We start from the raw sequence: 57671 nt of genomic DNA on the forward strand, positions 1-57671 counted from the left end.
CACTGTTGGACGCTATGTTTTAGTGGGTCTAGTAATAAAATCTGGCACTTCTAATATTTCATCCTGTCTTACTGCAAAGATGGCATTGTAGAAGAACTCAATAAAGGTGCGGTATTTTTGAGGTAAGTATGCTCTGCGGGGAAAACTCATCGACACTTTGGTTTGCGCCATGGGAAAATCGTCTAATAGCTGAACGAGTAAACCTTCGCTGAGAGCATTTTGCGCGACCAAATTTGGGACGGTTGCGATACCTAATCCCTCGATAGCGGCTTCTCTAGCTAAGGTGACGTTGTTAACGGTCAATTGGGCTCTAGGTTCAAAATCTATCCATTGTTTGCCATCAAAGAGAGTCCAACTACCGTCGATATGGGTAGACTTTAATCTAATCGCTCGATGGTTGGTTAAATCATAGGGTGATGTTGGAGTGCCATAACGCGCTAAATAATCTGGACTGGCCATCAATGCTTTTGCGGTATGCAGGATATTGTAGCTTTGCAAGCGACTATCGTTAATGTCGGTTACTTGAAATAGGATATCGATCCCCTCTTCGATAACGTCGACTTTACGATTGGTTAGCTCAGCCTCGATTGTCATGTCTGGATAAGCTTCTAAGAAGCGAGCAAAAATACGTCCAAAAAAGAGTTGTCCTAATTCGATGGGGCAGACGATCCTCAGGTTGCCTTTGATGGTCTGTTGACTTGCACTTAACTGATCTTCGGCGCTTTGTAGGTCGGCTAAAATTCGCTGGATCTTATTGTAATAGATACTTCCAGCTTCGGTTAACTTGAGTGCCCGCGTGGTGCGATACAGTAATTGAACTCCTGAATCGGTTTCTAACTCGGCGATCTTACGGCTCACGGTTGCCTTGGTCAGTCCCATCGCTTTTGCTGCGGCGGTAAAGCTGCCCTTTTCCACGACTTGAGCAAACATCTGAATACGATTCAAATCCATCTATTGTTACACCTGTGAAACAGTTGGTAATTTCTTGGCTATCTAATAAACATTGTAAGACAGTAGTAAACTATAAAGCACTAATCAAGAGCTTTATGAACTGGAGTATTAATGTCAAAGCGTCGACTATTTGTTGTGTTACCGCTAGCTGCCCTTCTAATGGCAGCTGGTGGGTATTATTGGTGGAGCCAAGTTCGCTTTATTGAATCGACCGACAATGCCTATGTCGAAGCCGACATTTCTAATATTAGCGTCAAAGTACCTGGTTATGTGGTTTCCACTGATGTTACCGATAATCAGCACGTGCAAAAAGGGCAGTTATTAGCGGCGTTAGAGTCTAATCAATATCAAGCGAAGGTGGATCAAAGCCAAGCTAATTTACAAAGTAGCGAAGCGCAGCTACAAACCTTGATCGCGCAAGTTGAGCTACAGCATGCCTTAATTACCCAAGCTGCGGCGGGTGTAGCTTCTGCGCAAGCTGAGCAGGTGAGGGCGGAACAACAACTTAAGCGAACCAACCAGCTCAAACATAAGAATTACAGTTCACAAGATGAAGTAGACCAAGCGAAAGCTGCATTTGACTCAGCAGTTGGTCATTTAGACGAATCAAATGCGGCATTGGTTGCTAAGCAGGCTGAACTAGCAGTTTTGAATGCTCGCCTGGTACAGAGTCAATCACAAGTCAATTTAGCTAAAGCGGGATTAGAGCTGGCACAAATTCAACTTGCCGATACGCAAATTAGAGCCCCTTTCTCAGGTGTGATAGGCAAACGAGGAGCGCTTTCAGGTCAGTATGTTCAGCCTGGTCAAGCCTTATACAGTTTGGTACCAGATGGTGCTGTATGGATCACGGCTAATTTTAAAGAAACCCAGATCCAACATATGCAACCAGGGCAGCTGGTGCAGGTAAATATTGATGCGTTTCCCGACAAAACCTTTAACGGTATCATCGATAGCTTATCGCCAGCCTCTGGTGCCAAATTTAGTTTATTACCTGCCGAAAATGCGACTGGTAACTTCACTAAAATCGTTCAGCGTATTCCGGTGCGGATACGTTTAGAGCTAGATGATCAGACTAATATCGTGCCCGGATTAAGCGCCGTGGTGAAAGTCGATACCCGTGTTGCTCAGCAAGATACTGTGATAGCGAGTAGCCCTAAGGTCAACCGATGAGCGCTGCGACTACCGTAGAGGAACATCAGCCTGTAGAGCCTAATCCCCAAGGCTATGAGCGCGGTAGCTATCGCTCATGGATTGCGGTATTTGGTGGTTTGATCGGTGCTTTTATGGCGATCTTAGATATTCAGATCACTAATGCTTCGATGAAAGAGATCCAAGGGAGTTTAGGCGCGACGCTAGAGGAGGGCTCTTGGATTGCGACCGCCTATTTGGTTGCTGAGATGATAGCAATCCCATTATCAGGATGGCTTAGTCAGGGCCTCTCTGTTCGACGTTATCTACTGTGGACGACCGCGGCATTTATTGGTGCCTCATTACTCTGTTCTATAGCCTGGAACTTAGAGTCGATGATTGCCTTTCGAGCTTTGCAAGGCTTCTTCGGTGGTGCGTTAATTCCATTGGCTTTTCGGTTGATTTTGGAGTTATTGCCAGAGGAAAAACGCGCTATGGGGATGGCGTTGTTTGGTGTAACTGCAACCTTTGCTCCTTCGATAGGTCCCACTCTCGGTGGCTGGCTAACAGAGCAGTTTAGTTGGCATTATCTGTTTTATATCAATGTTCCCCCCGGTTTATTGGTGATGTCGATGTTAGCTTATGGGTTACAGCACAAACCGATTGAATGGGGCAAGCTTAAAAATGCCGACTTTTCTGGGATAGTGACCATGGCTTTAGGGATGGGGTGCCTAGAGGTGGTGCTCGAAGAAGGCAATCGTAAAGATTGGTTTGGCTCTGAATTGATCCAGAATCTGGCTATTGTCGCTGCGATTAATATTGCGCTGTTTATTTATATTCAGCTAAAAAAACCTGCACCACTAGTGAATTTGCGCTTACTCGGTAAACGAGATTTTGCATTGTCTACGGTATCTTATTTCTTGCTTGGTATGGCGCTGTTTTCTGCGATTTATATGATCCCTTTATATTTGTCGCAAATCCACGACTATAGTCCGTTAGAGATAGGTGAAGTGATCATGTGGATGGGGTTTCCCCAGCTGCTGGTGTTGCCATTAGTGCCTAAGTTGATGCAAAGATTTGATCCGCGCTATTTAGCGGCATTTGGCTTTACCATGTTTGGTTTAAGCTACTATATGAATAGCCATATGACTCTTGATTTTTCGGGGGATCAAATGGTGATCTCACAGATCGTTAGGGCTTTAGGGCAGCCATTTATCTTGGTGCCAATTGGGATTATCGCAACCTTACATATTAGTCTGTCTGAGAATGCATCTGCATCGACTGTGCTTAATGTGATCCGTAATCTCGGTGGGGCATTTGGTATTGCTTTAGTATCAACCTTGGTGGACACCCAATCCAGAATACATCTTGCCGATATGAAGCAAACTATCCCAGCGGTGAGTGCCAGTGCTTATGAGTACTTAAACAATAGTGCACAGCTTTTTATACAAGCGGGGTCGGATCCTGTGACAGCCCAAGCACAAGCGAGTGCGCTATTGGGGGAGACCATGATTCAGCAAGCCTATATTCAAGCTTATAACGATGTATTTCTGATGATCTCTGGGTTATTACTGATAGCTGTATTTGCGGTTCTCGCAATAAGAAAACCTGTGCAATCCTAGGCCCTGTTGAGCTTTACTGGTTGAATTTCGTTCGAGACAAAAATGTTTTTAGCCGAACCCTTCGGGCAGCGTTTGTTGGTCACTTCTACTGCGTTTTCAGCTTTTTATGTAGAATATAATAACGACACCACAAAGTTTCGTCATTGTATAGATACCCAACAATTCGTTGCAAAAATACCCTTAAAAGATCAACAGGCCCTAGGGATTGTCTGTGATTGCTAATTACAGGTAGACTAACCAATTAGCTATGGAGGAGGTGGGTTGTGCAGTGGAATGATTATGGCTTTGCAGAGCTAAGTATCGAGCAGTTATATGAGCTAATAAAACTACGAATTGATGTGTTTGTGGTTGAACAAAATTGTCCTTATCCAGAGTTAGATAGCAAAGACCTTTTATCGGATACAAGGCACCTCTTAGGTTGTGACAAACAAGGACGTATTGTTGCCTATGCTCGTATACTTGCGCCAGGTGTGAGTTATCCTGATGCCAGTATCGGTAGAGTAGTCGTGGCGGAAATGTCTCGTGGTGGTGGTGTTGCGCATCAGCTGATGCAAAATGCCATTGCGGTAGCGAGAGCACATTGGCCCGATGCTAACATTCAGATCGGCGCGCAAGAATATTTAGCCGATTTCTATCGAAGACAAGGTTTTTTACAGGTATCGGAGGTCTATCTTGAGGACGGAATTCCTCATATGGATATGTTGTTAAGCTAGAACAGATAGTCAGCCTATAAAAAGGAGTACAATATGTGCTCCTTTATGTTTGGGCAATTTCGCCTTATAAGCGATTAAACACTCGTCAAATAACTGAGTGTTAATCCCGTAAGTAGATCTTAGGATTATGGTTCACATCACCGTGTCTATCTATGGTTGATAGTTGGTGTTGTTGCGCGATAATCGCTAGAGGACCCGAAGGCAAATGGCGAACAAACAAAAGCCGATAACCATATCGGTGCAGGCTATAAAGGGCCATTTTTTGTTCCGCACTCATCGAGCTCCAATGCTCATCATGATGCAGGACGTTCCCTCGCCTGTCTTGCAGTTGTTGTGCTATTTGCATGTTATTATCTTTACATATGTAGGCCGATGCAGCCCATTTTTCACGTTGCACTGACAGCGCCAGGCAGAAGTAACAGATTAATCTTAATTAGATTAACGTCAGTCATTCTATTTACACGTAACTGAATATTTATTGAACGAGATCAATTTCTGCATCGAGAAACAATCTGAAAGGTAAAAATCATGAGGGTGTTCACATTTTATGCATTTTTGATGGAAGGAAAAGATGATTAATTATATTGAGCCTGTTTTTAGGCCGCCGTCGGAATGGAAGTCGCTTATCCTTCAAGTGACCAATGGTTGTAGCTGGAATCGTTGTAGTTTCTGCGATATGTATACCGCGCCCCAGAAGCAGTTTAGGGCAACAAAACTCGATGATATAGAGGCCGATATCCTTAAGGTCGAGCGAAGTGCTGTGGATGTATCTCGGGTATTTCTTGCCGATGGTGATGCCATGAGCCTTCCCTTTAAGCGTTTAGAAGCTATCTGTTTATTGATCCGAGAACACCTCCCACAAGTCACGCGTATTAGCAGTTACTGTCTGCCGCGTAATCTTAAAAATAAAACCGATGATCAGCTATCTCGTTTAAGAGCGTTAGGCTTAAGTTTGTTATATGTGGGTTGTGAGAGTGGTGATGATCAAGTGTTGGCACGTATCGAAAAGGGTGAAACCTTTGAATCCTCTCTGCTGGCACTACAGCGAATTCGCAAGGCCGGGATGAAATCTTCGGTGATGATCCTTAATGGCTTAGGTGGGGTGGAGTTGTCACAGCAACATGCACGTAATTCGGCTGAGTTAATGAACGCCGCACAACCTGATTATCTGTCGACCTTAGTGGTGACTTTACCTTTAGGGACAGAGCGTATGGATAACCGCTTCGATGGTCAATTTAATCTGCCAGATCAACGGGGAGTGTTGAGTGAGATGCATACTTTGCTTAGCCATCTTGAGTTAGATAAAACGATTTTTCGCTCCGATCATGCGTCGAATTATCTAGTGCTCAAAGGTGTGTTAGGCAGGGATAAGCCACAACTACTATCGCAGGTTGAACATGCGCTACAAGGTATGGTGCCATTACGCCAAGAGTGGCAAAGAGGTTTATAAGTGAGCCAAGGGAAATGAACTTGGCTCACTGGCTGATTTTATCTGCTACTTTTCGATATGAATTTCGCGCACTGGGCAGGGAATATCAATGCCTGCTCGTTGCATTGCGTTCATCAAGTTCAAATTAATCTGATATTTATTTTGGTAGTAACTCTGAGTCGGTACCCAGTAGCGCAGGCCTATCTCTATGCCAATACTATTGAAGCCATTAATTCCCACTTGTGGTGGACGTTCTGAGTTGACCTCTTCATTGCTGGTCAATACATTATTTGCAATTGCAATAACCTGATTAACATCACTGTTATAGCTGACATTGAATTGGATGTTAACCAGCTTGTACTCAAACGAGTTATGCAAGATCTCGCCGACAATATGCTTGTTAGGAATATTGATCACCTCTCCCTCTTCATTGGTGAGCTGCGTAAGGCCAAGATGGATGTTTTTTACCACACCGCTCACCCCCTTAATTTCTATCGTGTTACCGACGACAAAGGGGCGAGTAACGATAATGGTGACACCTGCTGCATAGTTCGACAACATACCTTGCAATGCTAAACCGGCTCCAAGAGATGCTGCGCCTATTGCTGCAACCATAGGGGTAATGCTTATGCCCAGCTTGCCGAGTGCGATGATCCCCACCATGACGACAATCAGTATTCTCACCAAATTGGAGACGAAGTTACTTAGGGTTATATCGATCTTGTGCTTTTCAAACTGCTTAGCTACAAGATTAGAAACCTTGCTGGCAACCCAGAGTCCGAGCAGAAAGATAAGGCCTGCCCCGATCAGTTGGAAACTATATTTGACCAGAAATTCGGTCAATAAGTTATAGACGTTCTGTAGTTGAGCAAGCTCCTGCTCTAGGCCATTTTCGTTCATATTACTATCCTTGATAGGGATCAGCTGTATTGCATATGTTACTTAATATTCAATAGCTTGATAATAGTTATCTTTAACTATCTTAAATTGAGGCTAATGCGTGAGTTACTTCAAGCAATGACTAACAATTTAAAGGGAATGGGACAGGGTTAAGTTATAGTCCAAAGGCGATGAGTTTATAAGGAGTGTTATGAAGGCAATCATATTAGCGTTAAGTTTGTTTACGTGCATAAGTGTACAAGCAAGCAGTTTAGTCGTAGGCGATAGTGTAAATGCTATTTCGCTACAAGATCAGCATGATAAAGTACTGAGCGTGACCGATAAGACGCGAGTTGTACTATTTAGCAGGGGCATGAAAGGTGGCGATATCATCAAGGGAGCGCTCGAGTCACTCCCTGAAGAACAGCGGTCAAAAGAGCTCGTTTACGTCGCAGATATTAGTGGCATGCCATCGTTAATTGCTAAGTTTGTGGCTGTGCCACAAATGCAAGATCTTCCTTTTAATATCGCATTAGATAGAGAAGGCGAGCCAACAAAATTGTGGCCTGGGGATAAAGAAACCGCAACGGTTATCCATTTACAACAGCTTAAAATTATCAACGTGACTCGAGTTGAAACCAGTGATGCCTTACTTGAAGCTATCAAATGAGATTGAACTCGTGATGCTGGGTGCAATGCCCAGCATGATCTATTGTTAAGCTGACGTTTAAAAATCTGTTTATTAAGTGCTTTTTTTCTATCAATCCCCCTCTTGTTTTTTGAAGATAAAAAATTACTTTTAAAGCATAAAAATTCATTGCTATCATCTTAAAAATAGCGTTTACTTCGCATCGATTTTTAATCATGTCACAAGACACTACTTTTATTTTGCTACGGAGATAATGGCGAGATGAGCCAATTTCAAACGATTGATGTTAATGAGTATTATGACTCGGACACCTTTGAGCGTATTAAATCGTTTGCTCAGGACAAACCCACACCGTTTGTCGTGATAGACACCAAGATTATTGCAAAGCAGTATGATGACATGGTGGATAACTTTCCTTATGCCAGTGTCTATTATGCAGTAAAAGCCAACCCCGCAGCTGAAGTCTTGTCTTTGTTACGTGACAAAGGGGCGAACTTCGACATCGCCTCTATTTATGAGCTCGATATGGTCACTAATATTGGTGTGACCACAGATAGAGTGAGTTACGGAAATACCATCAAGAAACGTAAAGATGTGCGCGCGTTTTTTGAAAGAGGCGTGCGTATGTTTGCCTCTGATTCAGAAGCGGATCTGCGCATGTTAGCCGAAGAAGCGCCAGGTGCCCGTGTTTATGTGCGTATCTTAACCGAAGGTACTCATACCGCAGATTGGCCACTATCACGTAAATTTGGTTGTCAAAATGAGATGGCATACGAACTACTGGTATTGGCTAAAGAGTTAGGGCTTGAACCCTATGGGATCTCTTTCCATGTTGGCTCACAGCAACGAGATATTGGTGCGTGGGATTCGGCAATTGGTAAGGTGAAAAGCATCTTCGATCGTTTAAACGATGAACATGGCATCAAGCTGAAGATGATTAACCTTGGTGGTGGTTTCCCTGCTAATTATCTCGATAAAACCAATGCACTTGCTATGTATGCTGAGCAGATCACTCATTTTTTAAAAGAGGATTTTGGTGATGAACTGCCCGAGATAATTTTAGAGCCTGGGCGTTCTCTATTATCTAATGCGGGTATCTTAGTATCCGAAGTGGTGTTAATTAGTAAAAAGTCCCATACAGCGCTAGAGCGTTGGGTGTTTACCGACGTGGGTAAGTTTTCTGGTCTGATTGAAACCATGGATGAAGCGATCAAATTTCCGATCTATACCGAGCGTCAAGGTGAATTGGATAAGTGTGTTATCGCTGGGCCGACGTGTGATAGTGCCGACATCATGTATGAGCATTATAGCTATGGGTTACCTGAGGATTTGGCGATAGGCGACCGTATGTATTGGTTGACTGCTGGTGCTTACACCACAACTTATTCTGCAGTGTGTTTTAACGGTTTCCCTCCATTAAAAGACTATTACTTATAGTCGTAGATTTATAGTTGTAGATTTAAAGTGGTAGGGCGTGCATGACGCCCTACCTGATTAGGCGAATAGAGAATTCTGTCTACTTTAGATGGGACAGAAGGATCTGGTGTAACTCCTCTTTAATATGCAATTTCTGTTGCTTCAATATTTTCACTTCTGGGCTCAAGTCGCTGGAAATATGTTATTCCGGCTCCTTTGTATTATTATCTAGTTAATTGTATTTAATGAATATTATTAGAAAATGAGCATCTTTGGTTTTTAGTTCGATGATGAGGTCTCTATGTTCTGGAAACATGATGTAAATCCTTTTCTAGTGGTAAATATTGAGGGTGTTAAGTGAGCAAATTTTGATTTTTTGTTCGCTACCAACTCACCCTAGCGCGAATCTAATGCTTGATTTGTGAACTATTGTGGTCTTTTTTTGACCTTGCTTGAGTTGTTCGCCTTTATCAATCTGTTATTTAAAGGTTTATGTCCGTAAATTTAATTCGTTGAGTTGACGGTTATTTGATCTCGATCACCGAGATGGATTAATCATGCCCTGTAGGTGGCAGAGCAGATGTCAGTTGCTATATTTGCAGTTATTGTAGATGAAATGTTTTGGTAAATTGATTACAACGAAATATCTAACTACTGGCGAGAAAAGTGTGATCGAGTTAACCTTAATGGCTTGGATACTAGGTTAAAGTCCAAATTAGAAGAATTTTATAATCAAAAATGAAAGGGGTTTTCACAATGTCAGATGTATTTCATTTAGGCCTGACCAAAGAGATGTTGGATGGAGCATCACTTGCAATCGTGCCTGGTGACCCAGAACGCGTTAAGCGTATTGCAGAGTTAATGGATAATCCAACTTTCCTTGCAAGTCACCGCGAATATACCAGCTATCTAGCCTACATCGATGGTAAGCCATTGGTGATCTGTTCAACCGGTATCGGTGGTCCTTCGACCTCTATTGCCGTTGAAGAATTGGCACAGTTAGGGGTTGATACTTTCTTACGTGTCGGAACAACGGGCGCAATTCAGCCACAGGTTAATGTGGGTGATGTTATTGTTACTCAAGCTTCAGTGCGTCTCGATGGTGCAAGTTTACACTTTGCACCAATGGAGTTTCCTGCGGTTGCTAACTTTGAATGTACTACCGCTATGGTTGAAGCTACTCGTGAAGCGGGTCTTGAGCCACACATTGGTATCACAGCATCTTCAGATACCTTCTACCCAGGACAAGAGCGTTATGACACTGTATCTGGCCGTGTGACGCGTCGTTTTGCTGGCTCGATGAAAGAGTGGCAAGAGATGGGCGTGCTTAACTATGAGATGGAGTCATCTACGCTATTCACCATGTGTGCCACTCAAGGTTGGCGTGCGGCGTGTGTTGCTGGTGTGATTGTGAACCGTACACAGCAAGAGATCCCAGACGAAGTGACTATGAAGAAGACAGAGACGAGTGCTGTGTCTATCGTTGTTGCAGCCGCTAAGAAATTAATGGCTTAATTAATCAGCAACAAGCTTCCCTGCAATTAGCTTGAGTTTGATTGATGTAAAAAAGGCGCCTTAGGCGCCTTTTTTACATCAACAATTCATTAAAAATGATATTGTGCGATAACCGAATAGGTATTTTGGTCGATACCTTTTACGCCATACTTATTCTGCCAGTAATCATACTCGACACCGACGAACAGCTGATTTTTCTTGTGCTCACCAAAAATGGTTTCACCTAAGTCATACTTAACTTGTGGATTGACGTGGATATTCTCTTCATAGCCTTGATCGTCTGCCGAGAACACCCAATCGATAAAGCCATCGACAACGATGTTTGAGCTGCCAACAGGAAAGTCCATTCTAAACACTGGCGTTAACTGCCAGCCATCGCTATTGTTACCACTGCTTATCGCGTCCCGGCGATAAGCGTTAAGGTTAAAATAGCTAAAGTACGGAATAGCAAAGTCCACGCCGATACCATAAAGGAAGCTATTAACTGGACCTTCACCCTCTTCAAGGGTGAATGCTAGCGACACGTCGGTGATCGCGCCAAATTTAAGTTCTTTGCCAGATATCTTTCCGAGGCTGAAGCGTGGCGAGATTTCACCATAGGTGGTGTTGTCTTTGCTAACGTTAGATCCGTTAAAGTTAATGAAATCTTGGAACGCGAACCAGTCGCCATATTTCCAAGCGCCAGCCGTCTCTAAAGTAATGGTGGTTTGTCTATCTGATGGGGCTAAATCGTAATCTGTACCGTGTAGTGCGGTAACACTTACGTCCCACCAGTGGATCATATCTTCAGCCATTGCTGGTTGTGCGGCGAGTAGAGTGAGTGCCAGCCATTTGTAGTTCTTCATCGGTTACCTTTTTATTTTTGATTGGTATTATTTATAGAACAGTACGCGTACTTTATGGTACTTGGGTTGACTGTTTTTTGTACTTGAGTGCAAATTGCGCAGTAGTATAAGGGATTTAGCTATTATGCCAAAATCATAAACAGTGCTCTGGATCAAAAGGATCATAAATTGTTTACAGATAGATGGAATCGATGACTGACATAATATGTCGCAAAAAGAAAAAGGAGCTGATATAGTCAATCGATGGATACTCTCATTTCAGGGGGAAATATGGAGTTTTCGAGTCCTATCTATATCTGGGTGATAATTGGCATCATATTGATGTTGGCAGAAATTATCTTACCAGGTGGTATTGTTGTTCTACTCGGTGCTGCTTGCCTTGTGGTCGCCAGCGCGTTAGCCGTGGGTGTCGTGGAGGGATTAGTCCAGTCTATGACTTTATGGTTCATTGCCTCTATCGTCTTGCTCCTTGGTTTCCGCCATTTCACTCAGAAATTAGTGGGCGGTGATTCTCATATCGATAATACCGATGAGGAGTTTGACCTTTATGACAAAAGAGCCTTGGTCAAGGCGGTGATCGGTCCAGCGCAAAAGCAGGGACGGGTTGAATTTCAGGGAACGGAGTGGCCAGCATTGGGTGATGGCACTGAGATCCCTGTGGGTGTTCAGGTTAAGGTGATATGTCGTGATAATATCGCTTTGGTAGTTGAACCTTTAGCAGAGCAGGATTGAGCTGCGCTGCATTTTAAAAGGATGTAATTTATGTTCGCTTTTACGTTAACCGTACTATTTGTTTTCTTTATTCTCTATAAGCTGTTACTCATTGTGCCTATGCGCGAAGTCCATGTGATTGAGCGTCTCGGCAAGTTTCGAACCGTGCTCCAGCCGGGTTTTCATTTTTTAATTCCATTTTTCGATCGTGTTGCTTATCGGCATGATACCCGCGAGCAAGTTTTGGATGTGCCACCCCAGAGCTGTATCTCCAAAGACAATACTCAGTTGGAAGTTGATGGCTTAGTCTATTTAAAAGTGATGGATGGCAAACTGGCGAGTTACGGCATCGAAGATTATCGTCGTGCGGCAGTGAATCTCGCCCAGACAACCATGCGTTCAGAGATCGGTAAGTTAAGTTTAAGTCAGACCTTCTCCGAGCGTGACAGTCTTAATGAGTCAATTGTTCGTGAGATTGATAAGGCATCTGATCCATGGGGGATCAAGGTGTTGCGTTATGAAATTAAGAATATTACCCCTTCATTCAAGGTTATCCATACGCTTGAAAAGCAGATGGAAGCCGAGCGCCGTAAGCGGGCAGAGATCACTTTAGCCAACGCCGAAAAAGCGGCGATGATTAATCTGTCGGAAGGTGAGCGTCAAGAGGCGATCAATATTTCTGAAGGTCAAAAGCAGAAGCGAATAAACGAAGCGAAAGGGACAGCCCATGAGATCGCCATTATCGCAAAGGCGAAAGCAGAAGCGATGACCTTAGTCTCTCAAGCATTAGCTCTCGATGGCGGCAATGAAGCAATGAACATGCAGTTAAAGGAGCAGTTTATTGTACAGATAGGTAAGATCCTCAACGAGGCGGATATCTCTGTGGTACCGACTGAAGTTGCAAAGCTTGAAGGCTTTTTTGAAGGCATGGAGCAAGTGACACATAGTGTTGGGAAAGTAAAAGGAGCGCGCTCATGATCGCAGGTATCGATACAGATTTGATTGTTATGGGAATTTGGGGACTCATTTTTGCTATTTTCCTGATTAAATTATTTCAATCAATTCGTCTAGTGCCGACTAAGTCTGCATGCGTCGTCGAGCGTTTGGGTAAGTATCATTCGACGCTTGATGCTGGCTTCCACGCTTTAGTGCCATTTGTCGATAAGGTCGCCTATGTTCATGATCTTAAAGAGGAGACCATAGATGTACCTCCACAAGAGTGCTTCTCAAGCGACGAAGTGAATGTCGAAGTGGATGGGGTTATCTACATCTCGGTTATTGACCCAGTAAAGGCTAGCTATGGTGTGACTGACTATCGATATGCGGCAATTCAGCTAGCGCAAACCACCACCCGTTCGGTGATTGGTACTCTAGATCTGGACCGTACATTTGAAGAGCGGGACGTGATCAGTGCCAAGGTCGTAGAAGTACTGGATCAGGCTGGTGCTATGTGGGGCATTAGAGTGCATCGCTATGAGATAAAAAACATCACTCCACCCGAAACCGTTAAGAATGCGATGGAAATGCAGGTCAACGCCGAGCGTGAACGCCGCGCATTATTAGCTAAAAGTGAAGGTGACAAGCAGAGCAAGATTAATCGCTCAGAGGGTATACAGGCAGAAACGGTTAACCGCTCAGAAGGTGAAATGCAGCGTCGTATAAATGAGGCTGAAGGTAAGGCGGAAGAGATCTTAGCCATCGCGAAAGCGACCGCTGAGTCTATCGAGCGAATGGCTGCGGTTATTGCGGCGCCAGGCGGTAAAAATGTGGTGCGGATGCAACTCGGTGCTCAGTATTTGCAGCAGTTTGATGGCTTAAGTAATAATTCCAGCAAGATCGTATTGCCAGGCAATATGATGGATTTTGAACACTGGATGGACAGTATGGGCTTAGAAGAGAGCAAAGACTAGTCTATCTCAAAACAAGTAGTGAGACAGCCACCATTAAAGGTGGCTGTCTTTTTACATCTATAATGAGTTAATTAAATGGTTCGAGTGCTGAGAACTTAGGGCTCATGTGTTGGGTAGCGAGAGCTGGTTTAGTTATTACGGTTTTTGACGTTGCTATTTGGCTAATATCAACAGGGGCTGCATCTATTTTGTAAATTGTACGGTTATCATAGTTCAGACTTTCGATTTCACTGAAGAAATGGTGGGTATGTAGTAATCCATATTGATTACCTTGCTGTGCAACAAGTTTCCAAACTCGCTCATGATATAATGAACAATTTGATGCGTCCGGATAACGACATTCAGAGGTACGACCGACACGTTGTATTACTAATGAGCCGTCGTCTCGAATCTGCCAATTTCCATACCAGATGCTGACTTCATCTGTGCTGAGTACACCGTCTTCATTGTAATCATTAGTACTAATGGTTTCGGCGTCGCCATTTGTATGTAACTCAAACCAATAGGTCTCTAAAGCATTTCTGAATGTTGCATTATCGTATGTGTATATGCCTGCAACGCTAAGACTATCCCAGGAGGGGAGATCGGTATCGGTGATAATTTTTCCTTGGCCAACGATGTAGCCTCTATAGTTGATGCCATCTTCACTTGCTTCTAAGGCAAACAAATCTAAAGCGTTACCTGTTTGTACTTTCTTAAATCTTGCCGTTGAATTGTCGGCAAAATTCAGTTGTAGTATTCCGTTGCTATTTTGCCAATTAAAAGGGTCGTCAGAGAATCTAAGCTCCCCGCTGGAATCACTGTTTAGGGTTATTATTTCTGTGTTTGAGGTAATGCTTTGGGAGACCATTTCGCTAGGAGTTGGAACGTATGCAGTATCTGCAGAGCCTACCTCAATCGGTAATATACCGTTTTCTTTAATCGCGGTTTGCAGCCGCGTATATGAGGATGTTTTATCTTCAACTTCACCGTTAGGGTAATGAAAGTTGGTATAAGAGGTGATAAAGAGAGAATCTTTACTGTTGCTTGAGCTGGCCCGTTTTAGTTCATGTTTTATGGTTGAATATTCGACTTGTATTTGTTTAGTAATGCCGTTAATTTCTACAAACTCGTAAGCCGTACCTACTTCTGGGGCTATCATCGTTGTGGTAATTGTACCATTTTGCTGTTTCCACTCGAAATCAATATCGCCAATGGAGCCTGTCCCATCTGTATTAAATAGATAGACTGTACCTGATTCAAGTGTACTACTAGGGAGAACATAATAGACGTTGGGCGTTTCGTAAGTAGAGGCTGTATCTATTAATGATTCATCACTGAATATCTCCTGTTGCGCCTCTGAGTATTCGGGACTGCTATTTATTTGTTGGATATAGCTATTTGCAGATTCTATGTTGCTAACCAATTCGAGAGTATCGCTGATCCCGTCGGGTAGGGCTAAACTTTCATTGTTAATCGATTTGTCAATTGCAACCTTAATAGCCGTTGCAAGCGCAATCACTTCATCATAATTAAGTTGACTGGATAGTTGGTCGAACGTTTCTTGGTCTGTTATTGCTTTGTCTTTGTTTAGAAACGTCGCTAAAGCGTATTGTGCGGTAGTAATGTTCGTGACGTTGACTCCAAAATTATCAGCTTCATTGAGAATGTTATCTTCACCTGCTTGTTCGCTAAGGCTTGCAGCGGTGCCAAGCCAAGAGATCAATCCAGCATTACTTTGTTCACCATTTCCTTTGGCGGTAATAGTTATTGCTGATTCGGCTTCGCTGTCGTCTAGTGATAGATCTACTCGGTAATTGCCTTCATTGTCCGTAGTCACTTCCATCATTACGTCACGACCGCTTATATTCACTAATATAGTCGCATTTGACAGCGGGGAGTCTGTAGCTAAGCCAGCGATGGAAAGTGGGATAGTGATCGGGTTAACTGTTACCTTGGTTTTAGTGGATGCCGTTGCGCCATCGTTATCGGTAACGGTTAATTCTAATTCAATAGTATCTCCTTCAAGCCCAACTTCTGGGGCAGTAAAAGAAACTGATGCTGAAGCATCGTTTGTTAATGTGATTCCATGACCACTGGTTACTGACCACTGGTAGCTACTAATATTGCCATCTATATCATCAGCTGTTGCTGAGAGAGATACAGACGCTTTTTCTAGAATGGATATCGGAGCTACTGAGACCGTAGGAGGTTGATTTGTTACAACGTCTAAATCATCATCTGAGTCACCCTGGCCACATGCAGTGAGTAAAACAGATGCTGCAATAATTGAAGTGAGGTATGTGGGTTTAAACTTCATCTTTAAAGTCCTTTTAATATTATGCAATTAGTACCTGTATGAATAAATACGGAGAGACTCACAATTAACGTGGCTAAACCCATATTTATAATCCAGTAATAGATATACATTAGGTGATTAAAAGTCGTTATTAAAAAAGTTTGAAAAATTTTGAAAGTAATTTATATCAATGGCTTATATTGTTGTTGTCGAGATTTTTGAACGGTCAGAACCAAGGCAATAAGTGTTGGTAAAGCTCATTAGACTCAGATGCGATACCTTGAGCACCATATGTTAAGGCTGTTTTACGTAACGATTCAGATGGCACAATAGTATAGAGATAAATAGGCGTATCGATGTTTTGCTCTCGTACAAGCTGTATGAACTTTAAACCAGATAACGGATCTTGATCTCTTCCCATATCAGTGATGATTGCATCATATTTATATAGAGATAGTAGTAACATGGCATCTTGTGTTGAGGTTGCATTATAGATGCCGAAGTGGTGTTGCTCGAGGTGTTTCTGTTCTCTTTGATTATTTTCGGGATGGTCATCTACCCATAGAATTCGCGCATTTACCTTTTGTGGTTCCGCGAGTTTTAGACGTTGTGATTTTGCTTGATGAAAACCCAAAATTAACGCTACACAGAACACTCCCAAACTGAGTAATGTTAAATAGATTCTGTGTTGTGAAGTTCTAGGCTTGAGCGATGCATTTTTTAGTCGGTCGGGCTTATATGGTTCTGTCATGTTGTCGTGTTGTGGTGGTGTAGTAATGTTTTCTTTTTCTAATTTAATTAGATTTATAGCGACTTCATGGGATAGCTGATAGCCCCTACCATGCAATGTTTGGATTAGGGGGATGGTTAGACCCAGTTTAGCAAATAGTTTACGAGTGTCGGAAATTAAGCGAGATATAGACCAGTGGCTTACTATGGTGTTAGGCCAAATAGTATTCAATAGATATGTTTGCTTGCAATAGTCAGGATAAGCTTCGATCAATAGCACCAGTAAAGTAACTATTCTTTCGTCACAAGTAACTAATTGTTCATCGATATAAAGAGCACGTGCATTGATATCTAGAACAAAAGTGTCAAAGCTATATTGCATTAAAATACCTTTAGTGTGACAAAATTAGCACCTCCTTAAATGTTATATTAATGTTTCTAAAAAGTACAAGTGACAGGACGTCAGTGATATTTATTATATGACTGTAACGTTATCATTCTGAACTGCTCCGTGAAACATCTTCTGTTATACTGCCAGCCTGATTTTTTGGAGGCAGAATGGACGTATCTTCTTTACTCGATGGTTTAAACGACAAACAGCGTGAAGCCGTTAGCGCGCCGCAATCTAGCATGTTGGTATTAGCTGGCGCGGGCAGCGGTAAAACTCGAGTGTTAACCCATCGTATTGCATGGCTGATGCATGAGTACCAGCAGAGTCCTTATTCAATTTTAGCTGTGACCTTTACCAATAAGGCCGCAGCAGAGATGCGTGAGCGTGTTGAAAAAGTCAGTGGAAGTAGCATGGGGCGGATGTGGATCGGTACTTTCCACGGATTAGCTCATCGTTTACTACGCACCCATTACCAAGATGCCAACTTGCCTCAAAGTTTCCAAATTCTCGATTCTGACGACCAACTTAGGCTGATTAAACGGATTCTTAAGAGCCTCAATCTCGATGAGAAGCAGTATCCTCCGCGTCAGGCTCAAGGCTATATTAACGGTAAGAAAGACCAAGGCTTACGCCCAAAGCATATCGATGCGGGTGGTTTCCCTATCGAGCAAAACTTACTTAAAATTTATCAGGTTTATCAGGAGTCTTGCGATCGTGCTGGCCTTGTCGATTTCGCCGAAATCTTATTACGGGCTCACGAGTTATGGCTCAATAAGCCCCATATCTTAGAGCATTATCAAGACAGATTTAAAAATATTCTCGTCGACGAGTTTCAAGATACCAACGCGATTCAGTATGCCTGGATCCGCGTGCTTGCTGGCAATACGGCCAATGTGATGATCGTGGGTGATGACGATCAGTCTATTTATGGCTGGCGCGGCGCACAGGTGGAGAACCTACATAAGTTTTTAGACGATTTTCCTCGCGCACAGACGATACGCTTGGAACAAAATTATCGCTCCAGCGCCAATATTCTTAACGCATCGAACGAATTGATCGCTAATAATCCAGAACGTCTCGGTAAAAAACTGTGGACCGAAGATAAGGCTGGTGAACCAATTGGGGTTTACTGTGCCTTTAACGAGATGGATGAGGCTCGCTTCATCGTCGGCCGGATCATGGACTGGCAAGATATGGGCGGTGACTTAAGTGATTGCGCCATTCTTTATCGTTCTAATGCCCAATCTCGTGTTTTGGAGGAAGCGTTATTACACAAAGGGATGGCATATCGCATTTACGGTGGCCTGCGATTCTTCGAGCGCCAAGAGATTAAAGATGCTATGGGGTATCTGCGCTTAATCAGCAATAAAAATGATGATGCCGCATTTGAGCGAATCATCAATACCCCAGCCAGAGGCATAGGCGGTCGAACCTTAGATATCTTGCGCTCTACGGCGCGTCAGCAAGAGTTAACGCTATGGCAAACTTGTCTATGTGTACTCGATGAAAAACTATTGAGTGGACGGGCCGCGAACGCGGTGCGTGGCTTTATGGATCTAATTGTTGAGCTGCAACAAGATACAGAAGAGCAATCCTTACATCGTATGACAGACTATGTGATCCAAGCATCTGGTCTTAAAACCATGTATGAAACTGAAAAGGGTGAAAAAGCCCGCGCGCGCGTAGAAAACTTAGAGGAACTGGTTACGGCCGCTCGTACTTTTGTGATGCCGGAAGACCTCGAAGATATGGGCGAGCTCAATGCTTTCTTATCCCATGCGGCGCTGGAGGCTGGCGAGGGCCAAGCCGATGCCTTTACCGATGCGGTGCAGCTTATGACCTTGCATTCTGCTAAGGGCTTGGAATTTCCGATGGTATTCATGTCTGGTGTCGAAGAGGGGATTTTCCCGAGTCAAATGGCGATGGATGAAGGCGATAGGCTCGATGAGGAGCGTCGTCTCTGTTATGTGGGGATGACCCGCGCCATGAAACAGTTATATATCACCTACGCGGAATCACGGCGTATCTATGGCCGTGAAAATTTTGCGCGGCCATCGCGTTTTATTAAAGAGATCCCGAGTGATTTTGTTCAGGAGATCCGCCTTAAGGCGCAAGTGACGGCGCCAGTAAATCGCTTTACTAACCGGATCTCTGATGTCATTAGTGAAAGCCGTAACCGCCCAGTGAGGGCGGTGGCTGGTCATGACTCTGGTTTTAGCCTTGGTCAGCGAGTGATGCATTTTAAGTTTGGCGAAGGCAAAGTGATCGATCTCGAGGGTACTGGTGAGCAGGCCGTTATCGAAGTGAATTTTGACGATGTTGGACGCAAGCGTTTAAAAATTGCTTTTGCTCGCTTGGAAAAATGCTAATCGCTGTGGCAATAGAAAGGGGCGAAAGTGGTATTATGTTAGCCATACTGCCTGTATAACAAGAATCGATTAAAGGCTAAGTGGTATTTTAGGAGAGCCTCATCATATGAACATTAGGGATAAATTTGACGTTTATTTGCGTCTTGCTCGCATGGACCGTCCCATAGGTACTTTGTTGTTACTCTGGCCTTGTTTAATGGCTTTAGTCTTAGCCGCCGATGGCATGCCAGACTTAAACGTTTTGATTATCTTCATTGTTGGTGTAGTCGTGATGCGTGCCTGTGGCTGTATCATCAATGACTATGCCGATCGAGATTTAGATGCTCACGTGGACCGTACCAAGTCTCGGCCTTTAGCGAGCGGAGAAGTGACAGTAAAAGAAGCCTTGAGCTTGTTTGTTGTGTTGGGACTGTTTGCCTTTGGCTTAGTGTTGATGCTCAACCCTTTGGTGGTTAAGTTATCGGTTGTCGGTATCATCTTGACTATCATCTACCCCTTTACTAAGCGCTTTACTAACATGCCGCAGATGTTCCTTGGGGTCGTGTGGAGTTGGTCTATCCCTATGGCTTATGCTGCGCAAACGGGCAGCGTACCAATAGAGGCATGGTGGTTATTTGCCGCTAATTGGTGCTGGACCGTGGCCTACGACACCATGTATGCCATGGTCGACCGTGATGACGATTTAAAGGTGGGGATCAAATCTACGGCCATATTATTTGGTCGTTTTGATCGGCAGATCATTGGACTGTTTCAATTAGCGGCACTGCTATGTTTTATCATGGCGGGGCTGAGTGCGGATCGCGGCTTAGTATTCGGTCTTGGGATCATGACTTTTATCGGTTTCAGTTTGTATCAGCAAAAGCTTATTTTTGCTCGTGAAAGAGCCCCCTGTTTTAAAGCTTTCCTCAATAACAACTGGGCTGGTTTGGCATTGTTTGTCGCTTTGGGTGTCGATTATTTAGTTTGAATCGCTGGTTTGTGACTTCTTGACGACATGGCTCATCAATTAACTAAATCATTTTAGTCATTGGCCGATGAATAGAAGCGATGAATATTAATATCACTCAGCACAAGTTGCTCGTTAAGGAAGGGCAGTATGAACATTCAAGGAATAAACCAGCAAAGCCTTGGCCCAACAAGTTTGAGCCGATTAACTGTAGTTGCGAAAGATTTAGTGGCTGTGAAAGAAACGGCTGCCTCAGCTGTCGTGGCATCCAGTCAGGAAAGCAGTCAAGTTTCTATCTCTAGTGAAGGTCGCCAAGCGTTGGCTAGTGAACTTGGTGGTGCATTGCACGCTAGAGTCAATGAAATGCAAGAAACTCAGCAAGCGGCAGCTAGCGACAAATCCCATAAGCCTTCCCTTGATGAGCTGATTGAACAGCGCAAAGAGAAAATAAAAGCACTTCAGCAAGAGCTTAAGGCCTTAGCTAACGATAAAAGTGAAACGGCCGAAAAGCGTCGAGCTCAGATTAGAACCGAAATCGCGGTGTTGTCTGCCCAAATTGCCGATTTAATGGAGCAAAAAGCTGAGAATGAGAAGCAGTCTTCGGCAATTTAGCTCTGTTACGGGCTTAATTTCATATAAAAATCTTCGCCTTAAAAGGCTTAAATTAACGCCACGAGGTTGAAACCAGCGTCGACTCCCCCATATGTTATTTACAAATAAATAACATTACACAGGGAGCCTTCTATGAGGCGAAGTGTTAAATATCGTTTGTTGTTTCTGTTATCCGCCGTTGTGGCTTACAGTCTTGGCTTTACTTATCTTCCCGCGAGTTTAGATGAACCTAGTGCACTGATTCGGCTAAGTGTATTTTCTGTTATCTACTTCCTTGTTTTACCACTCGGCTATTGGATAGCCATCATCAAAGTATCTGGTCAAAAGTTATGGAAGCTACTTATCATTTTTAGTCTCAGCAGCCTGATGGCACGTCTTAGTTTTCCGGCGGAGATTGCGAGCTACTTTGAGTTTATCGCCTGGCTGCGCTTTCCGATTATTGCCGTATTACTCGCGATTGAACTGTATCTAATCGTGAGTATTGCGAGGGGGCTGTGGCAAGCGAGATCGGCCAAAGGCGATCCGCGGCTCACAGCGATAAATCAATATGGCGCCAATCCTTCGCAACCACAGTTTGCAACAGACAGCTCAGATAGACCCCAAGTTCAGGATGATAAGAAGCTCACCTTGGGATATATGTTGGCGACCGAGCCTGCCAGTTGGTATTACGCCATTCGTTATTTTTCTCGGCATCATGTCGGCGCAATTGCACATATTACCTCCTTATCTTCGAGCCGTTGGCATCTGCTGTCGCTGATCATGGCGTTGATGGCTTTTGCGATAGGCAGTTATTTCGTCTTAGTCGATTGGAGTGAATTAGTGGCACTATTTTCCGCTGGGTTTATCGCCTATGGTGCGGTGCTACTCTGTGCAAACCACCGAATTGCGCGGCACTATAGTTGTTATCTCATCGATGACAAGCTGGTGTTAAATCATGGTATTTGGGGAATGTTAGTTGTCGAACCCAATCGTATTGCAGGTGTGGAATTACTCGATGGCAGTGCACAGCGAGACAAGCAAGATCTAAGTTTCGGTAGAGGAGTGAGTAATACTCGAATTATGTTTACCTCTCCTCAAGTCTATATGGGCGCAATGGGGCAGTTAACAGAGTGGGTGAATAGGGTCGACTTAGTGCTCGATGAGCCGCAGCAATTTAAGTCTATTATTGAGGCTGCGAATTTAAATGGAGAGCTGCAGTTACAAGAGGCGAGTTAGTTTGTTGAACAGCCAATAAAAAGCCAGTGACAATATCACTGGCTTCTCTTGCTACAGAGTTAACTGCTTAGCTGTTGTCGTTCTCTTTTAACCACTGAGCTGCGCGTTTAGCAAAGTAAGTTAAAATACCATCGGCACCAGCTCGCTTAAAGCAAAGTAGTGATTCCATCACAATGGCTTTTTCTGCTAACCAGCCATTCTCAATGGCTGCCATATGCATGGCGTATTCACCACTTACTTGATAAGCGAAAGTAGGCACTGCTAGCTCACGTTTAACACGAGTAACGATATCAAGGTATGGCATACCAGGTTTTACCATGACCATGTCTGCGCCTTCTTGGATGTCGAGAGCTACTTCGTGAAGTGCTTCATCACTGTTAGCTGGATCCATTTGGTAGCTGTGTTTATTGCCCCCCTTTAGATTACCCGCTGAGCCTACCGCATCGCGGAATGGACCGTAATAGTTTGATGAGTATTTAGCCGAGTAGGCCATAATCTGAGTGTTAACGTGACCTGCTTCTTCTAACGCTTTACGGATCGCACCGATACGGCCATCCATCATATCTGACGGAGCAACAATATCAGCACCGGCTTCGGCATGGGAAAGCGCTTGCTTAACTAAGATCTCGGTGGTGATGTCGTTGAGAATGTAACCCTCTTCATCGATGATGCCATCTTGGCCATGAGTCGTGAATGGATCTAGCGCTACGTCAGTCATTACCCCTAGCTCTGGGAATGCCTCTTTTAATGCTCGTACCGCGCGTTGCGCTAAAGCATCGGCGTTATAGGCTTCTTCCGCCATCAATGACTTTTTCTCTGCCGGCGTGACAGGAAATAATGCGATCAGTGGGATACCTAATTTAACCAACTCTTCGGCTTCTTTTAGTAACAAGTCGATTGAGTAACGCTCTACACCTGGCATAGAGGCAACTTGTTCAGTGCGATTATTTCCTTCGAGGACAAACATTGGATAGATTAAGTCATTAACCGAAAGTTGATTCTCGGCCATTAAACGGCGGCTAAAATCATGTTTACGCATGCGGCGCATTCTGCGCTGAGGAAAAGCACTGGTAATAATGTTCACATTCGACTCCTAATTTAGGGTTGCTGACTTTAACAGCTCACACCTTTGGATTGGCGAGGTTGCCATAGTGCAGTTGTTTAAGTTTTATGTTGTCTATTTTTCGAGTTCGGGCGTATATGCGCAAACGCGATTACGCCCGCCATTCTTGGCACGATATAGTGCTTTATCTGCTCGCTCGACCAATAAGTTGATATCTTGATCGTCGGTAATTACTTCGGCGTAGAGGCCCACACTGATAGTGAGCGGTATTGCATTTTGCTCCCAGCTTAGTGGCAGTTGGAAAACCGTCTCACGCATTTGCTCAGCCACGTTGAGAGCACCTTCCTGCGAGGTATTTGGCAATATCATAGCAAACTCTTCCCCCCCGAAACGTGATACTAGATCACTTGGGCGCCTTAAATTCTGCTTTAATGCTTGCGCAATTAACTTTAATGCGTGGTCACCCGCTAAATGGCCGTAGGTATCATTGATTGCTTTAAATCTATCAATGTCGATCATCAATACCGCTAGTGGTGTTTGCTGGCGTCGACTCAGTCGGCCCTCAGCAAGCAGGCGTTTATCGAATGCCGCCCGATTTTTTACGCCAGTGAGACTATCGACAGTATTTTGTTCAGTAAGTTTCTGGTTAACTTCATTTAATTCTCGAAGTGCGATCTCAAGTTCTAATGTGCGTTCCTGTACCATCTGTTCGAGTAGTTCATTAGCGTTGGCCTCAATTTTCAATGCATCTTCTTTGCTTTGACGGAGGCGTTGTGATTGTCTGAGCGCTTCTTGCTGTATTTTTAACTTAGCTTTACGTTCATCGTTGTAGCGAATGGCCAATACGGCAGCCATAAAGATGATCTCAAAGCTCAAGCCAATCATGATAGGAGTTTGGTGCATGATAGGTAGCTGTAGCATTCCTAAGTACATCATTGATGTAATGAAGGCACCGATTAACATACCAGACCAGGCTAAGGTGTAGAGTCTTGCTAGTTTGTGCCCACGTAAACTGAGTATTAGGGCAATAGCCATGAGTAGTGATGTGGTAATCAGGACTGCTAGGATATTAATCTTTAGGGCAACAGAATAGCTAATAAATGGCGTTACTAGGGTAAGACCAAAAACCGTTGCCGCACTATAACGACATATCCTCAACATACGTAAATTATGGTATTTAAGCTGTAATACTTTTTCAGAGAACATTAAAACAAACGTCAATGCTATAGGGATTAATACTGGTATAAGAATTGGCTGGACTAAGGGATAGTTTGGCCAAATGTATCTAAATGAGAGCCCTTGCAAAGTTGCAACTAGTAGTGTGGCACTCAGTACATAGCCAGAGTAATAGCTATAACTGTAAGAGTGCGTGGTTAATGCAATAAACAGGCTGAACAACCCTATCGCTACCAGCGCACCTAATTGAAAGCCTTTATATAGTGATTCGTTTTCGGTGTCTTTTACTAATTGCTCGGGTGATAGCAGGCTTAAAGGCAGGCTGGCACTCCCCTTGGTTTCTATCCGAACGTAGAAGGTATGTAAGACTTGGGGTGTTAAATCGAACTTATATAGAAAGTTATTATGGGCAATAGGGCGCTGAGAAAAGGGATAGCTGTCGCCCATCTCTATGTGTATTGGCGCTTGACCATGTTGAAGATGATAAAGGCTAATCTTGTCTATATGGGGATTGGCTAACGATAAATAGCGACGTATCTTATGTTCGGTTGCATTATATAAACTAATTTTTATCCAAAATGGATCGACGGCTAATCTTTGGTTAAATTTCGACTCAATCCGTGACCAGCGGCTGGAGTTGAGGTTAATGACATCGTCAATTTGTTTAAGCTCGCTGTCTTGCACATAGTACAGCCAAGACGACAGGTTTATCGATTGCTCATCATTGACAGCCAGCAAGGACTCGCCATGAGCAAAACTTGAGAGCCCCCAGAGGAATATCAGCAAAATCAGTGCGCTAAATCGGTTCATAAGCCGCCTTTAAACCGAAAAACTCACAACTATTATTATAAGCTTGCGCCGCAAACTCGTTAGCCGACTGGCCTCGCAATGACGCAAGATATTGACTGATATAAGGTAAATATTGCGGCTCATTTTTACTCGACTTGGGTTTTGGTCGCATGCTGCGCGGCAGCAAGTAGGGGCTATCTGTTTCAATCATAATGCGGTTAGCCGGAATATCACCAACTAATGAGGCCAGTTCGGCACCGCGTCGCTCATCGCAAACCCAACCCGTGATACCAAGGTGAAGATCGAGTTCGATATAACGCTCTAAGCTTTGTCGGTTGCCTGTAAAGCAATGCAGTAATGCACCTTTTAGATGAGGTCGGTATTCTTGCAATATCTCGACAAAATCGTCGTGTGCGTCGCGCTCGTGCATTAAAACCGGCATATTCAGTCGGGCTGCGAGAGCCAGCTGCTCAGCAAATGCTATGCGTTGCATTGGCCTAGGGGAAAAATCACGATTGTAATCTAAGCCGCATTCGCCTATGGCGACAACATTGGGTTGTTGGGCAAAATGGGTTAGGCGTTCAACACTCGATGCTTGCCACTCGCTGGCATGATGTGGATGAACCCCTGCGGTCGTATATAAAGATTTGGGGTATTGCTGGCAGCAGTGTATGGCTTGGCGACTTTCGTCCAAGCTACTACCAATAACAATAAGCGGCGAAACCCTCTGGGCCGCCGCTCGCTGGATAACGTTATCGAGATCTTTTTCTAGAGCGCTGCCAACTAAGTTAACAGCGATGTCTATGTAACTTGGCATTAATCGAGACGTTTAACCCGTATTGTCGTGTTGATACCTTCTTTACCTAGCATAAACGAACCTAACGCGCCTTTTTCGATATAAACGGTATCACCTGCTTTTAGCTTGAAACGGCGATTATCTTTTTGTTTCCAAACTTGGCCATTTTCAAAACCAATTTTGAGTGCGCCATAGGCATCTTTAGAGACTGAAGTTACCTTCATATCAAGCTTGGTGACCTGTGCAGGAGCTTCTTTAGGCATTTTACCAAAGCTTTCTTCTGCAGTAATGGCTGCGGTAGCGACTACCGGAGCTTGTGGTGCAGGAACGGGTTTTGACACCGGAGCTTGAATAGGTCGATTGGCATTGTGATTTGAGGCGTTTGCAGCGAGATTATCGTAACAAATCAGCCTATCGAGCTTATCGCCTATTGCGGCGCAATTAGCGAGTTGTTGTTCTATGCCTGCGAAAGCATGCAGAGAGATGAATAAAGTTGGTATCGCTATCCAACGTAGGCCTTTGAAATAACTTAAGCGCATAAAGAGTTCCTTTTATTATTGTGAGCGCCAAGTGAATGGCTAATAAGAACAGCTACCCTTCATGGGTAGCTGTCATTTGATTTATTAGCATGCCTTATTGGCCAGGTTGATCCTGTTCGGTCTGCTCATCGTCTTCTTCAGAGTCCTTTTTACTGTAGAAACGAGCAGCAATCAATCCCCCTTCAAATAATATCAACATAGGTACCGCTAACATGGTCTGTGAAATGATGTCTGGTGGTGTGAGCAGCATACCGATGACAAATGCTCCAACCACTATATAGGGGCGTTTGCTCTTGAGCTCTTCTGGTGTTGTGACCCCTGCCCAGCAGAGCAATATCACCGCAATAGGGATTTCGAATGCTAAACCAAAGGCAAAAAATAGCTTTAGTACAAAGCTAAGGTAACTACTGATATCGGTAGCTACTTGAACACCTTCTGGCGCTACGCTGGTAAAAAAACCAAAAACAACAGGGAAAACAATGTAATAAGTAAATGCGACACCTAAATAGAACAAGAGTGTACTGCTGGTTAGCAGTGGCAACATTAAGCGCTTCTCATGTTTATATAAGCCTGGTGCGATAAAAGACCAGATTTGAAATAACACATAGGGAATAGCGATAAAGAAGGCCAACACTAATGTTAATTTAAATGGAGCAAAGAAGGGCGCCGCAACATCCGTTGCGATCATGCTACTGGTTTCTGGCAATGCATCCATTAAGGGCGTTGCCATATAGTGATAGATATCGTTTGCCCAATAGACAAGGCAAATAAACACAAAAAGCACACTACCAATGGCTTTAAGTAACTTATTACGTAACTCAAGCAAGTGGCTAATTAACGGTTGCTGTTGCGACATGGATTACCCGTCAGATTTTTCGGTTGAATTGCTCGCCTTAGCTGTATTGGTCTCTTTAGGTGTCGATGTTTCGCTGGTACTTTCAGTACTGGCAATATCTTCAACCTTGTAAGGACGATTAACAGATTGGGCTGCTTCTTTTAATTGATCGATTGAATCCTGTAACTCAGGAGAAAGATTTTTAAGCCCTTGGCTCTCAGCCTTTTTCAGGTCTGAATGCAGTTGCTCAATTTTAAGCTCCTGCTCTAGTTCATCTTTTACTGAGTTGGCCATGCGTTTCATGGCGCGGATCCAGCCTGAAATTGAACGCACTGCAACCGGGAGTCTTTCGGGGCCAAGAACTACTAGCCCCAAAACGCCGATCAACAGTAGTTCCATAAAGCCGATACCGTCGAACATAAGGAGTTACGCCTGTTCTTTATCCTTGGACTCAGTCTTCTTTTCGTCAGTCTGAGCGGTTTTTTCTGCTGTGTTGTCTTCAAGCGCTTTCTTTTCTTCTTCAGAAGACATGGCGCTCTTAAAGCCTTTCACTGCGCCACCTAAGTCGCCGCCAAGTGAACGTAGTTTCTTTGTTCCGAAAAGCAAAACGACAATCAAAGCAATGATAAGAAGTTGCCAAATACTAATGCCACCCATGAAACGATCCTCTTTATTTAACTCTTAGTTAATACTGGTTCTATTATGAACCTTTGGTTATTTAGTGCTAGCTAAAACTTGCGATTCTTTGGCCTAGATCGCCATCCCAGTAACCAGAGTATGGCACCGATGCTGATAGACCCGTAAGAGGCCCATAGTGTAGCGTCTTGTGCGAACAAAATAGTGCCACAGATCACTAAAACGGCGGATGTGATTAAAAGGTAATTACTTTTATGGGTTTTTTGTTGCTGTTTTAAGTAACGATCGAGCAGCTGATTCTGGCTGTTGATGAAGTTTTTACCCATCTTAAGATTGTCGTAAACTAGCTCTGGAAGCTCAGGCAGTTTGTCGGCCCAATAGGGAAACTGCTTTTTGATCTTTTTAGCCATACCGATAGGCCCTATCTGCTCTGCCATCCAATCTTCAAGGAAAGGTTTAGCGGTTTTCCATAGGTCGAGCTGGGGATAGAGTTGGCGGCCTAAGCCTTCGATATAGAGTAAGGTTTTTTCAAGCAGCACCAGTTGCGGCTGTACCACCATATCGAAGCGTCTTGCGGTTCTAAACAGTTCTAACAGTACATGGCCAAAAGAGATCTCGTCCAGCGGCTTATTGAACATGGGCTCGCAAACGACTTTGATCGCCTGTTCAAATGCGACGATATCGGTATCAGCCGACACCCAGCCCGACTCGATATAGAGCTGAGCAATACGGGTGTAATCTCGATTGAAAAAGGCCAGGAAGTTCTCTGCTAGATAACGTTTATCTTGCTCGGTAAGCGTGCCCATAATGCCGCAATCGAGACCGATATAGAAGGGGTCATTGGGGTGTTCTGTACTGATAAAAATATTGCCGGGGTGCATATCGGCATGGAAAAAATTATCACGGAACACTTGGGTGAAAAATAGCTCGACGCCACGTTCAGCCAGTAGCTTTAAATTGGTCCCTTGGGCTTCTAGTGCGGCCTTATCTGAAACGGGAATACCATAGATGCGCTCCATGACGATCAAGCGCGTAAAGCAGAACTCTTCATACATGAAAGGGATATACAGGGCGTTTGAATCGATAAAGTTGTTACGCAGCTTTATCGCATTAAGGGCTTCGAGTTTTAAATTGAGTTCACCTTCGATGGTGGTGCGATAATCTTCTACCACTTCTGCTGGGCGTAATCGATTGCCTTGGCCTAACAAGATCTCAAGGAATTGCGCACTCTGAGTCATTAACTGAAGATCGGCATGTACCTTGTCTTCGACATTGGGTCTTAGAACCTTGAGCACCACTTCAGCACCGTTAGATTTCAGCTTTGCCGTATGCACCTGAGATATCGACGCAGAGGCCAGTGGCGTTTCGTCAAAATCATCGAAATAAGTGTCGATAGGGCAGCCTAGTTCTGTTTCTATCTGAGCCTTGGCAATGGCAGAATCAAACGGTGGCACCCTATCTTGCAGCATCGCTAGCTCTTCGGCCCACTCATCGCTAAGCAGATCTCGACGGGTCGACAGCATTTGGCCGAACTTAATGTAGACAGGACCTAGCTCTTGCATCGCCAGCTTTAAACGTTCGCCACCGACTTTATCTTTATGTTTGTTGGTTAACCAGAAAAAGCTCCAGCGCAGGAGTCGAAAATACAAAGGTTTTAACTTTGATGGGATAAGGTCATCAAGACCATAATTAAGTGCAATTTTAATGACTTGGTATGCGCGTCGAATGCTTTTGAGTGTCATTTGGTCCTGTTTGCCCCACTAATAAGTCGATCAATCCTTTGGCTTAAGGCGTCGGTGTCTTGTTTGAGTTGCTCGATTCTATCACCAAAATGAATAAATTCGATTTTATGCGGGCTCAAACGGTATTCTTCGACAGTGAGTTGACCTATATGATCACGGCTCTTACGAAAGACGGTGGTGAGTTCTTGTTTTAGCTGCTTTGCGCCTTGGAGCAGTATATGGGTCGGCGCATCACCGATATAGCGCGATAGCGGCTCGGCAAAATCAAACTCTATCTGCTGCATAAAATGGCTAAAGCTTTGTAGCAGGTTGAGGTCGCCATCGAGTTTAAGCTTATCTTGCTTAATTAACTCGGTGAGGTTGGCACCTTCACTCAGGCGATAGAGGGTGGTTAGGTCGGCATCGACCTTGGTGGTGACCGTGCCATCGTATTGACCAAAGACTTGGATCTCTTTGGCAAATAAAAGATAAATCGGCGAATTGAGCTGGGTCAGTTGAATACATAAGACTTTCCCGTGAAGCGTATGCTGTTTGGCATACGCTTCGGGTGACTGTTTTACGGCTTGTTGTAGTGCGGTTTCAAGCCCCGCACTGATCAGCAATGCAATTTCACGTTTCATGCTAAACCTAATTGTGTGAGGCCTGTAGAGCAGTTGCTAGAATTTATAACCTTTATGTAGCGCCACGACACCATCGGTCATATTAGTGTATTCAACTTGTTCAAAACCGGCTTCTACCATCATACCTTTAAGGGTTTCTTGATCTGGGTGCATACGAATAGATTCGGCTAGGTATTCATAGCTACCCGCATCTTTAGTGATGATGTCACCCATCTTAGGTAAAATTTTAAAGCTGTAGAGATCGTAAACCTTACGCATGATCTCATGCTGTGGTTTTGAGAACTCGAGTACCAGCAGTTTTCCACCGGGTTTCAATACTCGTAGCATAGAGCGGATAGCGGCATCTTTGTCGGTTACGTTACGCAGGCCAAAAGCGATAGTGATGATATCGAAATGGTTATCAGGGAATGGTAATGCTTCGGCGTTCGCCTGAACATAATTGACGTTACCTACCACACCGCGATTGCGTAACTTCTCACGACCGACCTTGAGCATAGATTCGTTGATATCGGCGAGTGTAACTTGGCCTGTGTTACCCACAATGTGCGAAAACTTTGCCGTTAAATCACCTGTGCCGCCCGCAAGGTCTAACACTTTCATGCCAGGGCGTGCGCCGGCACTCTCGATCGTTAAACGTTTCCACAGGCGATGGATACCAAAAGACATGACATCATTCATGATGTCGTACTTGGCTGCGACTGAGTGAAAAACGTCGGCGACTAGGTCCGCTTTTTTCTCTGCTTCTACCGTCTTATAACCGAAATGCGTACTGTTTGGTGTGCCCTCTGACATCTCTAGTGTTCCTGTGCGTTGCTGCTGATATGGCGAGTGTAAGTGATTGACTCAAATTGCTGAATCATTCCTCGACCACTCTGTGATCGATGTTAATAATCCACGCTCACATTTTAAAAAAATGCGTCATAGCGCAGAGTTTCGAGAAAATTGACGCAGCATTACATCACAATATTAGTAATAAGCCAAATTCCCTGAGGCCAATTAGCCCAAGGGATGTTGAGCAGTACGTCCTTGGATATAGGAATAGATCAATTCACTGATACTCTGCCCGGTTTCACGGCGTCCAGCTTCGATGCCAGCAGGGTGGCAACTCGGCGCGCCTTCGGCTAAATGCAGGTAACAGGCGTTGGTGTTACGTGCCACTTGATTGACATAAAAGAGGGCATCAATCAGTGGAATTCCTGCACTTGTCGATGCGCTACTGGGCATATTGATGATAGCGTCGAGATCGAGTTCAATTGCCACCGGGAGCCCGCTGGCGTTCAGGTCGATGACAATGTCGCTAATGGCTTGTTTTAGCGTCAACTCCTGACGTACCCATATCGACTGAAAGGTGTGCCATTTACCGCCAAAGGCCGCTAATTGCTCTAAGGTCTGTTGGCTATTTTTTAGTTCATGCATCCCCAGCACATGGTAGTGGGCGAGCGCACCACTGGCGGCGGCATAACTAAAACCGTTACCGCTGTGGCGTCCTTCTCTTGGTCTAAAGTCAGAATGGGGATCTAGATTTACCGCAGCAACTGGTCGTTTAGTGGCGGCTTTGGTTGCCATCAATAAACCATAGGCATTGTTATGTCCGCCGCCAATGACTATCGGCTCTAATTCCGCTGCGATAATCGCGGTCACAATGTCAATGACTCGCTGATCTAACTTTTCGACATTATCTCTAAGTGTCTGGGTGGTTGCATCGGCTGGCAGTTGCAGATCTTGGGTGGCTATCTGGCCGAGCACGAGGCAAAGGCTACCGTCGAGAAACTGATTGGATTGGAAGTTGCAAAACTGCGCCATCACGGCTTCGAAAGCATCGACTGCGCCGCCGCGACCAAGGTTAGCTCGGGGGCCGATATCTTCGCCTATGCCTAAGATGACGAAGCGCACCCCGTCGGCCTTGGCCTTTGCCAGATGCTCGCCGAGCGGCGCCTTGCCCTCATAACAGTGCAGGGTCTGGCCTATCTTGGTCTCGCCTTCGCGCTTGGCGACCAACTGCCGACAGGTATCGGCAGTAAAAGGAATAAGGGTATGCATAGGTTCTGTTTTTAGTTGTTGATGCAAAGGTGGGGGTAATTTTAATGGATAAAATTTAGAAAAGTTTGATTTTTTTGTGGGCTGCACAAATTTCAGTTTTTTGGATTAGATTTTGGGGGATTCAGCTTGAGAAACTGGTGATGGTATTTGAATGTTAGCCCTTGGTGGCATAGGTGTTGGATGGGGGTTTGAAGGTCGCACCTTCATGGCAACCTATCACCTGCGGTGAGCTTATGTGCAGATACATCTGCTACACGCCGTGAATCCATCCGTGGAGGCTCGACGATGGCATCCATGCCATCGACGTCCGCAGATGCATCTACACCGGTGTATTTCATCTCTTCGATTTAGCTTCATTTGGTGTGGCTAGGTTAATCGAAGCAAAATTATTTTTGCCCCATTGCGCATTTTTCCAGATGGTGTATTCAGCAAAATGCTGATAAGTTCATTTTATACAGATAGTTAACGGTGCGCGTTTTCACTGGCCCAACGAGGTAAACGCGCATGTGCACTAATAAAATGTTATGTTTTCTGGAGAGATCGTGCGTAAAGAAGATATTAAAGACCCTTTAAAGGAGTGTGCGTTTGATTTCTTTTATTGGTTCTCACGATTTGAGTTTGCACTTAAAGAAAATCGTTTCTTAAAACGCAATGGCATTGGAGAAAATGCAGAGCCGGGGTGGGATGCGTTCGTAGAAAAGTACGCAGAGACGTTCGCACATACATCGGAAACCAATAAACTAATTGAACTTAACCCAAAAAGACAAAAGGTTGGGGAACATTCAGACCTTCAGTGGCGAGAAGTAGGTTTAGCCGATTGTAACTCTGAACTCGGTAGAGTTGTTCGCTTGCTTAAAACTATCAGAAACAACCTCTTTCACGGAAGTAAACACGGTGCAGAGGGGTGGGATAATCCAGCACGAACACAAGACTTATTGGTTACAGGTAAATCAATCTTAGATCAATTGGCAAAGCTGGCTGACATAGAAGCAGACTATACCCAATACTATTAAAAACATAACAAGCAAAGGCAGCATCGCCCTGCGGGCTGGACGCGCTAACGCGCGCCGCTGCTTTGGGCGTTAAATTTCTTCATGAAAAAGGACTACTGTGAGTAAAGACCCTATAGACAAAGCAATAGACAAATCATTGGATACCACAATTAATGGTGTAGCCAATTTTTTTGGCGCTATCTGCATGCCTGCAGCAGAAGAATTAGGCGAGCTCGTCAGGGATCAAGTTAAATACTATAGATCCAAGAACCTTCTATCTATTCAGGAAAAAATCCAAAAGCGACTAGGCCAGTTGCCCGAAAGCGCTGGCAATACATCACCCAAATTACTAAAAGTGCTCATCGAAGATGCTTCATGGGAAGAGGATGATACTGTCCAAAATCTATGGGCGGGTCTAGTATCAGGTGAAATCGCATCTGGAAGCAGCAGTGATGATTCAGTGATTTATACTGAGCACCTAAAAGGGATGTCGTCATATGAAGCTAGGTTACTAGAAATAATATATAGCGATGATCGAATAGCTGACTTGATTTTTAATCGTGAAAACAGTGGAACTGAATTTGTCTCTATAAATCCTATAGATATATCAGTTATTGATATCCTAAACTCATCTCCAAAACCTCTCGACTACATTGTGCAAAATCACTCTCATGAAATGATTATAAGTGATGTAAAACATCACATGTTAGCATTTGGCTTTGTTAAACCTCAGTTACATTCTTTAGTCAAAAGAGGCCTAATTAATAGCTGGGAAGTAACAACTTACTTAAACGATGAAAAATATATCCGATTTGAGCCTTCATCATTAGGCTTAGACCTTTATATGCGATGTACGGGCTATAAGTTATATCCATTAGAGGCATATGTTGTCACAAGGAAACATTGGCGCGATGAACTTGGCTATAGATCTAACAAGCACAAGCACAAGCACAAGCAACAGGACTAATAAAAGCCTATCGGCTTTAATTAGCTGCTGTTGTGGGCGTTGGTATGACTCCCCACGTCAAGCAGAACGTAACAATATAGGCCTAAATTTTTAAGCCAATTTTAGTTTACCCCCTATGGGATTGAGTTAATGCAGACGATGAGGCAAGTACTTTCGTCGGTTGTCATGCTGGGTCCGTGGATTACTCATTTTTCAATAAGCAGCGCCTACCTTACTTGATCCGTCGTGGCACCTGTCGTCAGTCTATGTTCGTGGTTCAATACAGGATTAGCCGTATTGCCATCCTAACGCCGTCGGTGGTTGTGCCACACCCGATGCCTAATCAACCGCATTAACTCAAAATCGTTACTCATGCAGGAACTCTCGCTATCCGTAATTTAGGGTCAACTTGTACTAACACCACTTCTCTTGCAATAGCCCAAATATAAGCAATCATCTCTCGTGCAATAGCCGTCACGACGACATTGTAGTGTTTACCTTTATACATTAATCGTTGATAGCGTCTGCATAACCTTAATTGCGCTTGCCATGCGATATCAATAATCTGCTTTGGTAAGCCTTCTTGTCGTTTTTGTAAATCCGTTGAGATGTTAGCTGAGTAACGGTAAGTATGAGCACCTTCTACTAATAATCGGCGAGCACGGCTATTACCGCATTTTGTGATGGCTCCAATATGCCGTTTCCCGCCGCTTGAATGTTCTGAAGGTACTAACCCCAGATAGCTCATCAGTTTTCTAGGGTGATCAAACCGGGTGAGATCTCCTAGTTCAGCAATCACTCCGGTAGCCACTAACAGCCTTACACCTCTAAGAGCTTGGATTGCTTTCACAACAGGATAATAGCGCCAATTCTTTACATGATGTTCCAATTCATTATCGAGCCGCTTAAGCCTTGATAGGCGTTCGGTAATGGTTTGTAAATATTCTTGTAAGACAATCTGTTGACTAGGATGGGGCAAGATGAGTTCTGTTAACCAGCGTAAATGTTGTAGTGACCAGTTAGCGGTGCCTTTATAGTTGATATTATTTCGTAATAGCAGCGCTTTGAGCTGATATTTGGCATCTTTTAAATCTTTCATTGCCGTTTCTCGCGCACGTGATAAGTCACGGATAGCTTCATCTTCTGGCTCTGGTACATATATTGGGGTTAAGTCTTCAGATTTAAGTAACTTTGCTAATTTAAGCGCATCTCGCTTATCCGTTTTGACCTTCTCCCCAGGCTTTTTAGGAACTAGAGAAGGAGCTATTACATAGCAACAATGACCAAGGCTTGTGAGTAAGCGATAAACCCAATAGCCACAAGGTCCAGCTTCGTAGACGAAATGCAATATAGCGTTAGGATATTTTGATTGGAATTGTTGAGCGAGTTTGGTGATTGAGGCCTTCGCACTAGAAACTCTACCGTAATGAACGGCTTGCGCTCCACGTTGTTCTTCAATATAAGCAACTTCAACGAATTCTTTATGCGTATCAAGGCCAATAAAAAGTGTGCTATGTTGTTTCATGCTGATCTCCAATTTTTAGTTTATGAACAAAACTAGTATGGCTCTGGCTTTCAGCTAACCCACGATTGATTGGAGATCAGCATCTTTGTGGGGAGTCATTATGTCTACTAACACTTTTCTTAATCCTTCAGTCTACCTTTAGAGTGTTTGCGTTAGCGCACTTTTGTCCAAAAACAACATAGCTTTTGCCTCTTGTTGAATGCCCTGTAAGGTCAAATCGAAGAGACGGATTACTCGGGTGCAGGTGCGGCTGAGGCCTTCCGAGGCAGGGAAGCCGAGGTAGAGCCTACAGGGAATGTACTTGCGGCGTGCCTCAGCAGTACCTGCACATAAGCCCACCGCAGGTGATAAGTACACCATGAAGTTATGGTTTAAAGGACCCTTTTAAACTTCAACTAGGGTTGATGCTTAAATAGCTATTGCCATGCGCCACCCGCAACAGACAATACCTATTGCGGTGAGAGAAGGGTGGCCATCGATAGGCCACAAAAAAGGACGACTCTTGGTCGTCCTTTTTGCTTTCAGGCTAGGGCTAACTTCTAGCCTAAACAGCCAAGCCTGAATTACTCAGCCTGAAGCACTCGGCCGATTTCGGCGTCAGCTTGATCTATGTCTAACGGCATTGGCGACAGGCTAACGCCTAAGTATTTGTCAATAATGTAAATATCGGTAGACTATGCGCACTATCACTCGAAGCTAATTTAGATAACTCACTTCGAGTGTCATATCTTGCACCTTATACTTTTGCTACTTATCAAGCGCTATAAAGGGTGTTTTATCTCAACGATTACAATTAAGGAAATCCTGTTCTGATGTTTAGGAAAAACATTCGTCTCCGCTTACATCTTGTCTCATTAAGCGCACTATTACTGATCGGCGGACTCTCACAGGTAAAAGCCGATGAAATAGACGATTTTCTGCTGGAGAAAATGCGCACAGCCAATATTCCCGGATTACAGCTGGCAATCGTCAAAGACAATAAGCTGATAAAAAAAGCCAGTTATGGACTGTCAAACTTGCAAGATCAAGTCACAGTAAAAAATCATACCCCTTTTCCCATTTATTCGATGACGAAAGCCTTTGCCGGCGTTGCTATTATGCAACTTGCCGCTGAGAACAAGTTATCGGTCAACGATCCGCTTTCGAAGCACTTAGATGATTTGCCGAAAGCGTGGCAACCACTGACTATCCGCCAGGTGCTAAGCCATACCTCTGGTCTACCCAAAATATTAAATGGTCATTGGGTTGATTTAATTGCCAATGGTCAACCCGAACCTGCGTGGCAGGAAGTACTTACCTTACCTATGCGTTCTGAAACCAATACCCGTTTCGAATACAATCAAACAGGTTACATCTTGTTGGGTAAAATTATTGATAAGTTATCGGGCCAACCGTTTGCCAACTATATTCAGCAAAATCAGTTAGCTAAACTAGATATGCCTATCACCTTGGCGGCAGGTTTTGCCCATACTGAATCCATAGTTCCCAATCAGGCTCGTCCCTATTTTGCTGGCAATCAGGGAAAGTTTCAGACGGTACAAATTACTTATGATCCCTTCTTTAGAACCGCGGCGGGTATGAGCGCAACCGCGACCGAGCTTGCTCATTACGCGATAGCGCTGCAACAACAAAAACTGCTCGATAAGGAGCACCTTAACGAGCTGTGGACACCTACTCGTTTAAATAATGGTAAGACAGCAGGCTTTAGTCATTTAGAAAATGGCTATGCCCTTGGCTGGCAAACGATTGGACGAGAACAGCATCCGGCAGTGAGTGCCAGTGGTGGCGATGCGACGTCAATGGTGATTTATCCTGAAGATAACTTAACCATCATTATATTAACCAATAAGTTAGGTAGCTTACCGATATTCTTCATCGATGAAATTGCTGGCTTTTATTACCCTGAGATGAAAGCTGAAAATGGTTGGGGATTGTCAAAAGACTTATTCACACTTTTCCAGGGAATGAAAACACAGGGTTTTAACCAAGCCATTGCGTTAGCGGATAAAATGAAAGCGAGTGCACAGTTTGATGTGCAAGAAGTTAACCTTTTGGGCTATCGCTATGTGGCTAAAAATGACCTAGCAAAGGCATTAGAGATATTTAAGCTCAATGTTCATCTGTTTCCCGACAATGCCAATGCCTATGATAGCCTAGCTGAAACCTATGTTGCGCTTGGCAATAAGCCAGAAGCGATAGCTAATTACGAAAAAGTACTCGAGTTTTTGCCGAACAATCAACATGCCCTTAAGCAGCTAACCCGGTTGAAACAATAACCTAGCAAAGGTCATTGCAGAGAGAAGGGGCGCTATCGATAGGCCACAAAAAAGGACGACTCTTGGTCGTCCTTTTTGCTTTCAGGCTAGGGCTAACTCATCTAGCCTAAACAGCCAAGCCTAAATTGTTAAGCCTAAACCATTTAGCCGATTTCGGCGCCAGCTTAATCTATGTCTAGAGGCTCGGGTGACAGGATGATACCTGTGTTGTCAGCGTAAACATGATCGGCTGGTAAGAAGGTTACGCCACCGAAATTCACTGGGATCTCCAGTTCGCCTACGCCATGGCCGTCTGCACCGACGGGAATGGAGGCCAGGGCCTGAATACCTATGTCGAGATCTTCCAGTGCATCAACATCTCTCACCGAACCGTAAACAATAATACCTTCCCATTTGTTATCGACACCAATTTGAGCGATAGATGCATCCAGTAGTGCGCGACGAAGTGAACCACCACCGTCGATCAATAACACTTTACCTTCACCATCTTGTTGAAGAGCTTCAATGATTAGGCCGTTGTCCTCGAAGCATTTAATGGTGCTAATTGAACCACCAAAAGAGCTACAACCACCGTAATTACTGAACATAGGTTCAACAACATCAACGACATCAATGTAAGTGTCACAAAGTTCTGAGGTGTTGTATTCCATAAGTCATACTCCTGTAGAAAGGCATTTTGCTTGAATAAATCAGCAACATATTAATATCAGCCAGTATATAAGGGATTCTTAAAAAGAAAAGCGTTATCAATCACGCTATTGGTGATAAAAACCGCTATTACGTAATTTGTTGTAATCTTTCGTCTTTTGTAAAAAGATTGGATCGTAAATATGACGTCGGTCATTAAATTACGTATTTAAATTACATCAAGAGGCCAAATTTGGTAGCATGGGGCAGTCATTGATTAACTTAACTTTAACTTGCTTTAGGGGCACGGACCCCCCAGTTAGCTCATGGACGGCAGAGGGCCTCAAGAAGGTGCCTTATGGAAGCTTCAAACACGATTGAACTTATTGGATATTCTGCGTCAGTAATGGTTGCAATATCCTTGATGATGAAAGACATTGTTTGGCTGAGATGTCTTAATTTTACTGGGTGTACACTGTTCGTGATTTATGGGATTTACATCTCTGCATGGCCAGTTGCAGGCATGAATGCTTTTGTTGCCTGTATCAATATTTACCACTTAGTAAAAATATTCCGCACTAAGTCTCAACAAGGTGCGACAGCAGAAGTCTAACGACCAATGTCATAAATATTTAGGCTAGATGTCACTCAGACGTCATAGCAATTTTTTAGGCTCCTGAATCATCGAGTGTTGATTCGGAGCCTTTTATGTTTGAACCCATTGCTAAGCTTGACCGCCAAGTATTTGCTGTGATCAACGGTTTTGGCAACAAGTATCACCTCCGCTCTAAAGCTAAAATTGTCTCCGCATCAGGGGATGGTCCCGTCTATCTCTATCTTTGTGTCGGACTCTTGCTGGTTAATCAGCAGGGCGAACAGCTTTTTAATAGCGCATTGGCGGCATTTATCATTGAGCTTCCTTTATATCTTGTTTTAAAGAACAGTATCCGCCGCACTCGACCTTGCTATCAAAATTGGGCAGCAGATGGACCCACTGCTCAATTAGACTTTAAACCGTCAGACAAATTCAGTCTTCCTTCGGGCCATACCGCCGCCGCTTTTGTTATGGCAACTACCTTGGCTTGGGTTTTTCCGAGCCTTGCCTGGTTGGTTTTCGGTTGGGCCATGCTTATCGGCCTGTCACGTATCCTGTTAGGCGTGCATTATCCGTTAGATATTGGGGCTGGTGCCTTGCTAGGTGTAAGCAGCTGTTATTTGACTCAGCCTATGTTTGGCCAATAAGCCCAAGAGACAGTCAATATGAAAATACTTTACGGTGTTCAGGGGACGGGAAATGGTCACCTGAGTCGGGCGCGAGTGATGGCGAAGGCGCTCAAGGCCCAAGATATCGATGTCGATTTCTTTTTTTCCGGTCGAGATGCCAATCACTACTTTGATATGCAATGTTTTGGTCAATATCGGGCGCAGGCTGGACTGACCTTTGCGACACGTGAGGGGAGTGTCAGCATCGCTAAAACCGCATGGCAAAACTCGTTGCTAGAGCTAGTTAAAGATGTGCGTAATTTAGATTTAACTGGCTATGATCTGGTGTTGAATGATTTTGAGCCAGTATCGGCGTGGGCGGCGAAATCCCAAGGCGTGCCCTCTATTGGCGTGAGTCATCAGGCGGCATTGCAATATGATGTGCCTAAGGTGGGTAACCGCTGGTTTGATCAGGTCTTGCTTAACTATTTTGCCCCAGTGGATCATGCGTTAGGATGCCATTGGCATCACTTTGGCTTTCCTATCTTGCCGCCTTTTGTCGAGGTAGATGCGAATGTGGCGTATAACTCCCATGACATTTTAGTGTATCTTCCTTTTGAATCACCAAGTGCTATCTGCCAGCTGCTTAGCTCATTTGAAGAGTATCAATTTTATGTGTTTCATGCTGGGACAGCACCATTAAATTGCCCTAGGAATGTCCATTGGTCAGGCTTTAGCCGAGATGGGTTTAAAGCCAAGCTGGCCCAGTGTGGTGGCGTTATTGCCAGTGCAGGCTTTGAACTGGCTAGTGAGGCGTTGACCCTTGGGAAAAAGTTATTGGTTAAGCCACTGCATGGTCAGTTTGAGCAGTTGTCCAATGTGGCAGCATTGCAACTGCTTGGCGCCGGAGAAAGTATGATGAGCCTAGATCCCCAAGTGGTAAAACGCTGGCTTAAGTCGCCGCGTCCAGAGCCGATAGCTTATCCGCAAGTTGGTGATGCCTTGGTGACTTGGTTAAAGCAAGGGCAATGGCATACTGGCGGTGATCTCTGTCAGACCTTATGGCAACAAGTTGAGCTTCCTGAAAGTTGGCGCAAGAAAAGCCCTTAGTGTGTAATAGTTATAGCGACTTATGGTTCCGGTTGATAGCAATTTTAGTCAATGATCTGGCTGCTCGTTGTCAAATAGAGGACTGAAAATATTACGCTTACCAGTCCTCACATTTACATGAATAGTTATCTAGAAAAAGTATTTATATTGCAGCTGTAGCGTGCGCGGTGCGCCCAGTGTTTCGATGGGGTACTCTGCTCGGTGGCCGTGTTTAAATATACTTTGGGGGACTTCACTATCAAATAGGTTATCAATGGTGAGTATTAACTGCTGATTTTGTTGTTGTGACAGCCAAGTTTGTAGACCAATATTGGCAAGTCGATAGTCGCCGGCTGTGAGGCCATAATCGACGAATTCCCCGACATATTGACCACTCACCCAGAGTGTCACATCTTCATTCATCTCGTAGTTTAGCTTGGCAAAACCTGTGTATTTGGGGACTCGCTCAATTTGCTGGCCATTATCTTTGCGCTCCGCATGGGCATAACCGCCACTGAGTTCCATTAGCCACTTTTCTGCAAGGGCTTTGACTAAGTGAATATCTACCCCATAGCTTTCGACACGGCCATTAAGGTTACTATAGATAAACTCAGTTTGGCTGAGCGATCGCGACTCAATCAGGTTATCGATATTACGCCAGAAACTATCGACTGTTAATGAGATATCACCTTGATAATTAAGTCCAATGTTAATGCTTTCACTGGTCTCAGCGACTAAATCAGGATTACCTAAGGTGCCTAGTTGCTGATAGAGTTCGGAAGCGGTTGGCTGGCGATAACCATTACCAAGGTTGGCTTTCAGTTGTAGTTGCGGCGTAATGTCGTGAGTTAAGGCGATACTGCCAACCCAGATAGATTCATCGTTGACCAGTTTATTGAATCGCGCTCCCAGTGATAATTGAGTGTCGGGCAGGCTGCTTAGCTTAGGTTGGTATTGGCTAAATAGTGCATAGGTACGGTCAGTTGGAGTAGAGAAGAGCATCACCTCGTCAGCGCCTTCAAATTGTTCATACTGGCCGCCGATAATCCACTGGCTACCAGCTTGAGTGTGATAGTTGGCGGAGACGATTGCGCCGTAATCTTTAAAACCCCAATATTGATCCCAGTAGGGTACCTCGACCTTTCCATCAGCATCTTTAGTGATTTCGCTATAGTGAGAATCCCAGTGTTGGTAGCTTAATTTGGTTTGTAATAGCAATTGATCCGATACTTGGAATTGCCAATCGGCATAGGCGAGTGTCTGTTTGCGATCATTTTCGCTCAATATCGCATTGTAGGCTAAGGGACGTTCGAGTAAACCGTCATTATACTGCGCAAATACAGTCAACTGCTGGGCATCGCTGATAGACCATTTTACCTTTGCATTGAGGTTATTCATGCGATAACCGCGCTCTTTGTCTAGCGCCGCGGTTGGTGAGTATTCCTCATCGGGCCAAAGGGCGTAGCCTTCTGACTGGCTTGAACTGGCGGCTAAGCTAATTTGGAGATCATTGATTTCACTGCTGACGAAAGCAGATAGATCATAACTGGGCAGCGTATCAGCCACTAAGCTCACTTCTCCACGATCATCATGCTGGTAACCCTTGGTGATAATATTGATGATCCCCGCGATGGCTTCCGAGCCATGGATCACGCTTTGGGCTCCTTTAATCACCTCAATGCGTTCAATCATCATGGGGTTGATGCTGTCGGTATAGGTCGAACCATAAAGCCGATTGTTCAGTCTGTTACCGTCAAGTAACCAGAGGATGTCTTGAGGGCGGCTGCCCTGCAATGAATAGTCGGTATCGGTATGGCGTCCGGCTCGACCGTTAGCGAATAGACCTGGTACAAATTGGCTGAGGATCTTGTTGATATCGACAGCCCCAGCAGCTTGGATCATCTCACTGCTAATAATGGTGACATCGCTGCCCAGGTTGGTATTTTGGTAGGTGCCATCATCTTGATACTGCACACCGTGAACGGTGATCTTTTCGATATCATCAGCGAAAGCGCCATTGTTTACAGCTAATAACGTTAAAGCTAATCCCCATGTTTTCAAATACATTTGTCATTCCTTTTGGATAAGCGGTTATATTTTTGTGGCGTAAGGTTAACGGTGCGTATTATAGGTTTGGCTCGGGATAATTTTGCGAGCCAGATCAATTATCCTAGTTTGAGTGTGAAAAATTTTTAAAAAGTATTACCCATAATGAAAGAACGTTTACGGGAATACCCACTTAAATAAAGGACTCAATCATTTATTAATGAATGCAAAGGTGAATGTTTCAGGCTGGAGATTATTTTAGGCAGAGGATTGTTGAGTAATTTAAGAGAATGATTATATTTACTACATCGAGCCTGTTCAGGGCATTAAGGTGGGTGATAGCGTTAACACTTAGCCACTTTGAGATGGCTAAGCGATGTAACTAAGTGATGTAACTATGTGATGTAACTAAGCGATATGGTTAAGTCATTAAGCACGATTAGCGTATTAAGGCTTGGTGTATTAGTTGAGGCTTAAGTTTCGGCGGGCGTTAAACGATCCCGGTGCGGCTTAAGCGAGCCACCTTGACGCCTTTAAGCACTGCGATTCGATTCACTATGCTATTTAATTCACTGGCTTGCCCCTTGATAATAATGGTTTCCAAGCAATTATGGTGGTCAATGTGGACATGGGTGCTGCACAATACATGAATCAAGTTATTATGCTGTATCTCAAGTAGCTTCTCTGTTAATCCTCTTTGATGGTGATCAAATACTAGCGTGAGAACGCCCACTACATCTTCTTTGCTATTATTCCACTGTTTATCGACCAGCCTATCGCGGAATAGATCTCTTATATATTCAGAACGAGAAAAATATCCCCGCTCTAATTGATCTTCTTCAATTTCTTCAAATTGGGATTTAGGCATGGAAACGGTAAAGCGGATAGTGTCGTTAGGCATAAGTTAAATTCTATAAAGCTTAATTACTGTCAGTATCCTACAGATATAAAAAGGATGCAAAAATATAAAATTGATCTAAGTCAACACTAGTTTTAGTTGTTTGTTTTTAGGGTGATTTTTAGAGCATCATCCGCTAGTATTACGAATCTTTTATTAGTGTTACCTATTCAGGCTGGATGCTTATGAGACGGTTAATCTTACTGCTGTTGTGTTGTTGCTTCTCTTGCCTTGCTATAGCAGCCACGGACAGAGTGCTAACTCTTGCATTAGGAGCCGAACCTGACGCGGGTTTTGATCCTATCCTGGGCTGGGGCAAATATAACCGACCGTTGTTTCAGTCGACACTGTTGCGGCGCAATAAGCAACTCGAACTGGTTGGGGATTTGGCAACTTCGTGGACCCTATCGGCCGATCGCTTAACCTGGCAAGTCTCGTTGCGAAAAGGGGTTAACTTTAGTGATGGTACAGCACTCACCGCTGAAGATGTTAAGTTTACCTTCGATACCGCTAAGCAAATAGCCTCAATACACGATCTTACTAATCTAGAGAGCGTTGAGGTGGTCTCAGATGGAGAGCTGCAGTTTCACCTGCAGCAGGCCGACATTACTTTTATCGATAACTTTGTCAGTCTAGCGATTGTGCCCAAAGCAAACTATGGTCCCCAGTATGGTTTAGCTCCCATTGGTTCTGGGCCACTTAAGTTTGTTCGCTGGGATCGTAATCAACAGCTCATCATGGTCCCCAATCCATATTATTACGGGCAAAAGCTGCAATTTAGAAAAGTGGTGGTCATTTTCAGTGATGAAGATAGCCGTTACTCTCGACTGCGCGTCGGTCAGTTAGATCTTAGCGCGATAGCACCGCGATATGCGCAGTTACTCCCACCTGCTTATCGGCTATGGCGTATCGATAGTGTCGATAACCGTGGCATTGCTTGGCCTATGCTGCCCAAGCAGGGCAATAACATAAGCAATAACGTAGGCAATGATGTTAGCTCAGATCTGGCTATCCGCAGCGCCATTGACTTAGTCATTGATCGAAAAGTGTTAGTTGAACAACTGCTAGAGGGCCATGCGACGCCGGCATATTCGATTGCCGACGGATTGCCTTGGGGGCCAGTTGCTCAAGTCAGCAAGCCTCAAGTCGATCCCGAGGCCGCCGTTGCACTACTTGAGAAAAATGGATGGCAACTGCAAGGGGGGATACGTCATCGTAATGGCGTCGATGCGTCGATGACGCTGTATTATTTGGCGGGTGATACCGTGCGCCAGCAACTCGCCTTGGCGGTGGCGCAAATGGTCAAACCGCTAGGCATTCAAATCACTCCTGTGGGTAAAAGTTGGGAAGCTATCTATAAACAGATGCATCAACAACCCGTGTTATTTGGCTTCGGTAGCCACTCGGCAACCGAAGTGAGGAGCGTGCATCACAGCCAATATCGAGGCCAAGGTTATTTTAATTCAGGCTATTACAGCAATCCTGCCGTGGATAAAGCATTGAATGAGGCTCAACATGCACCATCGTGGCAAGCGTCATTGCCTTACTGGCAAAGTGCCCAGCAATTAATCGCCCAAGATAAGCCTTGGACCTGGCTGGTTAACCTTAAACACCTTTATGCAGCCAATGTCTGTCTTGACTTCGATTCCCCAGGTATTGAGGCACATGGTCACGGTTGGCCATTAGCCAATAATATCGAGTATTGGCACTGGCAATGCCCCAACTGATGCGCATCCATAGTTATGCCATGTTCAGTGCTGCTTTACGGCTGATATTGCTGCTGATTTTGGTGGTATTGCTGGCCTATCTTCTGCTGAGTTGGACGCCGATAGATCCGCTGAATGCCTATTTAGGCGGTAACGTCTTTGCCATTTCAGAGCCGCAAAAGGCCTTACTCGCTCAGCAGTTATCACTGGATCAAAGTGTGGGGCAGCGTCTACTGCATTGGTTGTCGGGGTTAGCGCAAGGTGATCTCGGCTTTTCTACCCTTTATCAGCAGCCCGTATCAAGCGTTATCGCCACCCATTTACCCCTATCGCTACTGCTTATTGGTCTCAGCTGGCTAAGTTCATTGGTGCTCGGTTATCTGCTGGGGTTAGTCGCTGGTATTTATCAAGGTAGTTGGATCGATAAGGCGGTACAGCGGTTTTCATGGTTGATGGTCTGTATGCCCTCTTTTTGGCTAGCCATGCTGTTTATCAGCCTATTTTCTATCGCCTTACAACTGACGCCTGTGTGCTGCGCCGCGCCAATTGGTATGGCTTTTTCTGAGCAATCTGTAATCAGTATGCTGCATCATCTGCTATTGCCTGTTGCAACGCTGACGGTGGTGAGTATGTCGCCCATCGTGTTGCACACCCGAGAGAAGGTGATTGACGTACTGCAGTCTGATTATGTGCAATATTCTTTGGCGCATGGGGATAGCCTGTTCAAGGTAGTGCGTTTTCATGTGATCCGTAACAGTCTATTACCGGCAATCGTGTTGCAATTTGCGACCTTTGCCGAGCTGTTTGGTGGCTCGCTGATCGCCGAAACTGTGTTTAGTTTCCCCGGATTAGGCGCCAGTATTGTGAAGGCGGGCCTTACCAGTGACACAGCCTTGCTCATGGGCTGCACCTTAATTTCGGCATTGATGGTCTTTAGCGGCAATCTTATTGCCACTGCGCTATCACGCTATTTTATTCAGGAGGCTGGGGATGCGTGATCTACTGCGTCAGCCCAGTTTTATGGCCGCGATTGCCTTATTATGCGGGTTAGTTGGGCTGGCCATACTCTGGCCTTGGCAGGGGGCGGAGCTCGATTTACTCAATAAATATCAAGCGCCTTCACTACATCATCTGTTTGGCACCGACTGGCTCGGCAGAGATCTGTTTAGTCGTAGCCAACAGGCGCTGGCGCAGAGCCTGTATGTGGGCGGGCTTGCGGTATTGCTGAGCAGTGTGTTGTCCTTGATGATGGCGATGCTTGCCATGCTACATCGCGCCGCCGCATGGATGGTCGATCTGCTGGTGGATCTGTTTATGTCACTCCCCCACCTCTTGCTGTTAATTCTCTTATCGTTAGCCTTCGGTGGTGCAGAGCTCGGTTTAGTGGTGGCGGTTGCCTTAAGTCACTGGCCTAAACTCACGCGATTACTGCGTTTTGAAATGAAACAAGTGCAGTCAGCCCCCTATTATCAGTTGGCGAAACAGTTTGGTACCTCACCTTGGCAAAGGCTTCGGCGTCACATGTTGCCGCATATCTTGCCTCAGTGGTGGATAGGCGGCTTGCTGCTGTTTCCCCACGCGCTTACTCATATGGCGGCGTTGACCTTTTTAGGTTTTGGTCTTAATCCTGACTCGCCATCCATGGGGGCCTTGTTAGCTCAGGCATCGCAATATGCGTTAACCGGACATTGGTGGTTTGCCCTGTGTCCCGGTTTACTCTTGCTCAGTTGCTTGCTGCTCTTGTCGTATGTTGCGCAGCGTCTGCTGCTCGGTTTACGTCAGGGGCCGCAAACTCACCTTGAAGGAGTGGTTAAATGTTAACTGTTGAAGGGCTTAGTATTCAAGCCGATGCTGTCTCGCTGTTGTCGCCGTTAAGCTTTTCGCTCAAGCAAGGTGAGGTGCTTGGCGTGATAGGCGCGAGCGGTAGCGGTAAAAGTTTATTGGCACAGGCGTTGATGGGGCAGGTTCCGCCCGGTTTTAGGTTAGGTGGCAAGATTAGGTGCCGGCAAGGCGCTCGGCGCGCATTGGCGGCACAATCGGCCTCGGTGTTAGATCCGCTGCGATTAATCGGGTCACAATTGCGTTATGCCGCGCAGCGACGCAGTACAGGCTCCTCGGCTCGTCGACATTATTTTAAGCTTGCTCACGACATTAGTTCGCGCTATCGCCATCAGCTGTCTGGTGGTATGGCAAAGCGCGCCCTGATGGCACAAGCTTGCTGGCAATCGAGCGAGATTATGATTGCCGATGAGCCCTGCTGTGGACTCGACGTCGAAGCGGCAAAGGTTATATATCAACATTTAGCGACTCTTGCGCGCGATGAGCAATTGGGCGTCATGGTGATTAGTCATAATTTGAGACAATTATTGCCTATTGCCGACAGAGTGTTAGTGCTGCGCGATGGACATTTAGTGGAAATGACCACTCCAGCACATATTCGTGCAGGGACGTGTGATGAGTATACCCGCCGCTTTTGGATGGCGCTGCCAGAACATTGGGAGGTAGAAGGTGCTGCTGTTGCATAAAGGCTGTGTGCGCCGAGGCGATCAGGTGATCAGATTCCCCGATATTCAGCTTAAGCGCGGTGAAATAGTGGGGATATCAGGCCCCAGTGGCATTGGAAAATCGACCTTAGCAAGCATGCTCGCGGGTATGATACCTGTGCAAGCGGATCAGCGCTCATTGCCCACCACCGAACGAGGTAAACCTAATCCGGTGCAGTGGCTTATCCAGCAGGGGGAGTTTGCGTTTAATCCCAGATTAACTCTTAAAACCGCGTTAGATGAGAGCTGGCAGTGTGATGATTATTTACCGCTGCTCAAGGACTATGGTCTGGAGCCCTCTTGGTTAGCAAGGCGCCCAAATCAGTTATCCGGTGGCCAGCTACAGCGTTTCAATTTGATCCGGGCATTAGTGCCCACCACGCAGTTTCTTATCTGTGATGAGGTAACGGCGCATCTCGATACCATTACCCAAGCCGAGTTTTGGCAGCACTTATTAGCCACGGCAAATATGCGTAACTTAGGCGTGTTGGTGATCTCCCATGATCCCTACCTACTTGAAGTGATTTGTGACAGGATTATTATCTGGTAAATAGGCTAAATAAATAGTTTTATATTCCAATAGATTAAAGTTCGTGTTTATCCATTAGCCATTTTTCTAGATAGTGAATTGACTGGGAACCAGCGATAAAACCTTCGTCTTGAATTAAGCTTTTGAGTAGTGGAATATTGGTTTTAATCTCTTCGATCATTAGCTCATCCAGCGCGACTCGCATGCGAGCAATGGCGGTCTCTCTGTCCTCTCCCCAAGTGATCAGCTTGCCTATCATGGGATCATAATAGGACGGCACTTGATAGCCTTGATAGAGGTGAGAATCCCAACGTATTCCTAAGCCATTAGGTTGGCGCAGATGGGTTATCGTGCCTGGAGATGGGGTAAAGCTGTTGGGATCTTCGGCATTAATACGACATTCGATAGCATGACCTTGAGCTGGAATAAGTGCTTGAGAATGACTTAAGGTTTTACCTGCCGCGATATTGATCTGCTCGGCCACAATATCAACATGAGTCACCATCTCGGTCACCGTATGCTCGACCTGGATACGAGTGTTCATCTCCATAAAGAAAAATTCGTTATCTTGATAGAGAAATTCAAATGTCCCCGCGCCTAGGTAACCGATAGCCTTGCAAGCGGCAATACAACGCTCTCCTATCGCTTGTCTTTGATGAGGGCTAATTTCTGGCGCGGGCGCTTCTTCAATGACTTTTTGCTGGGAGCGCTGCATAGAGCAGTCGCGATCGCCCAGTGAGAATACATTTCCGTGTGTATCTGCCAAGACTTGCACTTCGATATGGCGTGGTTTCGTGAGGTATTTCTCAAGATAGACGCCGCCATTTCCAAATGCTGCCTTGGCTTCGCTCTGGGTAAGTTCAATGGCCTCAAGTAATTTTCCATGCTCATGGACGACTCGCATCCCTTTTCCTCCACCACCCGCAGTCGCCTTAATGATCACTGGATAGCCAATGCGCTCTGCCATAGCTAAGTTGGCGTCGTTATCGTTTGTGAGTATGCCTTCAGAGCCGGGCACTGTGGGGATACCTGCGTTTTTCATGGCGCTAATCGCGCTTACCTTATCGCCCATCAAGCGGATAACATCGCTACTCGGCCCAATAAAGGTAAAGCCACTGGCCGTTACCTGCTCGGCAAAGTCGGCACTTTCAGATAAAAAACCATAACCTGGATGAATAGCATCGGCTTGGGTGAGGTCGGCGGCCGCTAAAATGGCTTGACTATTAAGGTAACTTTGGCTTGCTTGAGGGCCGCCAATACAGATGCTCTCGTCGGCCATGGCAACATGTAATGAATCTCTGTCGGCACTGGAGTGCACACTGACCGTAGCTATGCCCAGTTGGCGGCAGGCACGAATGACCCTAATGGCAATTTCGCCGCGATTGGCGATAAGGATTTTGCTAAAGGGTCTGGTGTGAGTCATTGCTGTGCTACTCGATGACCATCAAAGGCTGGTCAAACTCTACCGCATCACCACTTTCACATAAGATGGTTTTGACGATACCGGAGTGCTTAGCCTGAATCTGATTCATCATCTTCATCGCTTCGATGATGCATACGGTATCACCGGCTTCTACTTTTTGCCCTACTTTGACCAAGGGGGCAGATTCTGGCGACGGAGAGAGATAAAAGGTGCCCACCATAGGCGAGATCAGCAGATCATCTTCATCATAATCGGTTTGTTGTGCCGAGGTTTGGCTGACTGCAGCGGTTTTGTTTGGCATCGGTTTATTTGGGCTGGCACTAGTGGTGCTAAGATCGCGGCAGATACGAATAGACTCTTCACCCTCTTTAATCTCAAGTTCAGAGATATCTGAGGCTTGCACCAGCTCAATCAGCTTTTTAACTTTACGAATATCCATAATAACGACCTAAATTTATGCTGACTTTGCCGCTTGAATTCGAGACATTGCCGATGCTAGTGCATATTGATAGCCCTGCTCTCCTAAGCCACAAATGACCCCAACAGCCTTGTCTGAAAAATAGGAGTGATGCCTAAAGGGCTCACGGGCATGAACATTTGACAGGTGCACTTCGATGAATGGAATCGCAACCCCTAGCAGGGCGTCTCTCAGTGCCACACTGGTATGGGTAAAGGCTGCTGGGTTGATAATAATAAAGTCGGCATCGGTTTCGTGAATGGCGTTAATTAGCTCATATTCGGCATTAGATTGAATATGTTCAAGCGTGACGTTTTCCGACTGAGCGCTTTGGGTTAGGTGTTCAACGATTTGTGCCAATGTATGGTGGCCATAGTGGCCGGGTTCGCGACGGCCTAACAGGTTAAGGTTGGGGCCATTGACTAGTAATATTTTCGCCTGACGACTCATTCAACATACCTTTTCATTGAGAGGCGCAAATAGATAAGCGCATCATAATTTTGATAGATAGCTGCAAGTTAGCACAAATTAACGTCATTTTGTCAGCACGAGTGAAATTTTAAGCCCAAGAAAGATGTGTTGTTAGTAGCTAGATTTGTCTTGCCTAAGGGCCTTGGTTGCGCCGCGCTGCTTCTTAGCATCGATGCGACGTCTTTGGCTGCCTTTGGTTGGTTTGGTCGCCACTCGTTTTTTTGCTGTATGGCCGACACTGGCGACCAATAGGATAAATTGCTCTAACGCCGTTTGCCTGTTAGCGTCTTGGCTGCGACTGGCTTGGCATTTGATGATGATTTTGCCGCTTTTAGTGATGCGATGATCCGCCTTGTTAATCAGGCGCTCTTTATAGAGGTCGGGTAGCGAAGAGGCGTTAATATCGAAGATCAGCTGCGCCGCGGTAGACACCTTGTTGAGATGCTGACCTCCTGCACCACTCGAGCGAATAAATTGCCATTCGAGTTCATTGTCTTGTAACTGTATACGGTTGCTGATTTTTATCATGCTGGCTCTTAAGTGGTGTTTATTTGATGTAGACCTGTATCATTAAGATGGCAAAATGATGCAAAATGGTCAGCTAACAATTGCACCTTAGCGGAGTCTGGGTATGTTATGTCAAATCGCTGATATCACCAATGGGGTGATCAGTTTATTTGCCAGTGGTCGTCTATCGACAAAAGATTATTGCCAGCAAATCGTCCCCATCATCAAAGAGTATCAACACGAATCAGGTAAAATCTGTATTTATATTGAGGCCGATGTGTTGCTCGAAGGCTGGGAGAGTCAATCGCTCTCTGGCGTCGGAGAAATTCAACTCCCCACATTTGACGCCTTAGTTTTAGTGGGTGGCCCCGACTGGTTTGGTAATGCTGTGCGCCTGATGGGGCCCTTTATGCAAGGGGAGGTTGCGTGGTATCCTCTGCAAGATAAACCTCAGGCAATCGAGTGGATCACGGCTAAGCTTAGCTGTCCGTTAACGCTTGAAACTGATATTACCTAATTAGTTTTATCCGCCATCTTGGATAAGTCATTAAAATATTGAAGGGAACGAATATGTCATTGATCACATCATCTAGCCTTAAGATTAGCGCGACAGTTCTTGGGTTGGTACTGATCACGTCACTATCGGGCTGCGCCCCAGAAGTCGGCAGTGAAAAGTGGTGCAAGCAAATGGAAGATAAGGCTAAAGGTGATTGGACGGCCAACGAAGCGGCCGATTACGCCAAGCACTGCGTATTCAAATAACCGCATAATCCTCATTGTTTGTGACACTGACAATACTTTGCGCTTATTTCTATAAGTAAGTGTTGTCAGGGTTGAACTAATAATTACAATGCCAGTCTGATTGCTAGCAGCTTCATTTTACTAGGGTTACTTTGAGTTTATTCTTTCGTCAGTTTATCCAAAAGATCGCATTGATGATGATCGCCGTTGTGGCACTGCAGTTTGCAGGTGCCAATCTTGGTGCGCATCAGTTGCATTTGGGTAGCCATGATGAGGAGAGTGAGACCCATCCACATCTGCAGTTTACCGCAGAGGTGGTTAGCCCTGCTCAATGTGTCGATAGCGATAGCCTGTGTGAATTTGATAAGCCAGATCTAGAGCATGAAAAACAGCATGCCCATCAAGTTAGCAAGACCGAAACCAAGACCTTTGATCTGTGTCTAGATTGCCAATGCCACGGTGGTCATGTGACGTTGGTATCGCTGGTAACCGTAATGCCTTCAGTGCCAGCAGGTGATGAGCCATCTAACCTCGGACATCGCTACTTTCCCCCAGAGCAACAACCGAGTTATCGCCCCCCAATCGCTTAATCTAGTTTAAAAATACCATACCTGTAGTAAACGCTTTGAACTGACGCCATCGGGTGTCTGCTTTTGCTGTGGGTCATTACTATTTTTATCAGCACTACGCTAAGGCAACCCAACACCGTCACAAGGTTAGAGGAGTCGGCGTAGATCTGATGCTAGAGATTAGGATAAGCGATGAAAAGATCCATTATCGCCACACTGATGCTGGGCTATTTTTGTAGCGCCAGCGTTCATGCTCAATCAATTTCAATATCCAGCACTATGGATAGCGCAATGGCTTATTTGCCATTAGCGCAGCAAAGCGCCAACAGCGAGCCATTTGCGTCATGGTTACAACCATTGATGAACCAGTTTAATCAGTTACCCGAAGTTAAAGCTCAGCAAGCTAAGGCGAGCCAGGCACAGTTGCTGATCCAAGCCGCAGATAAGGCGGTTTATAATCCGCAATTGGGGCTCAACTATCAAAATGCCTCGGATGACACCTATAGCTTGGATATAAGCCAAACCATAGATTGGGGAGATAAGCGTGGCGTGGCTCTGCGTAAAGCACAGCTAGAAGCTGAGGTGTTGCTGTCGCAGACAACCTTGATGCGCAGTCAGCTATTAGCCGATGCTGTGATGGCCTTGGTTGATCAAGCGCAGCAGAACAAAATTTTGCGGTTTCAGCAAGAGCTGCTAAGTGCCGCAAAGCAGCAGTTTAAAATAGCCAAACAGCAGTTGGCATCGGGATCGATCTCTCAAGCAGAGCTGCAATTGATCCAGCTCGATCTTGCCAGTCGCGCAGCAGATTATGCGTTAGCAGAGCAAGCAGCTATCGGAGCAGACGGCAAGTTATTGATGCTGTTTGGCACCGCTCAGCCGCCATTTAGCGACTTTATCGAGGCATTAAATCTAGATGTAGCTGCGGAGATATCGCCCGAATTGCCTGCTTTAAAGAGCGCTTATCAGCAGGTGATGATGGCCAAATTGGCTTCAAAGCAGGCGAAAGCCGCCACCGCGGCCGACCCCACCATTAGCCTGAGTGCCGAGCGTGAAGGCGAAGAGAATAAGTTTGGTGTCGGTTTATCTATTCCCATCCAAATTCGCAACAATTACAGCGAAACTCTGGCGATAGCCAGCAATGAGATTGCCATCGCGGAGCAGAACTTCCTTGCTCGCGAGCGCATGATCACTCAGCAACAAAAACTGTTTCACCTAAGCCTACCGAGATTGCAACAGCGCTACCACGAGTGGCGTGAATTAGTGCTGACCTCGGGTGCTGGTGTTGCTGATGCTCTGAGCCAGCAATGGCAAGCCGGCGATATCAGTACCAGTGATTATTTGCAAAGCCGGCGTCAACTGGCAAGCAGTTACCTTGCTGGAATGTCATTAGAGTCAGCGCTATATCAAAGCTGGTTCGATTGGATGGGGCAAAGCGGTCAACTAGAAAGTTATTTTTTGCAGCAGTTAGACCGGGAGGCTAAAGGCAGAAGTGCTCGTGCCAATGCGGCCAGTCCCGACGTGAACCGTTCCGATGTGAATAGTATCAGTGGCAGCAGTAGTAATGCGGCTAGCATCAATTAGATTAGGTGAATAAAACATGAAAAATCAAACAGTAAAAAGCACTTTGTTTTCGCTCAAACCATTGATGCGCGCCATAGGGTTTGGCTTACTTATCTCGACAACGGCCGCCATTGGTGTGTCAGGTGTAGCAATGGCGGGTGAAGGTCACGATCATGGTATTGAGGCTGGTAATAACTCGCCTCATGCTCCTGGTGAAGTGGATCACGATCATGCCAGCGAAGCTGATAATCATGCTGAAATACCAGAAGCTCACGACCACGAAGAGGCTGAAGGGGCGGAAGCGGAACACAGTGAAGCATTAACCCTGAGTGCCGCGCAGCGTGAGCTGGCAGGTATTGAGGTGGTTAAGTTGGCAGAGCAGAGCTTTAGTCTCGAGGCCGTTGCAACGGCGACGCTGGTGGTCGACAGAAATAGAACTGTCACCTTAGCGCCTCAGCTAGAAGTTCGTGTACTTAAGCGCCATGTGGTGCCGGGGCAAGAGGTCGCTCAAGGCCAAGCCATATTGACTTTAGGCGGCGCGGCTGTCGCACAAGCGCAGGCTGATTACATCAATGCCGCCGCCGAGTGGAGTCGAGTGAAGCGCATGAGTGAAAGCGCGGTTAGTGCCAGCCGCCGTTTACAGGCGCAAGTGGACGCAGAGTTAAAACGCGCCACACTAGAGGCGATGAAAATGACTCCAGCGCAGATTAACGCGCTCGAATCGACGCCAGAAACCATAGGTAGCTATCAACTGCTCGCGCCTATTGCGGGCCGAGTTCAGCAAGATGTTGCTATGTTAGGTCAGGTTTTTGCCGGCGGCACCGCCTTGATGCAACTCACCGATGAGTCATATCTTTGGGTTGAGGCGCAGGTGACACCGACCCAAGCCGAGAAGGTCAATGTGGGCAGCAAGGCCCTAGTGAGAGTGGGGCTGCACAGTATTGAAGCCAAAATCATTGGCCGTTCCCATGAGCTCAATAGCGTAACCCGCACCGAGCAGATCTTAGTGGCGTTTGAAAACCCAGGGCATGTATTGCATGCCGGGCAATTTGCTGAGATTTACCTTTCAGACAATGCCAAGGGCGGGGCAGTGTTACCCGATGCTGCCCTGACTCGTGGCGGTGATGGCGATTGGCAGGTGTTTGTCGAAGATGCCGATGGTTTCGAAGCGGTAGAGGTTGAGGTGGTTGAACGCCAGCGAGGCATGAATTTGGTCAGGGGCTTAGCGCCAAATGCCAAGGTAGTGATCTCCGGGGCGTTTTTCTTAGCCTCTGAGCAAGCTAAAGCGGGTTTCGACATTCACAATCACTAAGAGGTTGCTCCTATGCTACAGAAATTAATAGATGCTGCGATCCGCAACCGTCTCTTGGTGGTCTTGGCGCTACTGTGTGCCGTTGTCGCCAGCGTGGTTATGCTGCCAAAGCTTAATCTCGACGCCTTTCCTGATGTAACCAATGTGCAGGTGACGGTTAACACAGCTGCTGAAGGTTTAGCCGCCGAAGAGGTGGAGAAACTGATTAGTTACCCCGTCGAGTCGGCCATGTATGCCTTGCCTGATGTGACGGAAGTGCGCTCGCTGTCGCGCACCGGTTTGTCGATAGTGACCGTGGTGTTTGCCGAAGGCACTGATATCTACTTTGCGCGCCAGCAGGTGTTTGAGCAACTACAAGCGGCCAGAGAGATGATCCCTGATGGTGTCGGGGTGCCAGAAATTGGCCCCAATACGTCAGGATTAGGCCAGATATATCAGTACATTTTACGTGCAAGCCCAGAGTCAGGTGTCGATGCATCAGAGCTAAGAAGCCTAAATGATTATTTGGTTAAACTGATCATGATGCCCGTTGGCGGTGTGACTGATGTGCTCTCCTTTGGCGGTGAAGTGCGTCAGTATCAAGTGCAGATAGAGCCAAACAAGCTGCGTAGTTATGGACTGTCTATGGCACAGGTGACAGATGCGTTAGAGAGTAGTAACCGCAACGCGGGTGGTTGGTTTATGGACCAAGGCCAAGAGCAGTTGGTGGTGCGGGGATATGGTTTATTGCCCGCTGGCGATGCCGGTCTTAAAGCGATTAGGCTAATTCCGCTAACCGAAGTGGCGGGTACCCCCGTGCGCGTCAGCGATATTGCCAAAGTGAATTATGGCAGTGAGATCCGTGTGGGTGCTGTGACCATGACGCGGCGTGACGATGCTGGCAATGCCCAGAACTTGGGAGAAGTGGTTGCGGGCGTGGTGCTTAAACGTATGGGGGCTAACACTAAAGCAACCATCGATGATATTACGGCGAGAACCACGCTGATTGAGCAAGCACTGCCAGAGGGCGTATCGTTTGAGGTGTTTTACGATCAAGCAGACTTGGTCAATCAAGCGGTGAAAACGGTGCGCGATGCACTGTTAATGGCCTTTGTGTTTATTGTGGTGATCCTCGCGCTATTTCTGGTCAACATCCGCGCCACCATGCTGGTGTTGCTATCCATTCCCGTGTCGATAGGTCTTGCCTTGATGGTGATGGCCTATTTCGGCATGTCGGCTAACTTGATGTCACTGGGCGGTTTGGCCGTGGCCATTGGGATGCTGGTCGATGGCTCGGTGGTGATGGTGGAGAATATCTTTAAGCATCTTACCCAGCCGGACAGACGCCATCTTGTTGAGGCGCAGGCTCGTTCTGCTGGCGAGCGCGATCCGCACCATGCCGACTTAGACGGCCTTGGCGAAGGTGGACGTGGTGGCATTGCGATGCGGGTGATGCTGGCGGCTAAAGAGGTATGCAGTCCTATCTTTTTTGCCACCGCCATTATCATTGTGGTGTTTGCGCCGCTGTTTGCCCTAGAAGGGGTTGAGGGCAAGCTGTTTCAGCCGATGGCCGTTAGTATCATCTTAGCGATGATCTCGGCCCTGCTGGTGGCATTGATTGCCGTGCCTGCATTGGCCGTGTATGCATTTAAACGTGGTGTAACGCTTAGGCAAAGTGCCTTACTCACACCGATCGAGTCGGGCTATCGCAAGCTGCTTGCCATC

At 45.4% G+C, this 57671-nt stretch carries 57 protein-coding genes (1 of these 57 cut by a window edge); 32 read left to right on the forward strand and 25 right to left on the reverse strand.

The window, feature by feature from the left end; genetic code table 11:
* Positions 1-12 precede the first annotated feature (12 nt).
* Positions 13-951, reverse strand: a complete 939-nt coding sequence (locus K0I73_RS02300; RefSeq protein ID WP_220062942.1) for a LysR family transcriptional regulator — start codon at positions 949-951, stop codon at positions 13-15.
* A 111-nt stretch (positions 952-1062) separates the two neighbouring features.
* On the opposite strand from K0I73_RS02300, the gene K0I73_RS02305 reads away from it, so the two are divergent.
* From K0I73_RS02305 to K0I73_RS02315, 3 genes are all read left to right on the forward strand, one after another.
* Complete coding sequence (locus tag K0I73_RS02305; RefSeq protein WP_220062943.1) at positions 1063-2124, forward strand: HlyD family secretion protein; 1062 nt, start codon at positions 1063-1065, stop codon at positions 2122-2124.
* Entirely contained in the window at positions 2121-3704 is a 1584-nt protein-coding gene (locus tag K0I73_RS02310; protein ID WP_220062944.1) for a DHA2 family efflux MFS transporter permease subunit, read from the forward strand. Before K0I73_RS02305 ends, K0I73_RS02310 begins: the two co-directional genes overlap by 4 nt.
* Positions 3705-3967: 263 nt before the next feature.
* Positions 3968-4417, forward strand: a complete 450-nt coding sequence (locus tag K0I73_RS02315) for a GNAT family N-acetyltransferase (protein ID WP_220062945.1) — start codon at positions 3968-3970, stop codon at positions 4415-4417.
* 100 nt (positions 4418-4517) lie between these two features.
* Here K0I73_RS02315 and K0I73_RS02320 read toward each other — a convergent pair whose 3' ends face one another.
* Positions 4518-4763: a hypothetical protein gene (locus tag K0I73_RS02320; protein WP_220062946.1), complete on the reverse strand. Its 246-nt coding sequence runs from the start codon at positions 4761-4763 to the stop codon at positions 4518-4520.
* Between the two features lie 225 nt (positions 4764-4988).
* Between K0I73_RS02320 and K0I73_RS02325 the strand changes: the two genes are divergently transcribed.
* The gene (locus K0I73_RS02325; protein WP_220062947.1) at positions 4989-5867 is read left to right on the forward strand and encodes a radical SAM protein; all 879 of its coding nucleotides are present in this window, start codon (positions 4989-4991) and stop codon (positions 5865-5867) included.
* Positions 5868-5912: 45 nt separating this feature from the next.
* Here K0I73_RS02325 and K0I73_RS02330 read toward each other — a convergent pair whose 3' ends face one another.
* Positions 5913-6746: a mechanosensitive ion channel family protein gene (locus tag K0I73_RS02330; RefSeq protein ID WP_220062948.1), complete on the reverse strand. Its 834-nt coding sequence runs from the start codon at positions 6744-6746 to the stop codon at positions 5913-5915.
* Positions 6747-6936: 190 nt separating this feature from the next.
* On the opposite strand from K0I73_RS02330, the gene K0I73_RS02335 reads away from it, so the two are divergent.
* The 3 genes from K0I73_RS02335 (at position 6937) to udp (ending at position 10305) form a co-directional block, all read left to right on the forward strand.
* A complete protein-coding gene (locus K0I73_RS02335; protein WP_220062949.1) occupies positions 6937-7395 on the forward strand; it encodes a hypothetical protein in 459 nt (152 codons plus the stop codon).
* A gap of 240 nt (positions 7396-7635) precedes the next feature.
* Positions 7636-8811 carry a type III PLP-dependent enzyme gene (locus K0I73_RS02340; protein ID WP_220062950.1) on the forward strand — a complete coding sequence of 392 codons (1176 nt, stop codon included), beginning with the start codon at positions 7636-7638 and terminating at the stop codon, positions 8809-8811.
* 735 nt (positions 8812-9546) lie between these two features.
* The gene (gene udp, locus K0I73_RS02345) at positions 9547-10305 is read left to right on the forward strand and encodes a uridine phosphorylase (RefSeq protein ID WP_220062951.1); all 759 of its coding nucleotides are present in this window, start codon (positions 9547-9549) and stop codon (positions 10303-10305) included.
* Between the two features lie 89 nt (positions 10306-10394).
* Here udp and K0I73_RS02350 read toward each other — a convergent pair whose 3' ends face one another.
* Positions 10395-11150 carry an outer membrane protein OmpK gene (locus K0I73_RS02350; protein WP_220062952.1) on the reverse strand — a complete coding sequence of 252 codons (756 nt, stop codon included), beginning with the start codon at positions 11148-11150 and terminating at the stop codon, positions 10395-10397.
* A gap of 270 nt (positions 11151-11420) precedes the next feature.
* Between K0I73_RS02350 and K0I73_RS02355 the strand changes: the two genes are divergently transcribed.
* Genes K0I73_RS02355 through K0I73_RS02365 form a run of 3 tightly spaced genes read left to right on the forward strand, consistent with a single transcriptional unit; the run spans position 11421 to position 13771 of the window.
* Complete coding sequence (locus tag K0I73_RS02355) at positions 11421-11882, forward strand: NfeD family protein (protein WP_220062953.1); 462 nt, start codon at positions 11421-11423, stop codon at positions 11880-11882.
* A 30-nt stretch (positions 11883-11912) separates the two neighbouring features.
* Positions 11913-12839 carry an SPFH domain-containing protein gene (locus K0I73_RS02360; RefSeq protein WP_220062954.1) on the forward strand — a complete coding sequence of 309 codons (927 nt, stop codon included), beginning with the start codon at positions 11913-11915 and terminating at the stop codon, positions 12837-12839.
* The gene (locus K0I73_RS02365; RefSeq protein WP_220062955.1) at positions 12836-13771 is read left to right on the forward strand and encodes an SPFH domain-containing protein; all 936 of its coding nucleotides are present in this window, start codon (positions 12836-12838) and stop codon (positions 13769-13771) included. The genes K0I73_RS02360 and K0I73_RS02365 overlap by 4 nt, the downstream gene beginning before the upstream one ends.
* A 67-nt stretch (positions 13772-13838) precedes the next feature.
* Here the strand turns inward: K0I73_RS02365 and K0I73_RS02370 are convergent, their stop codons facing one another.
* Both K0I73_RS02370 and K0I73_RS02375 read right to left on the reverse strand, forming a co-directional pair.
* Positions 13839-16070 (reverse strand): PKD domain-containing protein, encoded by a 2232-nt coding sequence (locus K0I73_RS02370; RefSeq protein WP_220062956.1) that lies wholly within the window; start codon positions 16068-16070, stop codon positions 13839-13841.
* Positions 16071-16275: 205 nt separating this feature from the next.
* Positions 16276-17160 carry a response regulator gene (locus tag K0I73_RS02375; RefSeq protein WP_220062957.1) on the reverse strand — a complete coding sequence of 295 codons (885 nt, stop codon included), beginning with the start codon at positions 17158-17160 and terminating at the stop codon, positions 16276-16278.
* A 176-nt stretch (positions 17161-17336) separates the two neighbouring features.
* On the opposite strand from K0I73_RS02375, the gene uvrD reads away from it, so the two are divergent.
* From uvrD to K0I73_RS02395, 4 genes are all read left to right on the forward strand, one after another.
* Positions 17337-19538 (forward strand): DNA helicase II, encoded by a 2202-nt coding sequence (uvrD, locus tag K0I73_RS02380; protein WP_220062958.1) that lies wholly within the window; start codon positions 17337-17339, stop codon positions 19536-19538.
* A gap of 106 nt (positions 19539-19644) precedes the next feature.
* The gene (gene ubiA, locus K0I73_RS02385; protein ID WP_220062959.1) at positions 19645-20505 is read left to right on the forward strand and encodes a 4-hydroxybenzoate octaprenyltransferase; all 861 of its coding nucleotides are present in this window, start codon (positions 19645-19647) and stop codon (positions 20503-20505) included.
* Between the two features lie 129 nt (positions 20506-20634).
* Positions 20635-21096, forward strand: a complete 462-nt coding sequence (locus K0I73_RS02390) for a FlxA-like family protein (RefSeq protein WP_220062960.1) — start codon at positions 20635-20637, stop codon at positions 21094-21096.
* A gap of 132 nt (positions 21097-21228) precedes the next feature.
* Positions 21229-22311, forward strand: coding sequence for a hypothetical protein (locus K0I73_RS02395; RefSeq protein WP_220062961.1), 1083 nt, complete (start codon positions 21229-21231; stop codon positions 22309-22311).
* 67 nt (positions 22312-22378) lie between these two features.
* Here K0I73_RS02395 and hemB read toward each other — a convergent pair whose 3' ends face one another.
* From hemB to K0I73_RS02450, 11 genes are all read right to left on the reverse strand, one after another.
* Positions 22379-23395, reverse strand: a complete 1017-nt coding sequence (hemB, locus tag K0I73_RS02400) for a porphobilinogen synthase (protein WP_220062962.1) — start codon at positions 23393-23395, stop codon at positions 22379-22381.
* 93 nt (positions 23396-23488) lie between these two features.
* On the reverse strand, positions 23489-25360 hold the full coding sequence (locus K0I73_RS02405) for a sensor domain-containing diguanylate cyclase (RefSeq protein WP_220062963.1): 1872 nt from the start codon (positions 25358-25360) through the stop codon (positions 23489-23491).
* Positions 25347-26156 carry a TatD family hydrolase gene (locus K0I73_RS02410; protein WP_220062964.1) on the reverse strand — a complete coding sequence of 270 codons (810 nt, stop codon included), beginning with the start codon at positions 26154-26156 and terminating at the stop codon, positions 25347-25349. Before K0I73_RS02410 ends, K0I73_RS02405 begins: the two co-directional genes overlap by 14 nt.
* Positions 26156-26674 (reverse strand): hypothetical protein, encoded by a 519-nt coding sequence (locus tag K0I73_RS02415; RefSeq protein ID WP_220062965.1) that lies wholly within the window; start codon positions 26672-26674, stop codon positions 26156-26158. Before K0I73_RS02415 ends, K0I73_RS02410 begins: the two co-directional genes overlap by 1 nt.
* 94 nt (positions 26675-26768) lie before the next feature.
* Positions 26769-27530 (reverse strand): twin-arginine translocase subunit TatC, encoded by a 762-nt coding sequence (tatC, locus tag K0I73_RS02420; protein ID WP_220062966.1) that lies wholly within the window; start codon positions 27528-27530, stop codon positions 26769-26771.
* Positions 27531-27533: 3 nt separating this feature from the next.
* The gene (gene tatB, locus K0I73_RS02425; RefSeq protein ID WP_220062967.1) at positions 27534-27929 is read right to left on the reverse strand and encodes a Sec-independent protein translocase protein TatB; all 396 of its coding nucleotides are present in this window, start codon (positions 27927-27929) and stop codon (positions 27534-27536) included.
* A gap of 6 nt (positions 27930-27935) precedes the next feature.
* Positions 27936-28166 (reverse strand): Sec-independent protein translocase subunit TatA, encoded by a 231-nt coding sequence (gene tatA / locus K0I73_RS02430; protein WP_220062968.1) that lies wholly within the window; start codon positions 28164-28166, stop codon positions 27936-27938.
* Between the two features lie 71 nt (positions 28167-28237).
* A complete protein-coding gene (ubiB, locus tag K0I73_RS02435; protein WP_220062969.1) occupies positions 28238-29887 on the reverse strand; it encodes a ubiquinone biosynthesis regulatory protein kinase UbiB in 1650 nt (549 codons plus the stop codon).
* A complete protein-coding gene (locus K0I73_RS02440) occupies positions 29884-30507 on the reverse strand; it encodes a ubiquinone biosynthesis accessory factor UbiJ (protein ID WP_220062970.1) in 624 nt (207 codons plus the stop codon). The genes ubiB and K0I73_RS02440 overlap by 4 nt, the downstream gene beginning before the upstream one ends.
* A 36-nt stretch (positions 30508-30543) precedes the next feature.
* The gene (ubiE, locus tag K0I73_RS02445) at positions 30544-31299 is read right to left on the reverse strand and encodes a bifunctional demethylmenaquinone methyltransferase/2-methoxy-6-polyprenyl-1,4-benzoquinol methylase UbiE (protein ID WP_220062971.1); all 756 of its coding nucleotides are present in this window, start codon (positions 31297-31299) and stop codon (positions 30544-30546) included.
* A 204-nt stretch (positions 31300-31503) separates the two neighbouring features.
* A complete protein-coding gene (locus tag K0I73_RS02450) occupies positions 31504-32547 on the reverse strand; it encodes a formimidoylglutamase (RefSeq protein WP_220062972.1) in 1044 nt (347 codons plus the stop codon).
* Between the two features lie 542 nt (positions 32548-33089).
* Between K0I73_RS02450 and K0I73_RS02455 the strand changes: the two genes are divergently transcribed.
* From K0I73_RS02455 to K0I73_RS02465, 3 genes are all read left to right on the forward strand, one after another.
* A complete protein-coding gene (locus tag K0I73_RS02455) occupies positions 33090-33560 on the forward strand; it encodes a hypothetical protein (RefSeq protein ID WP_220062973.1) in 471 nt (156 codons plus the stop codon).
* Between the two features lie 97 nt (positions 33561-33657).
* Positions 33658-34506 (forward strand): Abi-alpha family protein, encoded by an 849-nt coding sequence (locus K0I73_RS02460; RefSeq protein WP_220062974.1) that lies wholly within the window; start codon positions 33658-33660, stop codon positions 34504-34506.
* A 176-nt stretch (positions 34507-34682) separates the two neighbouring features.
* Positions 34683-34841: a hypothetical protein gene (locus tag K0I73_RS02465; RefSeq protein WP_220061778.1), complete on the forward strand. Its 159-nt coding sequence runs from the start codon at positions 34683-34685 to the stop codon at positions 34839-34841.
* A gap of 14 nt (positions 34842-34855) precedes the next feature.
* Here K0I73_RS02465 and K0I73_RS02470 read toward each other — a convergent pair whose 3' ends face one another.
* Entirely contained in the window at positions 34856-36010 is a 1155-nt protein-coding gene (locus K0I73_RS02470) for an IS110 family RNA-guided transposase (protein ID WP_220061777.1), read from the reverse strand.
* Between the two features lie 812 nt (positions 36011-36822).
* Here K0I73_RS02470 and K0I73_RS02475 point away from each other — a divergent pair.
* The gene (locus tag K0I73_RS02475) at positions 36823-38286 is read left to right on the forward strand and encodes a serine hydrolase domain-containing protein (protein WP_220062975.1); all 1464 of its coding nucleotides are present in this window, start codon (positions 36823-36825) and stop codon (positions 38284-38286) included.
* 164 nt (positions 38287-38450) lie between these two features.
* On the opposite strand, the gene rraA is transcribed toward K0I73_RS02475, so the two are convergent.
* Positions 38451-38936, reverse strand: coding sequence for a ribonuclease E activity regulator RraA (gene rraA, locus K0I73_RS02480; protein WP_220062976.1), 486 nt, complete (start codon positions 38934-38936; stop codon positions 38451-38453).
* Positions 38937-39271: 335 nt separating this feature from the next.
* Here rraA and K0I73_RS02485 point away from each other — a divergent pair, with 335 nt between their 5' ends.
* From K0I73_RS02485 to K0I73_RS02495, 3 genes are all read left to right on the forward strand, one after another.
* Positions 39272-39526: a popeye domain-containing protein gene (locus K0I73_RS02485; RefSeq protein ID WP_220062977.1), complete on the forward strand. Its 255-nt coding sequence runs from the start codon at positions 39272-39274 to the stop codon at positions 39524-39526.
* Between the two features lie 95 nt (positions 39527-39621).
* Positions 39622-40155, forward strand: a complete 534-nt coding sequence (locus K0I73_RS02490) for a phosphatase PAP2 family protein (protein WP_220062978.1) — start codon at positions 39622-39624, stop codon at positions 40153-40155.
* 18 nt (positions 40156-40173) lie between these two features.
* Positions 40174-41226 carry an MJ1255/VC2487 family glycosyltransferase gene (locus tag K0I73_RS02495; protein WP_220062979.1) on the forward strand — a complete coding sequence of 351 codons (1053 nt, stop codon included), beginning with the start codon at positions 40174-40176 and terminating at the stop codon, positions 41224-41226.
* Between the two features lie 129 nt (positions 41227-41355).
* On the opposite strand, the gene K0I73_RS02500 is transcribed toward K0I73_RS02495, so the two are convergent.
* Positions 41356-43272, reverse strand: coding sequence for a TonB-dependent receptor plug domain-containing protein (locus tag K0I73_RS02500; RefSeq protein ID WP_220062980.1), 1917 nt, complete (start codon positions 43270-43272; stop codon positions 41356-41358).
* A 469-nt stretch (positions 43273-43741) separates the two neighbouring features.
* The gene (nikR, locus tag K0I73_RS02505; protein WP_220062981.1) at positions 43742-44152 is read right to left on the reverse strand and encodes a nickel-responsive transcriptional regulator NikR; all 411 of its coding nucleotides are present in this window, start codon (positions 44150-44152) and stop codon (positions 43742-43744) included.
* A 182-nt stretch (positions 44153-44334) separates the two neighbouring features.
* Here nikR and K0I73_RS02510 point away from each other — a divergent pair, with 182 nt between their 5' ends.
* From K0I73_RS02510 to K0I73_RS02530, 5 genes are read left to right on the forward strand one after another with little or no spacing between them, the layout of a single operon-like run.
* Positions 44335-45876 carry an ABC transporter substrate-binding protein gene (locus K0I73_RS02510; RefSeq protein ID WP_220062982.1) on the forward strand — a complete coding sequence of 514 codons (1542 nt, stop codon included), beginning with the start codon at positions 44335-44337 and terminating at the stop codon, positions 45874-45876.
* Positions 45864-46853: an ABC transporter permease gene (locus tag K0I73_RS02515; protein WP_258405267.1), complete on the forward strand. Its 990-nt coding sequence runs from the start codon at positions 45864-45866 to the stop codon at positions 46851-46853. Before K0I73_RS02510 ends, K0I73_RS02515 begins: the two co-directional genes overlap by 13 nt.
* Positions 46846-47676 carry an ABC transporter permease gene (locus K0I73_RS02520; protein WP_220062983.1) on the forward strand — a complete coding sequence of 277 codons (831 nt, stop codon included), beginning with the start codon at positions 46846-46848 and terminating at the stop codon, positions 47674-47676. Before K0I73_RS02515 ends, K0I73_RS02520 begins: the two co-directional genes overlap by 8 nt.
* Positions 47670-48380: an ATP-binding cassette domain-containing protein gene (locus K0I73_RS02525; RefSeq protein WP_220062984.1), complete on the forward strand. Its 711-nt coding sequence runs from the start codon at positions 47670-47672 to the stop codon at positions 48378-48380. Before K0I73_RS02520 ends, K0I73_RS02525 begins: the two co-directional genes overlap by 7 nt.
* Positions 48364-48948 carry an ATP-binding cassette domain-containing protein gene (locus tag K0I73_RS02530; protein WP_220062985.1) on the forward strand — a complete coding sequence of 195 codons (585 nt, stop codon included), beginning with the start codon at positions 48364-48366 and terminating at the stop codon, positions 48946-48948. Before K0I73_RS02525 ends, K0I73_RS02530 begins: the two co-directional genes overlap by 17 nt.
* A 34-nt stretch (positions 48949-48982) precedes the next feature.
* On the opposite strand, the gene accC is transcribed toward K0I73_RS02530, so the two are convergent.
* From accC to arfB, 4 genes are all read right to left on the reverse strand, one after another.
* Positions 48983-50350, reverse strand: coding sequence for an acetyl-CoA carboxylase biotin carboxylase subunit (gene accC, locus K0I73_RS02535; protein ID WP_220062986.1), 1368 nt, complete (start codon positions 50348-50350; stop codon positions 48983-48985).
* 7 nt (positions 50351-50357) lie between these two features.
* Positions 50358-50789: an acetyl-CoA carboxylase biotin carboxyl carrier protein gene (gene accB, locus K0I73_RS02540; RefSeq protein ID WP_220062987.1), complete on the reverse strand. Its 432-nt coding sequence runs from the start codon at positions 50787-50789 to the stop codon at positions 50358-50360.
* A gap of 15 nt (positions 50790-50804) precedes the next feature.
* Positions 50805-51257, reverse strand: coding sequence for a type II 3-dehydroquinate dehydratase (aroQ, locus tag K0I73_RS02545; protein WP_220062988.1), 453 nt, complete (start codon positions 51255-51257; stop codon positions 50805-50807).
* Positions 51258-51389: 132 nt separating this feature from the next.
* Positions 51390-51806 (reverse strand): alternative ribosome rescue aminoacyl-tRNA hydrolase ArfB, encoded by a 417-nt coding sequence (gene arfB, locus K0I73_RS02550; RefSeq protein WP_220062989.1) that lies wholly within the window; start codon positions 51804-51806, stop codon positions 51390-51392.
* A gap of 103 nt (positions 51807-51909) precedes the next feature.
* Between arfB and K0I73_RS02555 the strand changes: the two genes are divergently transcribed.
* The 6 genes from K0I73_RS02555 to K0I73_RS02580 form a co-directional block, all read left to right on the forward strand.
* Complete coding sequence (locus tag K0I73_RS02555; RefSeq protein ID WP_220062990.1) at positions 51910-52302, forward strand: SpoIIAA family protein; 393 nt, start codon at positions 51910-51912, stop codon at positions 52300-52302.
* A gap of 53 nt (positions 52303-52355) precedes the next feature.
* Positions 52356-52547, forward strand: a complete 192-nt coding sequence (locus K0I73_RS02560; RefSeq protein ID WP_220062991.1) for a DUF3012 domain-containing protein — start codon at positions 52356-52358, stop codon at positions 52545-52547.
* 176 nt (positions 52548-52723) lie between these two features.
* On the forward strand, positions 52724-53116 hold the full coding sequence (locus tag K0I73_RS02565; RefSeq protein WP_220064228.1) for a hypothetical protein: 393 nt from the start codon (positions 52724-52726) through the stop codon (positions 53114-53116).
* Positions 53117-53287: 171 nt separating this feature from the next.
* Complete coding sequence (locus K0I73_RS02570) at positions 53288-54676, forward strand: TolC family protein (protein ID WP_220062992.1); 1389 nt, start codon at positions 53288-53290, stop codon at positions 54674-54676.
* 16 nt (positions 54677-54692) lie between these two features.
* Positions 54693-55967, forward strand: coding sequence for an efflux RND transporter periplasmic adaptor subunit (locus K0I73_RS02575; RefSeq protein ID WP_220062993.1), 1275 nt, complete (start codon positions 54693-54695; stop codon positions 55965-55967).
* A 12-nt stretch (positions 55968-55979) separates the two neighbouring features.
* Positions 55980-57671 carry the 5' portion of an efflux RND transporter permease subunit gene (locus K0I73_RS02580; protein WP_220062994.1) on the forward strand. It continues 1539 nt past the right edge of the window, so 1692 of the gene's 3231 nt are visible here — the first part of the coding sequence; the start codon lies at positions 55980-55982; its stop codon lies beyond the right edge, outside the window.

The organism is Shewanella mesophila (genome assembly GCF_019457515.1).
Classification (GTDB): domain Bacteria; phylum Pseudomonadota; class Gammaproteobacteria; order Enterobacterales; family Shewanellaceae; genus Shewanella; species Shewanella mesophila.

Bases quoted from the DNA above. Each gene is read 5' to 3' on its own strand.
- K0I73_RS02370 (WP_220062956.1), bottom strand. From the start codon at position 16,070: ATGAAGTTTAAACCCACATACCTCACTTCAATTATTGCAGCATCTGTT.
- K0I73_RS02375 (WP_220062957.1), bottom strand. From the start codon at position 17,160: ATGCAATATAGCTTTGACACTTTTGTTCTAGATATCAATGCACGTGCT.
- K0I73_RS02470 (WP_220061777.1), bottom strand. From the start codon at position 36,010: ATGAAACAACATAGCACACTTTTTATTGGCCTTGATACGCATAAAGAA.
- ubiE (WP_220062971.1), bottom strand. From the start codon at position 31,299: ATGTCAGAGGGCACACCAAACAGTACGCATTTCGGTTATAAGACGGTA.
- uvrD (WP_220062958.1), top strand. From the start codon at position 17,337: ATGGACGTATCTTCTTTACTCGATGGTTTAAACGACAAACAGCGTGAA.
- tatA (WP_220062968.1), bottom strand. From the start codon at position 28,166: ATGGGTGGCATTAGTATTTGGCAACTTCTTATCATTGCTTTGATTGTC.
- ubiA (WP_220062959.1), top strand. From the start codon at position 19,645: ATGAACATTAGGGATAAATTTGACGTTTATTTGCGTCTTGCTCGCATG.
- K0I73_RS02510 (WP_220062982.1), top strand. From the start codon at position 44,335: ATGAGACGGTTAATCTTACTGCTGTTGTGTTGTTGCTTCTCTTGCCTT.
- K0I73_RS02365 (WP_220062955.1), top strand. From the start codon at position 12,836: ATGATCGCAGGTATCGATACAGATTTGATTGTTATGGGAATTTGGGGA.
- K0I73_RS02350 (WP_220062952.1), bottom strand. From the start codon at position 11,150: ATGAAGAACTACAAATGGCTGGCACTCACTCTACTCGCCGCACAACCA.
- K0I73_RS02525 (WP_220062984.1), top strand. From the start codon at position 47,670: ATGTTAACTGTTGAAGGGCTTAGTATTCAAGCCGATGCTGTCTCGCTG.
- K0I73_RS02410 (WP_220062964.1), bottom strand. From the start codon at position 26,156: ATGCCAAGTTACATAGACATCGCTGTTAACTTAGTTGGCAGCGCTCTA.
- K0I73_RS02415 (WP_220062965.1), bottom strand. From the start codon at position 26,674: ATGCGCTTAAGTTATTTCAAAGGCCTACGTTGGATAGCGATACCAACT.
- K0I73_RS02565 (WP_220064228.1), top strand. From the start codon at position 52,724: ATGATCGCCGTTGTGGCACTGCAGTTTGCAGGTGCCAATCTTGGTGCG.
- udp (WP_220062951.1), top strand. From the start codon at position 9,547: ATGTCAGATGTATTTCATTTAGGCCTGACCAAAGAGATGTTGGATGGA.
- arfB (WP_220062989.1), bottom strand. From the start codon at position 51,806: ATGATAAAAATCAGCAACCGTATACAGTTACAAGACAATGAACTCGAA.
- K0I73_RS02390 (WP_220062960.1), top strand. From the start codon at position 20,635: ATGAACATTCAAGGAATAAACCAGCAAAGCCTTGGCCCAACAAGTTTG.
- rraA (WP_220062976.1), bottom strand. From the start codon at position 38,936: ATGGAATACAACACCTCAGAACTTTGTGACACTTACATTGATGTCGTT.
- K0I73_RS02485 (WP_220062977.1), top strand. From the start codon at position 39,272: ATGGAAGCTTCAAACACGATTGAACTTATTGGATATTCTGCGTCAGTA.
- K0I73_RS02570 (WP_220062992.1), top strand. From the start codon at position 53,288: ATGAAAAGATCCATTATCGCCACACTGATGCTGGGCTATTTTTGTAGC.
- K0I73_RS02495 (WP_220062979.1), top strand. From the start codon at position 40,174: ATGAAAATACTTTACGGTGTTCAGGGGACGGGAAATGGTCACCTGAGT.
- K0I73_RS02440 (WP_220062970.1), bottom strand. From the start codon at position 30,507: ATGAAACGTGAAATTGCATTGCTGATCAGTGCGGGGCTTGAAACCGCA.
- K0I73_RS02310 (WP_220062944.1), top strand. From the start codon at position 2,121: ATGAGCGCTGCGACTACCGTAGAGGAACATCAGCCTGTAGAGCCTAAT.
- K0I73_RS02325 (WP_220062947.1), top strand. From the start codon at position 4,989: ATGATTAATTATATTGAGCCTGTTTTTAGGCCGCCGTCGGAATGGAAG.
- K0I73_RS02555 (WP_220062990.1), top strand. From the start codon at position 51,910: ATGTTATGTCAAATCGCTGATATCACCAATGGGGTGATCAGTTTATTT.
- K0I73_RS02340 (WP_220062950.1), top strand. From the start codon at position 7,636: ATGAGCCAATTTCAAACGATTGATGTTAATGAGTATTATGACTCGGAC.
- K0I73_RS02300 (WP_220062942.1), bottom strand. From the start codon at position 951: ATGGATTTGAATCGTATTCAGATGTTTGCTCAAGTCGTGGAAAAGGGC.
- tatC (WP_220062966.1), bottom strand. From the start codon at position 27,530: ATGTCGCAACAGCAACCGTTAATTAGCCACTTGCTTGAGTTACGTAAT.
- accB (WP_220062987.1), bottom strand. From the start codon at position 50,789: ATGGATATTCGTAAAGTTAAAAAGCTGATTGAGCTGGTGCAAGCCTCA.
- ubiB (WP_220062969.1), bottom strand. From the start codon at position 29,887: ATGACACTCAAAAGCATTCGACGCGCATACCAAGTCATTAAAATTGCA.
- K0I73_RS02305 (WP_220062943.1), top strand. From the start codon at position 1,063: ATGTCAAAGCGTCGACTATTTGTTGTGTTACCGCTAGCTGCCCTTCTA.
- K0I73_RS02360 (WP_220062954.1), top strand. From the start codon at position 11,913: ATGTTCGCTTTTACGTTAACCGTACTATTTGTTTTCTTTATTCTCTAT.
- K0I73_RS02405 (WP_220062963.1), bottom strand. From the start codon at position 25,360: ATGAACCGATTTAGCGCACTGATTTTGCTGATATTCCTCTGGGGGCTC.
- tatB (WP_220062967.1), bottom strand. From the start codon at position 27,929: ATGTTCGACGGTATCGGCTTTATGGAACTACTGTTGATCGGCGTTTTG.
- K0I73_RS02450 (WP_220062972.1), bottom strand. From the start codon at position 32,547: ATGCATACCCTTATTCCTTTTACTGCCGATACCTGTCGGCAGTTGGTC.
- K0I73_RS02515 (WP_258405267.1), top strand. From the start codon at position 45,864: ATGCCCCAACTGATGCGCATCCATAGTTATGCCATGTTCAGTGCTGCT.
- K0I73_RS02500 (WP_220062980.1), bottom strand. From the start codon at position 43,272: ATGTATTTGAAAACATGGGGATTAGCTTTAACGTTATTAGCTGTAAAC.
- K0I73_RS02320 (WP_220062946.1), bottom strand. From the start codon at position 4,763: ATGCAAATAGCACAACAACTGCAAGACAGGCGAGGGAACGTCCTGCAT.
- accC (WP_220062986.1), bottom strand. From the start codon at position 50,350: ATGACTCACACCAGACCCTTTAGCAAAATCCTTATCGCCAATCGCGGC.
- K0I73_RS02560 (WP_220062991.1), top strand. From the start codon at position 52,356: ATGTCATTGATCACATCATCTAGCCTTAAGATTAGCGCGACAGTTCTT.
- K0I73_RS02395 (WP_220062961.1), top strand. From the start codon at position 21,229: ATGAGGCGAAGTGTTAAATATCGTTTGTTGTTTCTGTTATCCGCCGTT.
- K0I73_RS02330 (WP_220062948.1), bottom strand. From the start codon at position 6,746: ATGAACGAAAATGGCCTAGAGCAGGAGCTTGCTCAACTACAGAACGTC.
- K0I73_RS02355 (WP_220062953.1), top strand. From the start codon at position 11,421: ATGGAGTTTTCGAGTCCTATCTATATCTGGGTGATAATTGGCATCATA.
- aroQ (WP_220062988.1), bottom strand. From the start codon at position 51,257: ATGAGTCGTCAGGCGAAAATATTACTAGTCAATGGCCCCAACCTTAAC.
- K0I73_RS02490 (WP_220062978.1), top strand. From the start codon at position 39,622: ATGTTTGAACCCATTGCTAAGCTTGACCGCCAAGTATTTGCTGTGATC.
- nikR (WP_220062981.1), bottom strand. From the start codon at position 44,152: ATGCCTAACGACACTATCCGCTTTACCGTTTCCATGCCTAAATCCCAA.
- K0I73_RS02335 (WP_220062949.1), top strand. From the start codon at position 6,937: ATGAAGGCAATCATATTAGCGTTAAGTTTGTTTACGTGCATAAGTGTA.
- K0I73_RS02575 (WP_220062993.1), top strand. From the start codon at position 54,693: ATGAAAAATCAAACAGTAAAAAGCACTTTGTTTTCGCTCAAACCATTG.
- K0I73_RS02475 (WP_220062975.1), top strand. From the start codon at position 36,823: ATGTTTAGGAAAAACATTCGTCTCCGCTTACATCTTGTCTCATTAAGC.
- K0I73_RS02520 (WP_220062983.1), top strand. From the start codon at position 46,846: ATGCGTGATCTACTGCGTCAGCCCAGTTTTATGGCCGCGATTGCCTTA.